44 protein-coding genes (1 of these 44 running past the window's edge) are annotated in these 57671 nt (G+C 69.2%); 37 read left to right on the top strand and 7 right to left on the bottom strand.

Annotated elements, in window-relative coordinates:
* The 6 genes from QO010_RS17700 to QO010_RS17675 all read left to right on the top strand — a co-directional run.
* Positions 1–1790 carry the 3' portion of an AMP-binding protein gene (locus QO010_RS17700; protein ID WP_307351348.1) on the top strand. The gene continues 13 nt to the left of window position 1, outside the view, so 1790 of the gene's 1803 nt are visible here — the last part of the coding sequence; its start codon lies off the left edge, out of view; it ends in the stop codon at positions 1788–1790.
* Complete coding sequence (locus tag QO010_RS17695) at positions 1787–2683, top strand: hypothetical protein (protein WP_307351347.1); 897 nt, start codon at positions 1787–1789, stop codon at positions 2681–2683. Before QO010_RS17700 ends, QO010_RS17695 begins: the two co-directional genes overlap by 4 nt.
* Positions 2680–3789 (top strand): MBOAT family O-acyltransferase, encoded by a 1110-nt coding sequence (locus QO010_RS17690; protein WP_307351345.1) that lies wholly within the window; start codon positions 2680–2682, stop codon positions 3787–3789. Before QO010_RS17695 ends, QO010_RS17690 begins: the two co-directional genes overlap by 4 nt.
* A 2-nt stretch (positions 3790–3791) precedes the next feature.
* On the top strand, positions 3792–3929 hold the full coding sequence (locus QO010_RS17685) for a hypothetical protein (protein WP_307351343.1): 138 nt from the start codon (positions 3792–3794) through the stop codon (positions 3927–3929).
* A 5-nt stretch (positions 3930–3934) separates the two neighbouring features.
* Positions 3935–5950, top strand: coding sequence for a hypothetical protein (locus QO010_RS17680; RefSeq protein ID WP_307351341.1), 2016 nt, complete (start codon positions 3935–3937; stop codon positions 5948–5950).
* Positions 5951–6322: 372 nt separating this feature from the next.
* Complete coding sequence (locus QO010_RS17675) at positions 6323–13666, top strand: hypothetical protein (RefSeq protein WP_307351340.1); 7344 nt, start codon at positions 6323–6325, stop codon at positions 13664–13666.
* 58 nt (positions 13667–13724) lie between these two features.
* On the opposite strand, the gene QO010_RS17670 is transcribed toward QO010_RS17675, so the two are convergent.
* Genes QO010_RS17670 through gspG form a run of 4 tightly spaced genes read right to left on the bottom strand, consistent with a single transcriptional unit; the run spans position 13725 to position 17518 of the window.
* Positions 13725–14354: an A24 family peptidase gene (locus QO010_RS17670; RefSeq protein WP_307351338.1), complete on the bottom strand. Its 630-nt coding sequence runs from the start codon at positions 14352–14354 to the stop codon at positions 13725–13727.
* A complete protein-coding gene (locus QO010_RS17665) occupies positions 14351–15082 on the bottom strand; it encodes a hypothetical protein (RefSeq protein ID WP_307351336.1) in 732 nt (243 codons plus the stop codon). The genes QO010_RS17670 and QO010_RS17665 overlap by 4 nt, the downstream gene beginning before the upstream one ends.
* Complete coding sequence (gene gspD / locus QO010_RS17660) at positions 15069–17060, bottom strand: type II secretion system secretin GspD (protein ID WP_307351334.1); 1992 nt, start codon at positions 17058–17060, stop codon at positions 15069–15071. Before gspD ends, QO010_RS17665 begins: the two co-directional genes overlap by 14 nt.
* Positions 17061–17071: 11 nt before the next feature.
* Positions 17072–17518, bottom strand: coding sequence for a type II secretion system major pseudopilin GspG (gene gspG, locus QO010_RS17655; RefSeq protein WP_307351332.1), 447 nt, complete (start codon positions 17516–17518; stop codon positions 17072–17074).
* A gap of 37 nt (positions 17519–17555) precedes the next feature.
* Here gspG and QO010_RS17650 point away from each other — a divergent pair, with 37 nt between their 5' ends.
* Genes QO010_RS17650 through QO010_RS17620 form a run of 7 tightly spaced genes read left to right on the top strand, consistent with a single transcriptional unit; the run spans position 17556 to position 23324 of the window.
* On the top strand, positions 17556–19301 hold the full coding sequence (locus tag QO010_RS17650; RefSeq protein ID WP_307351330.1) for a GspE/PulE family protein: 1746 nt from the start codon (positions 17556–17558) through the stop codon (positions 19299–19301).
* Positions 19298–20500, top strand: a complete 1203-nt coding sequence (locus QO010_RS17645) for a type II secretion system F family protein (protein WP_307351328.1) — start codon at positions 19298–19300, stop codon at positions 20498–20500. The genes QO010_RS17650 and QO010_RS17645 overlap by 4 nt, the downstream gene beginning before the upstream one ends.
* Positions 20501–20520: 20 nt before the next feature.
* Positions 20521–20883 (top strand): hypothetical protein, encoded by a 363-nt coding sequence (locus tag QO010_RS17640; protein ID WP_307351326.1) that lies wholly within the window; start codon positions 20521–20523, stop codon positions 20881–20883.
* Positions 20880–21323 (top strand): hypothetical protein, encoded by a 444-nt coding sequence (locus QO010_RS17635; RefSeq protein ID WP_307351324.1) that lies wholly within the window; start codon positions 20880–20882, stop codon positions 21321–21323. The genes QO010_RS17640 and QO010_RS17635 overlap by 4 nt, the downstream gene beginning before the upstream one ends.
* Before the next feature lie 14 nt (positions 21324–21337).
* Entirely contained in the window at positions 21338–22111 is a 774-nt protein-coding gene (locus tag QO010_RS17630) for a hypothetical protein (RefSeq protein WP_307351323.1), read from the top strand.
* On the top strand, positions 22108–22638 hold the full coding sequence (locus tag QO010_RS17625) for a hypothetical protein (protein WP_307351321.1): 531 nt from the start codon (positions 22108–22110) through the stop codon (positions 22636–22638). Before QO010_RS17630 ends, QO010_RS17625 begins: the two co-directional genes overlap by 4 nt.
* Positions 22635–23324 carry a hypothetical protein gene (locus QO010_RS17620; protein ID WP_307351319.1) on the top strand — a complete coding sequence of 230 codons (690 nt, stop codon included), beginning with the start codon at positions 22635–22637 and terminating at the stop codon, positions 23322–23324. Before QO010_RS17625 ends, QO010_RS17620 begins: the two co-directional genes overlap by 4 nt.
* Before the next feature lie 6 nt (positions 23325–23330).
* On the opposite strand, the gene QO010_RS17615 is transcribed toward QO010_RS17620, so the two are convergent.
* Complete coding sequence (locus tag QO010_RS17615) at positions 23331–23687, bottom strand: hypothetical protein (RefSeq protein WP_307351317.1); 357 nt, start codon at positions 23685–23687, stop codon at positions 23331–23333.
* A 347-nt stretch (positions 23688–24034) separates the two neighbouring features.
* Between QO010_RS17615 and QO010_RS17610 the strand changes: the two genes are divergently transcribed.
* Positions 24035–24688, top strand: a complete 654-nt coding sequence (locus QO010_RS17610; protein WP_307351314.1) for an SH3 domain-containing protein — start codon at positions 24035–24037, stop codon at positions 24686–24688.
* Between the two features lie 6 nt (positions 24689–24694).
* Here QO010_RS17610 and QO010_RS17605 read toward each other — a convergent pair whose 3' ends face one another.
* Positions 24695–25606: a tetratricopeptide repeat protein gene (locus QO010_RS17605; RefSeq protein ID WP_307351312.1), complete on the bottom strand. Its 912-nt coding sequence runs from the start codon at positions 25604–25606 to the stop codon at positions 24695–24697.
* A gap of 261 nt (positions 25607–25867) precedes the next feature.
* On the opposite strand from QO010_RS17605, the gene QO010_RS17600 reads away from it, so the two are divergent.
* The 18 genes from QO010_RS17600 to QO010_RS17515 all read left to right on the top strand — a co-directional run bounded on the left by QO010_RS17600 (position 25868) and on the right by QO010_RS17515 (position 52714).
* Entirely contained in the window at positions 25868–27823 is a 1956-nt protein-coding gene (locus QO010_RS17600) for a transglycosylase domain-containing protein (protein WP_307351308.1), read from the top strand.
* A gap of 150 nt (positions 27824–27973) precedes the next feature.
* Complete coding sequence (locus QO010_RS17595) at positions 27974–29296, top strand: hypothetical protein (protein ID WP_307351306.1); 1323 nt, start codon at positions 27974–27976, stop codon at positions 29294–29296.
* Positions 29293–31062: a hypothetical protein gene (locus QO010_RS17590; protein WP_307351303.1), complete on the top strand. Its 1770-nt coding sequence runs from the start codon at positions 29293–29295 to the stop codon at positions 31060–31062. The genes QO010_RS17595 and QO010_RS17590 overlap by 4 nt, the downstream gene beginning before the upstream one ends.
* 30 nt (positions 31063–31092) lie before the next feature.
* Positions 31093–31485: a hypothetical protein gene (locus QO010_RS17585; RefSeq protein WP_307351300.1), complete on the top strand. Its 393-nt coding sequence runs from the start codon at positions 31093–31095 to the stop codon at positions 31483–31485.
* Between the two features lie 23 nt (positions 31486–31508).
* On the top strand, positions 31509–34715 hold the full coding sequence (locus QO010_RS17580) for a tubulin-like doman-containing protein (protein ID WP_307351298.1): 3207 nt from the start codon (positions 31509–31511) through the stop codon (positions 34713–34715).
* A 13-nt stretch (positions 34716–34728) separates the two neighbouring features.
* On the top strand, positions 34729–37767 hold the full coding sequence (locus QO010_RS17575; protein ID WP_307351296.1) for an Hsp70 family protein: 3039 nt from the start codon (positions 34729–34731) through the stop codon (positions 37765–37767).
* Positions 37767–39662, top strand: a complete 1896-nt coding sequence (locus QO010_RS17570) for a hypothetical protein (protein WP_307351294.1) — start codon at positions 37767–37769, stop codon at positions 39660–39662. The genes QO010_RS17575 and QO010_RS17570 overlap by 1 nt, the downstream gene beginning before the upstream one ends.
* A gap of 542 nt (positions 39663–40204) precedes the next feature.
* A complete protein-coding gene (locus QO010_RS17565; protein WP_307351292.1) occupies positions 40205–41272 on the top strand; it encodes a hypothetical protein in 1068 nt (355 codons plus the stop codon).
* A 150-nt stretch (positions 41273–41422) separates the two neighbouring features.
* Complete coding sequence (gene otsB / locus QO010_RS17560) at positions 41423–42175, top strand: trehalose-phosphatase (protein WP_307351290.1); 753 nt, start codon at positions 41423–41425, stop codon at positions 42173–42175.
* Positions 42172–43983 (top strand): glycoside hydrolase family 15 protein, encoded by a 1812-nt coding sequence (locus QO010_RS17555; protein WP_307351288.1) that lies wholly within the window; start codon positions 42172–42174, stop codon positions 43981–43983. Before otsB ends, QO010_RS17555 begins: the two co-directional genes overlap by 4 nt.
* A complete protein-coding gene (otsA, locus tag QO010_RS17550) occupies positions 43980–45407 on the top strand; it encodes an alpha,alpha-trehalose-phosphate synthase (UDP-forming) (RefSeq protein ID WP_307351286.1) in 1428 nt (475 codons plus the stop codon). The genes QO010_RS17555 and otsA overlap by 4 nt, the downstream gene beginning before the upstream one ends.
* Before the next feature lie 42 nt (positions 45408–45449).
* A complete protein-coding gene (locus tag QO010_RS17545) occupies positions 45450–47750 on the top strand; it encodes a bifunctional salicylyl-CoA 5-hydroxylase/oxidoreductase (protein WP_307351284.1) in 2301 nt (766 codons plus the stop codon).
* Positions 47747–48508: an SDR family NAD(P)-dependent oxidoreductase gene (locus QO010_RS17540; protein WP_307351283.1), complete on the top strand. Its 762-nt coding sequence runs from the start codon at positions 47747–47749 to the stop codon at positions 48506–48508. Before QO010_RS17545 ends, QO010_RS17540 begins: the two co-directional genes overlap by 4 nt.
* Positions 48505–49008, top strand: a complete 504-nt coding sequence (locus QO010_RS17535) for a MarR family winged helix-turn-helix transcriptional regulator (protein WP_307351281.1) — start codon at positions 48505–48507, stop codon at positions 49006–49008. Before QO010_RS17540 ends, QO010_RS17535 begins: the two co-directional genes overlap by 4 nt.
* Positions 49005–49814, top strand: a complete 810-nt coding sequence (locus QO010_RS17530; protein WP_307351279.1) for an enoyl-CoA hydratase family protein — start codon at positions 49005–49007, stop codon at positions 49812–49814. Before QO010_RS17535 ends, QO010_RS17530 begins: the two co-directional genes overlap by 4 nt.
* Before the next feature lie 4 nt (positions 49815–49818).
* Positions 49819–51405 carry an AMP-binding protein gene (locus QO010_RS17525; protein WP_307351278.1) on the top strand — a complete coding sequence of 529 codons (1587 nt, stop codon included), beginning with the start codon at positions 49819–49821 and terminating at the stop codon, positions 51403–51405.
* Positions 51402–51791: a RidA family protein gene (locus QO010_RS17520; RefSeq protein WP_307351276.1), complete on the top strand. Its 390-nt coding sequence runs from the start codon at positions 51402–51404 to the stop codon at positions 51789–51791. Before QO010_RS17525 ends, QO010_RS17520 begins: the two co-directional genes overlap by 4 nt.
* Positions 51792–51850: 59 nt before the next feature.
* Entirely contained in the window at positions 51851–52714 is an 864-nt protein-coding gene (locus tag QO010_RS17515) for a hypothetical protein (RefSeq protein WP_307351274.1), read from the top strand.
* On the opposite strand, the gene QO010_RS17510 is transcribed toward QO010_RS17515, so the two are convergent.
* On the bottom strand, positions 52711–53130 hold the full coding sequence (locus QO010_RS17510) for a hypothetical protein (protein ID WP_307351273.1): 420 nt from the start codon (positions 53128–53130) through the stop codon (positions 52711–52713). The two genes, QO010_RS17515 and QO010_RS17510, sit on opposite strands and share 4 nt — an antisense overlap.
* 75 nt (positions 53131–53205) lie before the next feature.
* On the opposite strand from QO010_RS17510, the gene QO010_RS17505 reads away from it, so the two are divergent.
* The 5 genes from QO010_RS17505 (at position 53206) to QO010_RS17485 (ending at position 57457) form a co-directional block, all read left to right on the top strand.
* Positions 53206–53835, top strand: coding sequence for a DUF3885 domain-containing protein (locus QO010_RS17505; RefSeq protein ID WP_307351272.1), 630 nt, complete (start codon positions 53206–53208; stop codon positions 53833–53835).
* A gap of 44 nt (positions 53836–53879) precedes the next feature.
* On the top strand, positions 53880–54374 hold the full coding sequence (msrC, locus tag QO010_RS17500) for a free L-methionine (R)-S-oxide reductase MsrC (RefSeq protein WP_307351653.1): 495 nt from the start codon (positions 53880–53882) through the stop codon (positions 54372–54374).
* Positions 54375–54477: 103 nt separating this feature from the next.
* The gene (locus tag QO010_RS17495; RefSeq protein ID WP_307351270.1) at positions 54478–55629 is read left to right on the top strand and encodes a GNAT family N-acetyltransferase; all 1152 of its coding nucleotides are present in this window, start codon (positions 54478–54480) and stop codon (positions 55627–55629) included.
* 2 nt (positions 55630–55631) lie between these two features.
* Positions 55632–56540 (top strand): glycosyltransferase family 2 protein, encoded by a 909-nt coding sequence (locus QO010_RS17490; protein WP_307351268.1) that lies wholly within the window; start codon positions 55632–55634, stop codon positions 56538–56540.
* Positions 56537–57457, top strand: coding sequence for a hypothetical protein (locus tag QO010_RS17485; RefSeq protein ID WP_307351266.1), 921 nt, complete (start codon positions 56537–56539; stop codon positions 57455–57457). Before QO010_RS17490 ends, QO010_RS17485 begins: the two co-directional genes overlap by 4 nt.
* Positions 57458–57671: the final 214 nt, after the last annotated feature.

Genomic DNA, 57671 nt, shown 5'->3' with positions numbered 1-57671 from the left:
CACGGGCGTTGTTCGACAAGGCCAAAGACTCCCCGCTTTCGCGCCGGACCTGGCTGTCCGTCGAGGGGCGCCCCATCACCTATGGCGAACTCGCCGACAGCATCGAGAGGGTCGGGGGACTGCTGGCGCGCCATGGTGTCCGACCGGGCGACCGGGTCGTGGCGGGCCTGCCCGACGATGGAGATACGGCGATCCTGTTCCTGGCCCTGATCTGTCAGGGCGTGACAGCCGTCCAGATTGACCCTCTGACGCCGGTCAATCGCGCCGTCACCCTGATCCGGCGAGCCAGGCCCGCCCTGGCCATCTTCAGCGCCGACCTCGCCGCCGCCTGGTGCGATCGCGCGGCGACCTGGCCGGTCGTCAAGGTGTCCCCACCCCCGGCGGGACGCAGCCATGGCCTCAGCGCGCTTCTGGGCGTCGGCAAGCCGGTTTCGGGACTGGAAGTCCTGCTCAAGGCGGAGACCGCCAGTTCGCCCCCGGCCACGGTTCCCGAAGAGACGCTGGCCTACATCCTGTTCACGTCCGGAACGACCGCCGAATCCAAGGGCGTCTGCATCAGCCATCGCGCCCTCTTCGCCCACCTTGAGAGCCTGGCGCGCGTGTACCGGATCGACGGCGCCAGCCGCATCCTCAACACGCTGATGCTGTCCCACGCCGACGGCCAGGTTCAGGGACCCCTGCTGGCCTTCGCCACGGGGGCCAGCTGCCATCGTCCGGTCCGGTTCGAGATCGGCACGATCGAGCGGGTGCTGGACAGCGTCTTTCAGCAGCGCATCACCCACATGATCGCGGTGCCGACGATGATGTCGCTGATCGCCCGACTGGGAGGGGACAGGTCGGACGCGTTCCGGGGCGGCGACTTCAAATACCTGGTTTCCTGCGGCGGCGCGCTGGAGGCCGGGCTCTGGAAGACGATGGAGGAGACCTTCTCCCTCGAAATCATCAATGGCTACGGCTTGACGGAGACCGTCGCCGGCGGGGTCTTCGCGGGTGGCGGCCTTGGCGGCGGTCAGCGCGGGAGTATCGGCCAGCCGGTCGATTGCGAGCTGCGGATCATCGACGACTGCGGCGTCGAGGCGCCGGAAGGCGAACTGCTGATCCGGGGCGACCTCATCATGTCGGGGTATTTCGACGACGAGACCCTGACACGGCAGACCCTCGTCGATGGCTGGCTGCACACCGGCGACATCGCGCGCCGCGACGCTGCGGGCGACTACTGGATCTGCGGCCGAAGGAAGAGTGTCATCATCCGGGGCGGACTGAACATTCACCCCGACGAGATCACCGAGGTGCTGAACCAGCACCCGGGCGTCCGCGAGTCGGTCGTCTTTGGCGAACCGGACACCGACTGGGGCGAGACCGTAACCGCGCTGGTCGCCGCGGAGGCCGAGGTCACCGCCGAGCAGCTGCTGGCGTTTTGCCGGGACCGCCTGGAGCCGCGAAAGACTCCGGGCCGTATCGTCATGACGACCGATCTGCCGAAGGGCCGCTCGGGAAAGGTGATTCTCGACGAGGCGCGCGCGCTGGCGGCCAGCGAGGCCGCCACCCGCTCCAACGCCGGCTCCAATATCGAACAGCGGCTGTTGAAGGTCGCGGCCGAGGTCTTCGGCGTGGAGGCCGACGGGCTTTCGCTCGACTCGTCTCCGCGAACCGTCGGCGGATGGGATTCCCTGGCTCATCTCAACCTCGTCTTCGCGGCTGAGGAAGCCTTCGCAATCCAGCTGTCGCCGCGGCAGATCATGAAGCTGGACAGCCTGCGGATCCTGGCAAGGTTCATCGAATCTCGATGACCCGCGGGACCCAGCCGCTCTGGAGCTGGGCCCTGGCGGCGGCTCTTGCCGCCGCGGTCCTGGCCGGCCTCGCCGCCGATCCGGCGGGGCGGCTGGATGCGAACAGCGATCTGAATCTGTCCCGGCTGGACCGCGTGGCGACGCGGGAAACACCCATCGTCGTGCTCATCGGCTCCTCGAAGGTGCAGTGCGGGATCGGCTTCGATGATGAGCTTGCCGCCCGGATACGGGCCCTTGGGGTCGAAGCCCAGGTCGTTCGAATAACGCGACAGGGGGCGGTGTACGAGGACCTAAGGCCCGCGTTCGAGCGGCTGGCGACCCTGCGTCCCGCGCTGGTGTTGCTTGAGGAGGACCTGGTTCTCTACACGCATCGACGATTGCCGGCGCTCGAAACGGTGTCCTGGCGCGCCCGCGCCAAGCGCGCCCTGCGCATTCGATTTGGCCTCAAGCGCATCGCCTTCAACGACCCCGTGGCTGGGCGCGCGCCCTGCGGCGCGGGGGCGCCGCCCGTGCTTTCCGCCGCCGAGATGAAGGCCTACCAGAGCGCGCTTTCCGAGCTCGGGGCCAGTTCGGCGGCCGACCGGGCGGCCTATCTGAATCAGCTTGCCGGCCTCAGGACCCGAGGGGCGCGGACGGTGCTGATCGATGTGACGCGATCACCGGCCGCGGCCGCCGTATTTCCGGAAAGGCTGGCCAGTCATGCCCGGCGGACATTGGCGGAACTGGCCCGGGATCCCGGGGACGAACGGCTGAGTCCGCCGACCGCCTTCCCTCAGTCGGCCTACGCCGACGCGGGTCATCTGAACGCCCAGGGACGCCGGCTCTACATGGCCTGGCTCGCGCCCCAGATCGTCCGCCTGATCCGCACCACGCCGCCCGGGGCAGCCCCGTGAATGAAGGCCTGTTGCTTCCGGCGTTCGCCTGGCTTTGCGCCATCACCGCGCTCGCCTGGCTCGTCCCGGCGCGATGGCAACCCCTAGTGGTCGGCCTGGGCGGCGGCGGGTTGCTGGCCTGGTATGCGCCGGCGTCCCTGGCCGTCCTCGGGGCCGGCACGGTCGTCAGTTTCTCCGTGGCGCGTCTGACACGCCTCCGGTCCGTTGGCGTCAGCCTGACGATCGCCGGTCTGGCGGCCGCCTACGCCGCGCTGCTCTGGGGCTCGCGTCAAGCCAGCGGGCTATCGCTCATCCTGCCGCTTGGCATGGCCTATTACGTGCTGCGCACGGTCCACTATCTCGTCGAAGCCAACCTCGGGCGCCTGCGGCCCCATAGCCTGGCCGACTATGCGACCTATCAGTTCCTGCCATCGGCCCTGTTCTTCGGCCCGATCCATCGCTTCGACGAGTTCCAGCGCGATCTGGCGCGGCGACGCTGGGACAATGCCGTGTTTTCACGCGGTCTGGGCCGAATCCTGGCCGGCGCCGGCAAGATCGTGGTCATCGGCAACTTCATTCTTGTCGAGCGGCTGGGCTATAGCGCCCAGACCGACCCGCTGGGGGGCGGGGCGCTGGATATCTATCGGCACGGCCTGCTCAGCTGGGCCAATCTCTACTTCCAGTTCAGCGGCTACAGCGACATCGGCATTGGCTTCGCGGCCCTGATGGGCTTTCGCCTGCGTGAGAACTTCGACTGGCCGTTCCTGGCGCGGAACATCGGCGATTTCTGGCGCCGGTGGCATATCAGCCTTTCGACCTGGTGCCGCGACTATGTCTACGCGCCGGCCATGGCCAGGACCCGCAGCCACCTTCTGGCCATCACCGCCTCGATGCTGGTTCTGGGGCTGTGGCACGCCATTTCCCTGCACTACCTGCTTTGGGGGCTCTACCACGCACTGGGCCTGTCGATCTGGCGGCGCTTCACGGCATTGGCGCCCGCCATGGGTCGGCTGCCCGCGCCGATACGTCATACCTGGACGGCCTTCGCGGTGTTTCTGACGCTGAATTTCGTCGTCCTCAGCTTCACGGTCACGACGCTGGTCGAACGGCTCATCGAAAGGATCTGAGCATGTATGCAACCCTGAGCAGCCGGCTGCCCAAACTGGCCGCGACCCTGATCTGCGCAGCGATCGAGGCGCTCGCCATCGTACTGGTCGTGCTGCTTTCCGACACGCCGTTCGGCGCCTTCTCCTATATGAAGCTCTAGCGGCGATGCGGCGCGCGACGCTTCCGATCCTGGCCTGCCCGACCTGCCGGCGCGGGTTTGAGCTCCACGGTCCCGCCGACGAGACGGGCGATACCCGCCAGGGCTATCTGAACTGCGCGGCCTGCGGCCTGCATATCCCGGTGATCGAGGGTTTTCCGCTGTTCACCGAGCCGCGGATGCATGCCGGGCAGGTGTCCGCTCCGGCGCTCGAAGCGCTCTCGGGGCAGCTGTTTGGCGATCCGGCCGCCTACGAGGACTATCGTGCGAGCAAGGACCGGCGCGACCTGTGGGAGGCCTATGCCGCCTTCCAGCCGTTCAACGAATCGACGCGCGCGGCCGAGCCTCTGCTGGGAATCCTGGCCGCTCATCTGCAACCCGGAGATGTCATTCTCGACGTCTGGGGCAGGACCGGCTGGAGCGGTGAATGGCTGGCCGGCCTGTTCCCCGACAACCGGGTCATAAGCCTGTGGGAGGGTGACTCCAGCGTTCTCGGCTACCGCGGTTTCCGCCACTGGCTGGGACCCGATCGCCGGGCGGCCAATCTCGACATCCTGTTCATACCGCCAAACCGCCCCCTGCCGTTCAGGGATGGGGCTTTCGGCGCCGTCTACGCCCTGGACAGCCTGCATCGCTACGAGCTGTATCCGTTCGCGGGCGAATGCCTGCGGGTGGCCCGGCCCGACGCAGCCCTGCTCTTCGCCCATCTGCATCTCAGCAACGCCGAACCCGACCCCTTCTTCGAACGCGGATGCCGGCAGCTGCACGGCAGGGACTATCGGGCCTGGCTTGACGGCGTGCTGGCGGGCGGTGGCCGCCAGGGCTGGGTGCTGAGCGAGGCGGATCTGTTCAATGCGCGGGCCGGCGACCGACTGGACGACTCCCCGGACACCCCCCACTACAACGGCGCGGTCCTGATCGCCGACCCGGCCCGCGCCCCGATGATCGCGCCGCCGCCCGCCCTGCCGGACCCGGACGGTCGTTTTCTGGTCAATCCCTTGCTGCGACTGCGGCCGGGCCGGGGCGATCTGGTCGTCGATCCTGGCCTGCGTAGTGGCGAGGTCGGACGTCTGTTGAGCCGCCACCCCATCTACGAGCGACGGCTCCCCGCCGAACCCCTGAGTGTCTCTCCCATCGACTGGCTGATTCTCTGCCTGGCGCTTACCGGTCATACGCGGTCACGGATCGACGCCGTGATCGGCCCCTCGAAGACACGGCCGACGGACGATCCCCTGACCCGGCTGGTCGCCGCCGAGGTCCTCTTGCCAGTGACGGTGTCGCCGCAGGCTCACGAGATGCAGCGCTTCCACGCCAACCAACTTCCGGCCGGGGAGCCCGGGCTCCTGTTGCCGCGGCTCATCGAGGCCCTGTGGGATGATCCCAAGCCGGCGGTGACTCTGCCCGACGGCGCCAGTCTGACCGGCGGAGACTTCGCCCGCGCCGTCGCCGCCGCGGCGAGGCTGCTGGAGGAGGAAGGCCTGCGTGCGGGTGACCGCCTGGGACTGCCCGCTGCCACCGACCCGCTCGTCTTCATCCTGCTGGTCGCCGGCATGGCGATGGGGCTCGATATCGAGATCGGCGTCAGGCCCGACAGTTCACCGACGAGCGCCCTCGCGCTGATGATTCCGGGGGCTGGCGAAGAGGCTCCGATCGGCGGGAGATACAGGCGTCCGAGCGGAGATGACGGGGCGTTGGCGGAGCGGCTTGGGGCGCTTCTGGCTGCCGACCTCGCGCCCCCACGGGTCCGGACCGGCGGCCATCTGGAAATGTCGGTCGGCGGGCGGTGGCTCTCCCTGGAGAGCACGCTTCTGATCGAGGCGGCCGTCGCCTTGCGCCACGTGACGGGCGCCGACCGGCGGATTGTCGAGGATTTCGGCGCTCTCGACACCTTGCTGTTCGGTTTGGCGACCCTGTTTCGGCGCGATGAGCTGATCTTCGGCGGCCGGCCAGAACCCCACGAGTCGCGCATGCCGGCAAAGGAAAAGAGCGGGCCCCAGCCTGCCAGGAATGTTCGCGAGCGCTAGAGTGAATGTCCGATTCACTCTGGCGGTCGCGTGCAACTATTGACACTCTTGTTGGTATTCGCCGCAACGCTCTGGGCAATCAATAGTAGTTTCAATCGGTTTCGGTAACCTCCGGGCCTGCCGCCTTCGCCGTTTACCACGGCAGCTCACTTGTCCCGCCGAAGCCCGTTGACTCATCTGGGGGGCCCGGACATACAATCAGTAATCGACAACACAGTTCGGGCGGGATCGGGGGACGCATGAATTGACTGCACGAGGGGCAGGTTCATGACGCGTGTTCAGTTTTCCTTTGGTTCGATTTCGCTTCCCGGACTATCTTCCACCAAATCGGCAACACTGAGGACCCTGCGCTCGCAGGCAAGCCGGCTGGCGTTGCTGTCGGCCATAGGCATAGCCGCCACGTCTGGCGCTAGCCTGCTGACCCCCGAACAGGCTCAGGCGGCCTGCGCCGTCGGCTTCGACACGGTGGTGTGCGACACCACCGTCACCACCGATACGACCTTCCCCGCCAACGCGCCTGTGGACCGCGACTACGAGGGCCTGCTCCCCACACCGATCATCATGACCGTCAATCCGGGAGCGACGGTCAGCGGATTTGGCCTGTCGGCTGTCAATACCGGAACCGGCGGTGTCACCGTCACCAACGGCGGCACGATCAGTGTCGATCTGGGGAATACGCCGACCGCGGGCGGCACGGCCGCCCTGTCGGTCTCGGCGGCAGGCGGTCCGATCATCTACACGGGCGGCAGCATCGCCAACAACGGTTCGGGCAACGCCTTCAACGCGACTCAGACCGGCGGCGTCGGTTCGGTCAATATCAACATCGCCGGCAGTGTTTCGGCGGCGTCAGGCGAGGGCGTCGTCGTCCGCGACGTGGCGACCAGCACCGGCATTTCAGTGACCACCAACAGCGTCACGGCGCTGACGGCCGGCCAGGACGGCATCGACGTTCAGAGCCAGTCGCTGACCGGCAACGTGACGATTGTCGCCAACGGCGCCATTCAGGCGGGCAATGCCGGCATCGTGGGAGCGATCTTCCCGGCGGCGGGAACCGGCAACATCGATGTGACCGCCAACAGCACGATCGACGCCCGGTTCGGCATCGACGCGGAGAACTTCGGCACGGGTTCGACCACGGTGACCACGGTCGGCGCGGTCAACGTGACCACCGGCAACGGCATCTTCGCGCTGGCCACCGGCGGCGCGGTGACGGTCACGGCGGGCAATGTCACCGCCATCAACAACACGGCCATCGTCGCTCAGCAGACTTCGGCGGCGGGCGCGGGCAATGTCAGCGTGACCGCGGGCAATGTCTCGGGCACGACGGGCGTCACGGCGCTCAACAACGGCACGGGCTCGGTGAGCGTCACCACCCACGGCACGGTCACTGGCACGGCCCTCACGGGCATCACCGCGACCGGCAACAGCGCCGTGACCGTCGTCGTCGACAACACGGTGACCGGCGCGACGCGCGGTCTGAGCCTGGTTGGCGGGACCGGCGGCGCTGGCAATATCTCGGTGACCGGAACCGGCGGTTTCGTCGGCGGCACGGGCGATGCGGCCAATATTCTCAACAACGGCTCGGGGACCACAACGGTCAACATCTCGGGCGCCAGCAGCTCGGCGGGCGGCGAAGGCATCTTCGTGCGCGATACGGCGGCGGGCGGCGACATCAGCGTCACCACCGGCGCGGTCACGGCCCTGACGGCGGGCAAGGACGGCATCGACATCCAGGCCCAGTCGCTGACCGGCAACGTCACGGAAGTGGCCAACGGCAACATCCAGGCGGGCAACGCCGGCATGGTGGCGGCGATCCTCAACGCGGGCGCAAGCGGCAACGTCAATGTGACGGCCAACGGCACGATCGACGCCCGGTTCGGCATCGACGCCGAGAACTTCGGTTCGGGCTCGACCACGGTGACCACCGTTGGTGCGGTCAATGTGACCACCGGCAACGGCATCTTCGCGCTGGCGACCGGCGGGGCTGTGACGGTCACGGCGGGCAATGTCACCGCCATCAACAACACGGCCATCGTCGCTCAGCAGACCTCGGCGGCGGGCGCCGGCAATGTCAGCGTGACCGCGGGCAATGTCTCGGGCACGACCGGCATACTCGCCGACAACAACGGCACGGGCTCGGTGAGCGTCACCACCCACGGCACAGTCACGGGCACTGTCGCTGAGGGCATCCTGGCGACGGGCAACAGCGCGGTGACCGTCGTCGTCGACAACACGGTGACGGGCGCGACTCGCGGTCTGAGCCTGGTTGGCGGGACCGGCGGGACGGGCGACATCTCGGTGACCGGAACCGGCGGCTTCGTCGGCGGCACGGGCGATGCGGCCAATATCCTCAACAGCGGCTCCGGGACAACCACGGTCAACATCTCCGGCGCCAGCAGCTCGACCGGCGGCGAAGGCATCTTCGTGCGCGATACGGCGGCGGGCGGCGACATCAGCGTCACCACCGGCGCGGTCACGGCCCTGACGGCGGGCAAGGACGGCATCGACATCCAGGCCCAGTCGCTGACCGGCAACGTCACGGAAGTGGCCAACGGCAACATCCAGGCGGGCAACGCCGGCATGGTGGCGGCGATCCTCAACGCGGGCGCCAGCGGCAACATCGATGTGACGGCCAACGGCTCGATCACCGCCCGGTTCGGCATCGATGCCGAGAACTTCGGTTCGGGGAACACCTCTGTCACCACGGTTGGTCCGGTCAACGTCACGACCGGCAACGGCATCTTCGCGCTGTCGACCGGCGGCGCTGTCATCGTGAACGCGGGCGATGTCACCGCGACCAACAATACCGCGATCATCGCCCAGCAGACCTCGGTGGCGGGCGCCGGCGTGGTTGGCGTGACCGCGGGCAATGTCTCGGGCACGACGGGCATCGATGTGCATAACTTCGGCACTGGCGCGATCGGCGTCGCCGCCAACGGCACGGTGACCGGCACCGTCGCCGAAGGCATCAGGGCGGTCGGCAATGACGGCGTATTCGTGTCGGTCGCCAACACGGTGACCGGCGCTACCCGCGGCCTGTCGCTGGTCGGCGGGACCGGCGGCAGCGGCAATATCTTTGTGACCGGCTCCGGCGGGTTCGTCGGCGGCACCGGCGATGCGGCCAACATCCTCAACAACGGCTCGGGAACGACCACGGTCAACATCTCCGGCGCCAGCAGTTCGGCGGGCGGCGAAGGCATCTTCGTGCGGGACGTGGCGGCCGGCACCGGCGTCAGCGTCACCACCGGCGCGGTGACGGCGCTGACGGCCGGGCGGGACGCTATCGACGTCCAGAGCCTGTCGCTGACGGGCAATCTCACGGAGGTCGCTAACGGCAATCTGCAGGCTGGCAACGCCGGCATGGTGGCGGCGCTCCTCAACGCGGGCGCCAGCGGCAACATCAACGTGACGGCCAACGGCACGATCGACGCCCGCTTCGGCATCGACGCCGAGAACTTCGGTTCGGGCTCGACTACGGTGACCACGGTCGGCGCGGTCAATGTGACCACCGGCAACGGCATCTTCGCGCTGGCGACCGGCGGGGCTGTGACCGTGACCGCGGGCAATGTCACCTCGACCGGCAACACCGCGATCATCGCCCGTCAGACCAGCGCCGCCGGCGCGGGTGCGATCGGTGTGACCGCGGGCGCCGTCTCGGGCACGACAGGCATCGAGGCGACCAACACCGGCACGGGCTCGGTGAGCGTCACCACCCACGGCACGGTCACGGGCACGGCCCTCACGGGCATTACCGCGACCGGCAACAGCGCGGTGACCGTGGTCGTCGACAACACGGTGACGGGCGCCACGCGCGGTCTGAGCCTGGTTGGCGGGACCGGCGGGGCGGGCAATATCTCGGTGACCGGGACCGGCGGCTTCGTCGGCGGCACGGATGATGGGGCCAACATCCTCAACAACGGCTCCGGAACGACCACCGTCAACATCTCCGGCGCCAGCGGCTCGACCGCCGGCAACGGCATCTTTGTTCGTGACGTGGCGGCCGGTACGGGCGTCAGCGTCACCACCGGCGCCGTTACCGCGCTTGCGGCCGGCAAGAACGCCATCGATGTTCAAAGCCTGTCGTTGACGGGCAACGTCACCGAAGTGGCCAACGGCGCCATCCAGGCGGGCAATGCCGGCATGGTGGCGGCGATCTTCCCCGCCGCGGCGACCGGCAACATCAACGTCACGGCCAACAGCACGATCACCGCCCGGTTCGGCGTCGACGCCGAGAACTTCGGCACGGGCTCGACCTCGGTGACCACCGTGGGCGCGGTCAATGTGACCACCGGCAACGGCATCTTCGCGCTGGCCACCGGCGGCGCTGTTACAGTGACCGCGGGCAATGTCACCTCGACCGGCAACACGGCGATTATCGCCCAACAGACCTCGGCGGCGGGCGCCGGCAATGTCAGCGTGACCGCCGGGACAGTCTCGGGCACGACGGGCATCACGGCGACCAACGCCGGCACGGGCACAGTCGGGGTTACGACCCACGGCACGGTGACCGGCACGGCCGCCACGGGCATCACCGCGACCGGCAACAGCGCCGTGACCGTGGTCGTCGACAACACGGTGACGGGCGCGACCCGTGGCCTGTCGCTGATCGGCGGGACCGGCGGGGCCGGCAACATCTCGGTGACTGGGACCGGCGGCTTCGTCGGCGGGACCGACGACGGGGCCAACATCCTCAACAACGGCTCGGGCACGACCACGGTCAACATCTCCGGCGCCAGCGGCTCGACCGGCGGCAACGGCATCTTTGTTCGTGACGTGGCGGCCGGTACGGGCGTCAGCGTCACCACCGGCGCCGTTACCGCGCTGGCGGCCGGCAAGAACGCCATCGACGTTCAAAGCCAGTCGTTGACCGGCAACGTCACCGAAGTGGCCAACGGCGCCATCCAGGCTGGCAACGCCGGCATGGTGGCGGCGATCCTCCCGGCCGCGGCGACCGGCAACATCAACGTCACCGCCAACAGCACGATCACCGCCCGGTTCGGCGTTGACGCCGAGAACTTCGGCACGGGCTCGACCACGGTGACCACCGTTGGCGCGGTCAACGCGACCACCGGCAACGGCATCTATGCGCAAACAGCCGGCGGCGCGGTGACGGTGACCGCGGGCTCGGTCACCTCCACCGGCAACACGGCCATCATCGCCCGGCAGACCAACGCCGCCGGCGCGGGTGCGATCATCGTGACCGCAGGCAACGTCTCGGGCACGACGGGCATCGAGGCGACCAACGCCGGCACGGGTGGGGTGCGCGTCACCGCCAACGGGACGGTCACCGGCACGACCGGCAACGCCATCAGTGCGAGCGGCGTCACCGGCCTGATCGACATCGACACCGCTCTCAACGTCACGGGCGCCCTCAACGGCATCCTGGCGGTCGACAGCGGCGCGGGCGCCATCACCGTCGACACCGCCGCGGCCTCGGCCGTGACCGGCAACGGCGGCGACGGCATTCACGCCCAGTCGGCCGGCGGCGCGATCGCCGTGACCACCAACGGTACGGTTCAGGGCTCGGCCGACGGCATCGAAGCCTCCTCGACCGTCGCCGCCATCGTCGTGACCAACAACAATACGGTCACCGGCGGCGCGAACGGCATCCTGACCGGCAATACCGGCGCGGGCGTCACCACGCTCAACGTCAACGGCAACGTCACGGCCACCGGCGCGGGCAATGCGGCGATCAACGCGGTCACCACCGGCACGGGGACTATCACGGTCGCCAGCGCCGCCAACCGCACCATCACCGACACCGTCGGCAGCGCGGTCCGCACCACCTCGGCGGGCGGCACGGTCAACATCACCACCAACACCGGCACCACCCTGATCGGGGCCGGCGCGGGCGTGAACGGCTGGGTCGTCGATCTGAACAACGCCGTGGGCGGCACGACCAACTTCACGGTCGGCGCCAACAGCGTGGTCCGTTCGACCGACAACACCACCACGGGCTATGACGACCTGGCCATCCGGGGCATCGGCGGCAGCGTGGTGATCAACAACGGCGGCCGTATCCAGGGCCGGGTCCTGTTCTCGGGCCTGACGGGCAACGTGGTGTTCAACAACACCTCGTCGACCAGCTGGCACACCACCGGGGCCTCGACGTTCTCCCCGGGCGCCGACACCCTGAACAACACCGGCATCATCTTCACCAACGCCGGGGGCGTAGCCACCTCGTTCGACTTCGGCGGCGGGGCGGACATCTTCGCCAACAGCGGTGAACTGATCGTCGGCGAGCCCGCCCAAGGTGCGGCGACCCTGACCATCACCAACCTGGAGACCTGGAACAACTCCGGCCGGATCGTGTTCGGCTCGTCCGGCACGACCCTGACGGCGGCGTCCGACGGCTTCGCCAACGACTCGATCTTCGCCCCGGGCGCCACCTTCAACGGCAGCGGCTCCAGCCGCCTGGTGATGGACGCCAACCTCGGCGCCACCGTCCAGACCAGCTGCGCGGTCCTGACCGCGGCCGACTGCTTCAGCCTGCTGGGCGGCACCACCACCGGCAGCACCCTGATCCTGGTCACCGACACCAACGCGGGCGCCGGCGGCTTCAACCCGGGCGGCATCGTCCTGGTCGACGTCACCGGGGCCGGGGCCACGGCGGCGACCAACTTCTCGCTGGATCCGACCTCGCCGCATTGGCGGGCCGACCCCAGCTCGCCGGACGGCGTGCTGGACAAGGGTCTGTTCATGTATGACCTGATCCTGAGCGGCAAGCAGCACCTGCTGGTCGGCGTTCCGGACGGCGAGGCCTTCGAGTTCACCACCCTGGGCCAGGCCGCCCAGTCGGTCTGGTATCAAACCACCGGAACCTGGGCCGACCGTCAGGCCGACATCCGCGATCAGGTGGGCGACATCAGCGGCAACGGCACGGGCGTCTGGGTGCGGATCACGGGCGCCTCCGCCGACCGTGACCTGACCTCGACCTTCTCGGTGCTGGGCACGACCTATACCTTCGACACCAGCTACAGCCAGAACACCTCGGCGCTGCTGACCGGTGTCGACCTGGTCCGCTCGACCAGCAACGGTGTTTGGCTGTTCGGCGGCATGGTCGGCTACGTCGACTCCGACGTCTCCTTCAACGCCTCGCCCACCGTGGCGTCGATGGAAGGCTACGATATCGGCGGCTACGTCACCTACCTGTCGGACGGCCTGTTCATCAACGCGATCGTCAACGCCAACAACCTCGACCTCAGCTGGCAGGCGCCCACCCTGGGCCCGGTCGGTTCGAACATCTTCCGCTCGCAGCTCAAGTCGCTGGGCGGTCAGGTCGAAGGCGGCTGGACCTTCAAGCTGGGCGAACAGGGCTTCTTCGAGCCCCTGGCCAGCCTGGCCTATGTCAAGACGGACATCGACGATGTGACCGTGCCTGGCGCTGTGATCGATTGGGACGACCAGACCAGCTTCCGCGGAAGTCTGGGCGGCCGGATCGGCATGAACGCCTCCATGGACACGTTCAACGCCAAGTTCGCGCTGACCGGCCGGGTGTGGGATGAGTTCGAGGGCGAAAATGGTCTGACCATCCACACGGGCGGGCCTGACCTGCCGCTGGGCGATGACTTCTCCGGCACGTTCGGCGAAGTCCAGGCCAGCGTGAACCTGTTCAGCACGGTCAACGCCTTCTCGGCCTTCGCCACCGTCGGGGCCAAGTTCAAGGACGACTACCAGTCGACGGAAGGCAACGTCGGCTTCCGCTGGCGCTGGTAGGCTAAGCGGTCCGGGGGCGGGCAGCCGGCAAGCCGGCTTCCCGCCCTTGCGCTTGCCGTTAAGGCTGGGCGAACCCGATTGTTTGAAGGGTCAGCACCGCAACGCCCGCCAGGCACAGCCAGAATCCAAACGGCGTCGGTCCCCGGCGTCGCGTCACGGCCTGGATCGTCAGCGGCGCCAGGGCGGCCGCCGCGATCATCAGCGGCGCCAGCCGCCAATTGGCCAGCACCCCGAGCAGCCCCGCCAGCACCACATCGCCCGCCCCCAGGCCCTGGCGGCCGCCCAGGCGTCGCAGGGTTTCCAGGACCAGGGCCAGGACCAGACCCGTCGCCAGGCCCTCCACCGGTTCGCCGCTCAGGATCAGCTCGGGGAGGATCGACATGGCGAGGAGGACCAGGCCAAAAAGCGGAATGCTGAACCGACGCAGGTCGACCAGGCCGATATAGGCCAGGATCGCGCCGGTGAGGATAAGCCAGGCGCTGTCGGTCGACTTCACCGCCAAGGTCGCCGCGACGCCGGCCGGCAGTCCGAAAGCCGCCCCGAGTATCAGGCTGCGTGGCGACCCTCCCGTTGGGTTGGCGAAGGTCGGCAGCCTGGGCCAGCGGGCGGCGAAGACGCCGGCGACCAGCCCGAGGGCGACCCCACCCAGAACCCAGACGACACGGTCGGCGATCTCGATCGCGCTCATGCCGCGGGCGGCGGGCAAAGGTGGGCGTCGGGGGCCAAGCGCAGCTGGCGCCAGTCGTGGATATGCCAGGCCACGCCCTTCTGGCCGGTGAAGCGAACCCGCTCCCACAGGACGTCCTGGTATTTGGCCGAGCCCAGCGCCGCGCGCACCACCACCGTGTCGCCGGGCAGCAGGGCGACGGCTTCGGGCCTCAGCGCCGTGCGGGCCGGGCGGGGATCGGGGGCGCCGGTCTGGCGGCCCAGGGTCAGCAGGCCGCGCAGGCAGTCCTCGGCCGAGCCCTGCGCGCCGGCCGCGGTCAGGAAGTCGCGCAAGCGCATGAAGTGCGCGCGGCTCGGCGGATCGCCGGGCGTGGTCAGAGCCTTGACGGCCATGGCCTGCAGGGCGGGATTGGGGATGGCGGCCACCACCGTCTCTGGCGGATCGTCATTGATGTCGGCCGAGTAACGCACGGCCATGAAGGTCAGCCGCACCGTCCGACCGTTCAGGCTCTCGACGCTCTCCCAACGATCGGTCTGCGGGACGCCGGCCGCCTCAAGCCGGGCCAGGCCCGCCTGCACCGCCGATTCCAGGGTGATGCGGGCATAGACGTCGTTGTCCCGCTGCCGCGCCGCCTTGGCCCGCACGGTGACCATGCCGGTCAGCCCCGAGGCGACGGCCATGATCGAGAAGGCCAGGGCCAGGGTGAGGGGCAGGGTGAAGCCCCTGAAACGGGTGCTAGCGCCGGTCACGCCCAAAGCCCAGGGCGGTCAGCCCGGCCGAGATCTCGTCGGTGATGCGGTCGGCGTCGGCCCGGTTGCGCACCAGAGTGGCCTTCAGGAACACCACCAGCTCGGTGCGGCTCTTGACGTTCTCGCGGCCCCGGAAGGCGGCGCCCAGCACCGGGATGCGGCTCAGGCCCGGCACGCCGGTGTCGCCCTTGCTGCGGCTGGTGCGGATCAGGCCGCCGAGCGCGATGACCTCGCCGTCGTCCACCGCGATCTGGGTGCGGAACTTGCGCTGGGCGATGGTCGGGGAGTCGATGTCCGAGGTGGTGGTGGCCGAGACGTCGCTGACCTCCTGCTGGATGTCGATGAAGATCCGCCCGCCCTCGCCGACGCGCGGCGTCACGGTCAGCACCACCCCGGTGTCGCGATAGGTGACCGAGTTGACGGTCAGGCTGGTCGATTGGTCGCCGGTGCTGGTCTGGGTGATCACCGGCACCTGATCGCCCACCTGCAGGGTGGCGGTCTCGTTGGCCAAGACCAGCAGGCGCGGGGTCGAGACCACCTCGACATCGGTGACGGCCGACAGGGCGTTGATCACCACCTTGAAGTCACGGCCCAAATACTGCAGCGACAGGCCCGGGAAGGTCAGGGCGCCATTGCCGTTGGTGGTGGTCGACATGCCGCCGGCGAAGCGGGCGTTGTTCGACAGGAAGGCCTGGACGCCCAGGTTCAGCTTGTCGTTCAGCCGCACCTCCGCGACGGTTCCCTCGATCAGGATCTGCGAGGGCGGCACGTCCAGCCGGCGGACGACCTGCAGCAGGTTCTGATACTCGGCGTCGTTGGCGTAGATCAGCACCGAGTTGGAGCGCGGATCGGCGGTGACGTTGTTGGCGCCCTGCGGCGCCGAGGGGGCGCTGTCCGGGCCGGCCAGGGAGCCAGGGGCCTGGGGTCCGGGGCCGCCGAAGAAGCCGCCGATCACCTTGACGAAATCCTCGGCCTTGATGTTGTCCAGCGGGATGACCCGCAGGCGCTGGTCCGAGGGCGAGGCGGGCTGGTCCAGCCGGTCGATCCACTTGGCGGTCTGGGCCAGCAGGGCCGGCGACTTGGCCACGATGATGATGGCGTTCAGGCGATTGATGTCGATCAGGTCGACCTGAGTGCCCACCGGCCCGTCGGCCCCGCCATAGACCCGGCGCAGGTCTTCGGCCACGTCCTTGGCGGCCGCGTATTTCAGCGGATAGTACTGGAAGCTGTTGCCGGCCATCCAGTCGACATCGAACAGTTCTGCGGTGCGCAGCAGGCTGTTCACCGAGCCGGGATCGCCCGAGATGTAGACATGCTCATGCACCGGGTCGGCCCGCACCTGGGCCCGGCCCTCGGCCAGCGGGGTGAGCAGCCGCACCAGCTCGGCGGCGGCGACATTGCGGGCCCGGTAGATGGCGACACCGCCGGCGAAATAGGCGCGCTGGGGGCTGTCGGCGCCCGGCAGCACCGAGAAGGCCGGGCCGCTGGCGACCGGGACGATGGTCAGGGCGCCGCCCGGGCCGCCGGACAGGGCCGCGCCCGAGGCGCGCAGGGCCTGGTCGAAGGTGGTCAGCACGTCGGCCTCGCTCATGTCGCCGACCAGCCGGAAGGAGACCTCGCCGGTGACGGCCGGGTCGATGCGGAACGGCCGCTGCAGGGCATCGCCCAGCACCGCGTCGGCGGCGGCGGCGATCGGGGCGCGGTCCATGATGACGTTCATCGAGACGCGGGGCGAAACCGGTCCGGCGGTCGGGGCGGGCGCGGGCGCCTGGGGCGGGGTGTCGGTCCAGCCGGGACGGTCCGGCGTCGGCGCATCGGCCACCCGGGCGGCGGACGATTGAGCCTGGGCCTGGGCGGCGGGCGAGGTCGGCTGGGCCTGGGGCAGGGCGCCGCTGCCGCCGGGCAGGCGCGGATCGCTGGCGCAGGCGGCGAGCAGCAAGCCCGCCAGGAGCAGGCCTATCAGCCTGACTGTGTTCATGTTTCGCGCCTCTACTGGACCGAGATGTCCCGGTCCGCCCCCTCGCCACCCGGTTTGCCGTCAGCCCCCAGCGAACTGATGGTGAAGCCGCTGCCGTCCTGTCTGTAGATGAAAGGCCGGCCCCAGCTGTCCTTCAGCTGCGCCTGGGTGCGGATATAGGGTCCGGTCCAGCCGTCCAGCCCCGCCGGCCGGGTCACCAGGACGCCCAGGCCCTCCTCCTCCGTCGGCAGCCGGCCATTGTCGCCCTGGAACAGTTCGACGGCGTTCGCGACGCTTTGCGCTTGCAACTTAGCAGCGCGGTTTTGAGCTTTTCCCAGTTGTCCGATGGTTTGCGGGATCACCACGGCCGAGATTAACCCTATAATTGCCACCACAACGAGCATTTCGGTCAGAGTGTAACCTGGCAGCGCCTGGCGGCCTCGCTGTTTGGTCTTCCGATTGGAAGCTAAAACCGCCATGGTGGTCCCGACCTACTCAAAACTGTGCAGTTTAGTTATGCCCCAGCCCGTTCCGCCGAGTCTACCAGGGGTCGCCGGCGACGCGAGTGGGCCCAGTGTCGCGCCCGATCTGACTCTGCCGGCTCTGTCCCGCCGTCTGGCCGAGGCCGCCAAGGCCCTGGCCGGTGCGCTGAACCTGGAGCCCGCCGGCCGCGAACGCCTGCGCGCCGCCGTGGTCGAGGCCGGCCAGCCTCCCGCCGTGGTCGCCAGCCGCCTGGCCCTGGCCCCGGACGAAGCCATCGCCGCCGCCAGCGCCAGCCTGCACGACGCCCCGCTCTGGGATGGCCCGCCGCCGGCCCCCATCGCCGGTCCCGCGGCGCTCAACGACAAGTTCCTGGCCGAGAACTACGCCCTGGTGCTGGACGATAGCGCCGAGCGGCTGGAGATCGGGCTGGTCGACGCCGGCTCGGTGGAGCTGCGGCGCGGCGTGCAGTTCGCGGCCGGCAAGCCGGTCAGCTTCCGCACCGTGCCCTTCAATCTCTGGCGCGCGGCCCGCACCGCCGCCGTCGCCGCCCAGGCCGGGGCCGCCGCCGAGGCCGACCTGGCCCAGGACGCCGAGCGGCTGCGCGACTTCGCCAGCGACGCGCCCGTGGTCCGTTACCTGGACGGCTTGCTGGAGCGGGCCCTGCAGGAGCGCGCTTCCGACATCCACCTGGAACAGAAGGCCGACCGCTGCCTGGTCCGCTTCCGCATCGACGGCGATCTGCGCGACGTCGACCCCCTGAGTTCGGCCTTCGGGGCCGGGGTCATCGCCCGCATCAAGGTGCTGGCCGACCTTGACGTGGCCTCGGTGCGCGCGCCGCAGGACGGCCGGGCCACCGCCGCCATCCGGGGCGCGCCGACCGATCTGCGCATCTCCACCACCCCGACCGTGTTCGGAGAGTCGGCGGTGGTGCGCCTGCTGGTCCGCCACGGCCTGGACTTCACCGTCGACAGCCTGGGCTTCGACCAGGGCTTCCGCGACAGCCTCAGCCAGCAGCTGCGCAAGCCCTACGGCCTGATCCTGGTCACCGGCCCGACCGGCAGCGGCAAGACCACCACCCTCTATGCGGCCCTGCGCCGGCTGGCGACGCGGCAGCGCAAGGTGCTGACCATCGAGGACCCGATCGAATACGTCTTCGACGGCATCAACCAGACCCAGGTCAACGAGGCGGCCGGCGTCACCTTCGCCTCGGCCCTGCGCGCCTTTCTGCGCCACGACCCCGACGTCATCCTGGTCGGCGAAATCCGCGACAGCGAGACCGCCCATCTGGCGGTGCAGGCGGCCCTGACCGGCCACCTGGTCCTGGCCACCCTGCACACCAACGACGCCGCCACCGCCCCGGCGCGCCTGGCCGACATGGGCGTGGAGCGCTACCTGCTGGCCGGGGTGCTGATCGGCGCCTCGGCCCAGCGCCTGGCCCCCAAGCTCTGCGAAGCCTGCAAGACGCCCCGGACGATGACCGCCGAGGAAGGCGCCCTGTTCAGCGCCCACGGCGTCGATCCGGCCGGCGCGCGCCTGCACGAGGCCGCCGGCTGCCGCGCCTGCGCCGGGACGGGTCGGGCAGGCCGGCTGCCGCTGGGCGAAATCTTCACCGTCGATGAGACGGTCGAGCGGATGATCTCCACCGGCGCCCCGACCGCCGATATCCGCCACGCCCTGGCCGCCCAGCCCGCCTTCCGGCCGCTGGCCCAGGACGCGCTGTCGCGAGCGGCGGCGGGCGAGGTTTCCCTTGACGATGTGTTCAGGGCAGTCGGGCTGTGACAGCCTTCGCCTACAGGGGCATGGACGCCAACGGCCGGCCCGTGCGCGGCCGCCGCGAGGCCGCCGACGAGACTCAGCTGCGCGATGGCCTGCTGGCCGAGAAGGTGACGCCACTCACCATCACGCCGCTGGTCGCATCGCTCGCGCCGCAACCTTCGACCAGGCTGTCACTGAACGAGGCCCAGGCCGGGGCCTTCTGCGCCGACATCGCCCGCTTCCTGAAGAGCGGCCTCTCGCTTGGCCAGACCCTGCAGATCATCGAGACCACCGCCGAACAGCCCCAGGCAGCGCGGCTGGCCCATCACGTGCGCGGCGAGCTGATGGCCGGCCGGCCGTTCTCGGCGGCGCTGGACATGCTGCCCGGCCAGACCGGCCGCTATCTGCAGGCCCTGGCCAAGGCCGGCGAGGCCACCGGCCGGTTGACCGACATCCTCAGCGGCGGGGCGGCGGCGCTGAAGGCCTCCTCGGCGGCCAAGAACCGGCTGCTGACCATGATCATCTATCCGATGTTCGTGATGGCCATGGCCGCCGGCGCCATCACCCTCTTCGCCTTCGTGGTGCTGCCGGCCCTGGAGCCGGCCTTCGCCGGGGTGACCAACCTGCCGACCTCGACCCGGGTGGTCCTGGCGGCCGGCCGGATTCTGCGTCAGGCCGCGCCGCTGATCGGGCTGGGCCTGGCCGGGCTGATCGCCGCCATCGCCTTCGTGGCGCCCGTCCGCGCGCTGGCCCAGCGCCTGCTCTACGGCCTGATGCTGTCGCCCGTGGGCCTCGGCATCCTGGCCGACACCGTCTACGGCAGCCTGGCCCGGCGGCTGGCCATCGCCATCGGGGCCGGCGTGCCGCTGGCCAGCGCCTTCAAGGTCAGCGTCGAAGCCATAGGCATCGAGGCCCTGCGCCGCCCGCTCGAGGCCCAGGAGGCGCGCCTGCGCGAGGGCGCCAAGCTGTCGGGGGCCTTCGCCGCCACGCGCGCGCCGGTGCTGCTGGTCAGCCTGACCAAGGTCGGCGAGACCGCCTCGGACCTGCCCCGGGTGCTCGACGAGGCCGGCGAGGCCATGGCCGTCCGCGCCGCCGAGCGCACCGAGCGGCTCCTGGCCCTGCTGACGCCGGCCATCGTGCTCAGCATCGGCCTGGTGGTCGGGACCATCGTGCTGGTGGTCTTCCAGGGGCTGCTGGCCATCAGCCAGTCGGTGGACGTGTGAAGCGGTCCCATTCCAGGAAGATGAGGGGCTACATCCTGGTCGACGCCCTGGTCTCGGTGGCCCTGGCGGCCGTCACCGGCGCGGTGGCGGTGACCCTGCTGGTCTGGACAGCCCATTCTCTGGAGCGCTCCAAGGCCCGGCTCGAGGCCGCCACCGTGGTCGAGCGGCTCTATGAGGAAGCGCGCCTGGCCTCGCCCGTCCAACTCGCCAGCCCCGCCGGCGGCCAGATCGGCCGCTATCGCTGGCGGCGCCTGCCGCTGGGCCTGGTCGACCGCCCGTTCGGGGCCGGGCCGCAGCGGGTGCGCCTGGAAGTCACCTGGCGGGCCGGCGGCCGGCCGCAGTCCGACCGGGTCGAGGCCTGGATCACCGGGGGGGGGGCATGAAGGGCTTCGCGCTGACCGAGACCCTGGTCGCCGTCGCCATTGCCGGGCTGATCGTCACCGCCCTGCTGTGGCTGCAGGTCGACTATGTGGCCCTGGCCCGCCGCGCCCTCGCCCAGGGGCGGCCGGACGCCGAAGTTCGCTCCCTGCAGCAGCAGGCCAGGACCTTCGACAGCTGCGCCAGCCCCAAGGCGACCCTGGCCCAGTCCCAGTTCGGCCTGGCCGCCCGGGTCGGCGAACTGGATACGCCGCTGATGGGTTTGCCGGCGAAGGCGCAGGTCCGCACCGCCGCCGCCTACCGCGCTGACGGCCAGCCGCGCGGCGGCTGGTCCAGCGCCAGCATCGAGCGGCGGGGCGCGACGATGGCGGTCATTGCCCTGCGCTGCGATTTGGCCGAGTTGTGCAATTACGACATCGCCAAGGGCGAGTGCCGTGGAAGCTGACGGGCGGAGCTGACGTGTCGGGGGGCTTTGAGCAGGGATCGGACGGGGAAGGCGCGGCCGCGCCGGTCTTCGTGCGCGCCCTCGATCTGCCGACCGCCTCGCTGCGGGCGGCCCGCGAGGCGGTGGCCATGCAGCTGGACATCCTCTCGCCCATGCCCGCCGCCGACACCGTCCCGGCCGTCCGGCTGATCGGCCCGGCCGAGAACGGCCTGACCCGCTTCGCCGTGGGCCTGGCCCCGCTCAGCGCATTCGAAGACCTGGCGGCGCAGGGCGCGCGGGGGCCCGCCGGCCTCTACCTGACTGGCGAACTGGACGGGGAGGCCATGACCTTCCGGTTCGACAACCCCTATCGCAGCCGGGCCCTGGCCGAGGGGCGCGAACAGATTATCGCCCTGGCGACCGTGGGCGGGCTCTGCGCCGTGCTGGTGCTGGGCGCCCTGTCGCTGCGGCTCTCGCAGGAGAGCGACCGCGCCCAGGCGCGGCTGGAGGCCACCCAGCAGGTCGTGCGCCTGGCCAGCCAGCAGAAGCGCCTTCAGGGCGACGCCCGCCGGCTGTGGGACGGCGTCGCCGCGCCACGCAACGCCCGGATGGTGTCCTGCGCCTTCAACGCCCTGGCCTCGGTGGGGGGCGGGCAGGTGATGCTGAGCGACATCACCGTCGCCGACGGGGCGGCCAATCTGGGCCTGAGCCAACCCCTGAACCCAACCCAATCGCAGGGCCTGGCCAGCCTCGGCGCGCGGACCGGGGCCGACGGGCGGGTCCAGCTGGACGCGGGGGCCTGCCGGTGACCCTGCCGCCCGCCCTGGCCCGGTTCGAGAAGGCGCTGCCGGTCGTCGCGGTCGTGCTCGTGGCGCTGACCGTCGTGCTGGCGGTGCGGATCGGCCTGCAGCTTCGGGGCCTCGACAGCCTGCACAACGAGATCGGCTACCAGGAGGATCTGGTCCGCGACTATGGCGGCCGGGGCGCCCGGCCCATCGGCGTGGCCCTGTTGTCGTCGCCACTGCCGGACCTGCCCGCCGCCGCGGTGGCCCGCATGCGCCGGCAGGCGGCCGAGGCCGGTTTGACCATCACCGAGGCCAATACGGTCGGCCGCGATCCGGCCGGGCCGAACATGCAAATGGTCCGGCTGAGCCTGCTGGGAACCGGCGATGCGCCCGCCGTCGACCGCTTCGCCCGCTGGGTCGAGGCCAATGGCCGGTCGGTGGCGTTGCGCCGGATCATGTTGAAGGCCGCGATCGGACCCGACGGAGCGCCAGCCACCCAGGTCTATGCCGAGCTGACCGTGCTGGCGGCCGTGACGGTGGGGGCGCCATGAACCGGCCGGTCCTTATCGCCCTGATCGCCGCCGCCGTGCTGGGTCTGCTGATCCTGGTCTGGCCGCCGCTGGAGCGCGACACGGTCGCCGACGGCCTGCTGCCGGAAGGCCAGCGCCCGCGCCTGCTGAACGCCGCGGCCCCGACCCTGGAAGCCTCGGCCGCCGCCCGGATGATCGCTTTCGCTCCGCCCGGCGCCGCGCCGCCGGCGGTCGCCGATCCGACGGCCGCCGCAACCCCGGCCGCGCCCGCCCCGCCGCCGGTCGATCTGACGCCGCTGCTGGTCGGGGTCTCGGGGACCGACGCCGCGCCGGTCGGCTATTTCTCGTCCAAGGGCCGGACCTACCGGGCCCGCCGGGGCGAGACCATCGATGGCTGGAAGGTGGTCTCGCTCAGCCGCCGCCAGGCTCGGCTGGCCAAGGGACGGCGACATCTCACCACCGCCCTGTTCGCCGGCCGGTCCGGCGCGCTCAGCCCGCCGATGGCGGTGACGGCTCCGACTCCGGGATCAACGCCGGCCGCAGCCACCGCCGCCGGTCCGCCGTCAACAACGGCCGCGCCGCCGCCCGGCCTGCGCAAACGCAAGCCGTTGCCGCCCCTGCCGCCGGGCAGCAAGGGCTACTGGTCGGGCCCCAAGGGCGAAAAGCCGCCCCCGGGGTTCACGCCGATGCCGGATTTGAGAGAGTAGCGGGCCCTAGCCCAGGACCGCGTCGGTCATCACCACGGTGGCGACGGTCTTGCTGGCGGCGTCCATCTGGTTGCCCTTCCACAGCTTGCCGGTCACCGAGACGACGCCGGTCTGGCCGGGCATCTTGGCCAGGTCCTTGGGATAGACCCGCACGCAGTCGGTCGGCCAGGCGGCGTAATTCGTGGTCTTGGGGTCGGTCTTCTGGGCGGTCGGCGTCAGGACCAGATAGTAGTTGGTCACCTTGCGCAGATAGCCCTTCATGGTCACCACCTGCCCCTGGGCGGTCGCCGCCTGACTCTGGCCGGCGATCGGCGCGACGGCCGCCACGGCGGCGGCTCCAGCCAGAAATGCACGACGTTGCATGATCTATTACCCCCAAAGCGGCCCATCGAAATCCCGGCCAAGGTAACAGTCCTTACAAGATTTCACCAAGGGCAATCCACCGTTTTTCCTTGCACAGTCAATGGGATAACCAAAGCGCGAGTTCGGATTTCACTGGTCGATTAAATTGCATTCCCGCGTTAGGCGAGTTCTCCAGGTCAACCGTCGGACGCCATCGGCGGCCGCGGGCGAGGACGGGATTTGGACAGGCGCAACTCCAGCGCTAGTGTAGGCCTCGGACACCTGGGCGAAGCGGAATCCGGTCTGGCATGAGCAATGGAAGGCTACAGGCGTGCTTACTGCTGGCGGCGGGCCTGGGGCTGGTCGCCGTGGGCCTGTTTGCGCCCTTGGGGCGGCGCGCCGCCTTCGCCAAGCAGGATGTCGCGTTCAGCGGCGCTGGCGACTGCGCTCCGATCAAACGCGGTGATCGGGTGATGATCTGGCCGGGCTCCTCGCCCGCAGTCGTGCGGCGGTTCCGCCTGATCGGAGAGCCGGACTGCAGCGCTCCTTCGAGCAGTTTCAGTTGGTTCGAGCGCCCCTTCCTCAAATCGCCCTATCCGGCTTCGCCGTCTGGAACCTATGGGTTTGGCAAGGACGGCAAGATCAAGGTGACGAGGGTCAATATTCGTCTTGAGCCGAGCGCCCGAAGCCACATCCTGAGCATCAGCGAAAGCGCGGAGGACTTCAGTTTCCTCGGTCTGGTGACCGGCGACGACCAATCCGATTGGGCCGAGGTCCGGACCAACCAGGGCGCCATCGGCTATGTGAAGTTCCGTCTGCTTTCGCCGATTCCGGCGCCGAGGCCGGGAAAGCAGCGGCGCCCCACCGTTGCCGGGTCTGCCGGGGCCTCGGTCTCTCCGCCCTCGAGTCCGGCCAAACCGCCCCTCAAGCCCCGCGCCGCCAGGTCCAGGGCCAAGCCCAAATACTCCGACCGGGACCGGGGCGCGCCGGCGACGGAAATTCCAACGCCCAAGTCCTACTGAGGAACTTCAGTTTATCGGAGCTCCGAGCTGGGACAGTGCGATGCGTGCGTCGGGATTGCCCAACCTGGCTGCTTCCTGGAACAGTTGGATGGCCTTGGTCTTGCGTTCGGCGCGGGTGCGGCCCAGCCGCCCCTGCTGGTAGAGCCAGCCCAGGCCGTAGAGGCCAATCGGATCCTTCAGAGCCGCCGCCTGCTCGAGATAGTGCTGGGCCTGCTTGTCGTCACGCGGGCCGCCTTCCGCCAGGGCGTACATCAGACCAAGATTGGCCTTGGCCGGCGCCCAGCCGCGGTCGGCGGCGATCTTGTACCACTTGCGAGCCTGTTGCAGATCGATGGGCCGCCCGTAGCCGTGGTGGAAATGCCGGCCAAGGTCGAACTGGGCGGTCAGGTCGCCATTGTTCGCCGCTCTCTCGCACCAGTAGGTTGCCTGCTGCTCGGACTTCGGGACGATGTCGCCCCGCTGGTAAAATCCGGACATGTTCAGCTGGGCCTGAAGGTCGCCGCCCTCCGCCGCTCGTCGCCACCAGTCTACCGCGGCGACCGGGTCCCGGGCCCGGCCCAGCCCGTTCATCATTACCCGCGCCATGGCCTTCTGAGCGATAAGATTGCCCTGCAGCGCCGCCCGTTCATACCAATGCGCGGCCAGTTTCGGGTCAGGCGCTGCGCCGCCCAGGCCAAGCTCGGCCATGAACGCCGCGCGCAACTGGGCTTCCGCGTCGCCCCGGTTGGCCCCATCGAGATAGAGGCAGAAGGCCACCTTGCGTCGGGGGATGTCATTCGTGACGGTCCCGCCCGGGTCGTAGAAATAGCCGTTGGCGAGCCCGAGTTGGGCGCCGAGATCGTCCCGGTGGGCTTCCCGGCAGGTCTTTTTGACATTCAGTTGGGCGCCCTGCGCGCCGAGGGCCGGCGAGGCAGCCAAGGCGACCCAGATCGCCGCAACAGCTGTTCCGCGCACCCAGACACTTTTCACAGGTCGCTGGCTCTCTTCGAAACTTTCGGTTGATGCTAGCAACGTCACGACTTCTTGTTAAGGGATGGGGCGCCAGGCCCCACCGGGGACAGCTGGAGGGGTAGATTGGCCCGCACGCCGCGAAGAGACGCCAGCTCCGGCTGGCCAAGCCGCAGGCAGGCCCCGCCGCGGCAGGGTTCGACCGGCGCGCGCCAGGACAACCCAACCCCCATGCAGAGCGGGCGCTGGAGCCGCCGGCGGCTCAAGCCGATATCCCGACTGTCCCTGCCACGGCTGGCTTCCGGCCCCGCCGGCCTTGCGATCGCCTTCGTTGGCCTGATCGGCCTTCTGGTCACGTTCGCCTGGATGGCCGACCTGTCGAAACTGAAGGACCTGGAGCGTGACTTCGCCCAGCGGGTCACGATCACCTATGCCTATTCAGACGGCGCTCAGATGCGGGTGGAGGGTGACCGGCCGGGGCCATTGCTCGACACGGAGACTCTCCCCTCATACGTGCCCAACGCGGTCCTGGCGGCCGAAGACCACCGCTTCTACGAGCATGGAGGGTTCGTCCTTTCCAGCATCCTGCGGGCCGGCAAGGCCAACCTGACGGCCGGTGACACCCAGCAGGGCGGCTCGACCATCACGCAGCAACTGGTCAAGAACACCTATGGCGACAAGTCGCAGACCCTAGGGCGCAAGCTGCGCGAGATCGTCATCGCTTCCGAAGCGGAGCGCTATTTCCGGCGCAAATACGGGCGGCGCGGCGGCAAGAACCGCATCCTGAGCCTGTACATGTCCCGTATCGAGCTGGGCTTCCATCACAACCAGCCGGTGCTGGGCTTCGAGGACGCGGCGCTGCGATATTACAACCGGCGGGCCCGGGACCTGACCCTCGGCCAGTCCGCCCTGATCGCGGGCATGCTGCTCAACTGGAACCGGCTCAATCCGCTCAACAACTATCCGGAAGCCAAGAAACGCCGCGACCTGGTGCTGGGCAACATGTGGCGGTACGGCTTCATTGACGAGGCCGACTACCGGCGGGCGCTGGCGACGGATGATCTTCCGGTCGACAACCGTGACCGGTCCTTCCTGTACCTGGTCGACGAACTGCGGCCCCAGGTCAACGGTTTCGCCCAGGCGCAGGACGCTCGGGACGATATCTGGGTCAACACCACGCTCGACTCCGGCTCCCAGCGGCTGGCGGCTTCGATCATCAGCCGGCGATTGAACGGTCGTGACGACCTGGACGCGGCCATGGTGGCGCTCGACGCCACCGGGGCGGTCAGGATTCTGATCGGCGCCCGCGACTATGGCCGCAACCAGTTCGATATCGCCAGCCGCGGGCGGCGTCCCCTGGCCTCGACCCTCAAACCCTTCGTCTACGAGGCGGCGCTACTGGCCGGGGGGCGGCCGGGCGACACCTGCCTGGATACGCCCCTGCCGGAGAATTACGGCTGGCCGTTGGGCAATGCCTATTCTGGCGGCGACGACGAACTGACTCTCTATGAGGCCTTCGCCAAGTCCTCGAACCGGGTCGCCGCGCGGCTTGGAGACCAGGTGGGGCGCGCGCGCGCCAAGGCCGTGCTGGATGCGGTCGGCTTTCGGCGCGTGCTGCTGGCGCCGGGCAAGACCTGGGTGATCGCCAGCGCCGGAGCGCCTTTGGATCTGGCGGCCGCCTATTTGGCGTTCGCCAGCGCCAGGGGAGAACGCGCCACGCCCTTCCTGTTCGACACCTTCGCCACCCAACAGGGCAAGGTCCTGAAGCGATCGGATCGCCGCGTCGCCGCGTCCGGCCTGGATCCCGACAGCCTTCGCACGATGCGCAGCATGATGCGCCGGGTAATGACTCATGGCACCGGCCGGGTCGCCGCAGCCGGCGTGCCACTGGCCCTGGCCGGCAAGACCGGCACATCGGACGATCATCATGACGGCTGGATCGTTGTCTTCGGTCAGGATTTCGTTATCGCCGTCTGGGTGGGCTGGATGGGTCCGCAAGGCGCCGAGGGGCCGGAGGACGTCACCGGCGCCGGCCTGCCGTCGCTGATCCTCAACGACTTCCTGCGGGCCCAGACCGCCGGCTGGGTGCGCAGCCTGGGACCGGTCGAACTGTCTGACGCCGAGTTGGAGCGGGGCCAGCCCTTCGCGGTCGAGCCGTCTGCCGGCGTGTTGAGCTGCGGCGCCTGAAGCGCGAAGCCGGCCGGGGGAAATCCCGCGAGTTGTGCAATCTCAAGCGGTTTTCCGGCCTTGACTTCCCGTGCAGTGGAAGTGTGCTTATGGTGAAATTAACCTCTCGTTGAGGGGCAGGCCGCGAGCGGCCCGACCAAGGGGGACGCGTTGCTCAATTTGGGCAGTATCGACGAAAAGGAGCTGTGCGGCGTTTGCGTCTCGCCCAACCCGGCGAGCGCGAGTTGGTGTTCGACCTGCGGCGAGCCCCTGGGCGTCGATCCCGATTTTCTTTCGGCCCAGATCGAGCGAGCGCCACCGCTGGGACCGGAGGTGTCGCTTGGCGCCCTTCACCCGGAGCGTCCGCGCCTGTGGGTGTCAGGCGGTCCCGGCGCCTGGCTGCTGACCGAAGACGCCAACGGCGCGCTCAAGGCCCGCATTCTCGACCAGCATGGCGTGGCGACTCAGTTCGAGGCGGGCGTCTCCCTTGGCCCCTTCGACCAGGTGATGGCGGTCGAGGCGACCCGCCGGGGCCTGTTCGTCCTATTCGAGGAGCGTCTGCGGCTGGTGTCACGGCCGTTTCCGCCAAGCCTGGCCTGGCCCGTCAAGCCGGTGACCGACGTCGCGCTTCCCCCGGGCCGGGCGGTCGGCCTGTCGGCCGCTCGCGATGGGCAGCTGTACCTGGCCAGCCAGGATGGCGGCCGTCTGGTCCTGTGGCGGGGCGGCGGCCAGGGCGCCTGGCGCCGGCTGGCCTCCTGCGCCGGCAAGGTGGAGGGATGGCTCGAATTCGTCGTCGACCGCGCGGGCGACGCCCTGTTCTGGGGACAGGGCCGGATCGGCGCCTTCGAGGCTGACCGGCGGCGCCTGACGATGACGCACGCCGATCCTGTGGCTCCCCTGCCGCTGCGGTTGTCGGCGCGGACCATGGCCCGGGGAGAAGGAGTCTGGCGGAACTGGCGGCGCGACCAGCCGGTGCTGGCTGCCTGTCAGGACAAAAGGCTGGGTCTGATCCACTGGGGAGAAGGCGGACCGGCCCTGGCGGTGGTGTCCTCCCATGTCGCACCGCCCCTGGCCTCGGCCGCCGCCACTGGTGCGGTCCTGGCGCGCAGCGCTGAGGCGGTCTTCCGCCTCGTTCCCGGAACCGGAGGTCAGGTCCAGGTCCGGGAGGGGCGCGCCGATGCGACCAACAATGCGGTCGCCGCGCCGCGCGCCGGCGGGGCGCTGTTCCTGTTGGTGCGGGGCGAGTCGCTGGTCCTGGAACTGGTCCGCAACGCCGATCAAATTCCGGAGGTCACCGACAGCTGGTCCTTCGAGCGGAGCGGCGCCGTGGCCATGCTGGGGGCCGGGTTCGATCCTCTGGCCATCTGCGGCTATTTCTCCTCGCGCCCGCCTGCCCACGAACTGTGGGTGGCAATGCAGCCCAAGCCGGGCGGCCTGACGCCCGCGGCGCTGAAGGTCGCGCGCTTCAGCTGCGTGGGATCGGCCAAGCCATGAGGCGGCGGGGGGGCGCGCTGGCTGTGTTGGGGGCCCTGCTCGGGGTCGTCGTCGCGACGGCCGTGGCGGCCGCGGCCGATCCGCCGCCAGCCGCCGCGGCGCCGGCGGCCAGGCCCTGCTCGGTGATGCTCGATCTGTCGATGTCGATGACCGGCTTTCCCGCCGGCGGCGCCGACCCCTACCGCCAGCTGGTCGAAACCCTTTCGCGCCGCTGTTCCGAGCCGATGGTGGTCGGCGACGGCGCCGACTTCTGGAGGCCTGACCGCGGGCCGCTCGCCGACGCCAGGCCAACCAAGCCGTTCGGCCGCAAGACGCGGCTGGACCAGGGGCTGGCCTTCTGGCTGAAAAGCTCGACGCGCGACCGGCTGGTCATTCTGACCGACAATATCGCCGACGCGGGCGATGACGCCGCCGCCGCAGAGCAGGACAGATTCTACCGCCTGCTCGACGACCCGGCCTCGCAGTTGAGCCACATCTCGGTGATCATCTTCCGGCGCCCTTTCGCCGGTCCCGTCTACGGCCTGGGCAAGCCAGCCCCCAAAGGGTTCTATACCGGCGACCGCGCCCTGACCCTCTATGTGCTGGAACGCCGGGGCGGCCGCACCGACGAGGCCTTCCTCAACGATGTGCGCGGCGACCTGCTGGCCCTGGGGCTGAAACTGTTCAACGGGGCCGCCAAGCCGGACAGCGCGACCTTCGCGATCGCCCGCCTTTCTCCGTTCCTTCCCGATGCGGTGACCAACGACAACGTCCAGGTCCAGCCTCTCGATGGGGGCAAGGGGGTGTCGATCGACGGCAAGACTATCATCGTCAAGCGCGGCGTGAGCGACCAGGCCACTCGCTTCGCGGTCAGCAAGATGACGGTGGACACGGGCCCCAACTGGGACTTCGGCGGCGCGCCCTTCGAGGCCTATCTGAAGTTCCCCAAGCACCCGCTCTTCGGTGCGCCGATACGGTCGGATTGCTCGGTTGAGCCCAAGGCGCTGAAGCCGGGCCTGGGACAGAAGGCCGTCATCTCGATCATCTGCCCCGTGCCCGCCGTCTGGAACAGCCTGACGCCGGAGCAGCAATTGGCGCTGGCCAAGAAGAGCAAGGCCTGGCGGTCCGGCGAGCTGGTCCTGGCCATCAAGGCCAAGAAAGGCGACCTGACCCTGCGCGGCCCGCTGCAGCAGTTCTATGGCATGAACCCGCAAGACGAGGCCGACCGGATGGCCCTGGCCAGCGACCGGGCCGAGGTTCATGAGCGGGTCTACCGGCTGCCCCAGCTGCTCGAGAACATGATCCCCACAGCCGACCACACGGTGGTGATCAAGACCGTTCCGCTGAAGCTGCAGCAGGGCCAGTCCCCCCTTCCCGTGCTGGAACTGCTGTTCAAGGCCGGGTGGCCCGTCGCGCTACTGCTGGCCCTGCTTGGCCCTGCTGTCTGGTTCCTCTCGCGACCCGCCAGCTTCCAGGCCACCGGGGCGACGGACAAGGCGCCCTTCACCCTGGGCTTCATGAGTTCGCGCACCCTGACGGCGGCCTCCTCGATCACGCCGCCGATGAAGGCGACGGTCACCTTCTGGGGCTTGCTGATGACGGCCAGCATGGGCGGCGGGATGCAGCTTTTGGGCCCCGGGGGCGGCAGCATCCGCGGCCCGGCGCGGACCAGTAAACCAGGGGCGCCAGTCTTCACCATCAAACGAATTGCAAAGGCCGGCGGAAACAACGGGTCGGGCCGACCCAAGCCGGGACAACACCGCAGGCGGGGGCGATCCCGCCGCTAGAGACGCAGGATCAGGAAAAGGGGCGTGCATATGGACGGCGCTGACAACGGCTCACTGCTGGAACGACTGACGGACTTCACGCCGGACTTCGGCCTGATGTCGCTGATCGCCTTGCTGGCGGCGGTGCTGATCGGTGTCCTGGCCAACCACTTCTGGTTCCGCGCCCGGCTGGAGCCGGCGGTCGACCGTGGAACCTCGCCGCGAAACGTCCGCCTGGAATCCTTCGCTCTGGCCCTGGCGCTCGGTGCGGCCGTGGTCGGAGTCTTCTCCGGCTGGGGCTTCCTGTGGGCGGCCGTCGCCCTGATCCTGGCGATGGTGATCGCCTTCGCTTCCGGCGCCCGGCTGGTGGTGGGTGTGGCGCTGCTGGTCTTGCTGGCCGTCGCCGCCCTCACCGCCTTCGGCCTGCGCCCCGGCGCTCTTTGACCGATCCCCAAGGGATATAACCCATGACCACCCCCACCCTCATCATCGGGCTCGGCGGCACCGGCCGCCAGACCCTGATGCAGATCCGCCGCCTGTATCTGGAGGACGATCCCTACATCACGCCTCGCGACCGCGAGCGGCGGGCCGCCTATCGGGCCAGCTATCCGACGGGCCGGGTTCCCCATACCGAGCTGCTCAGTATCGACACCGACGACCGCCTGCTGGACCTGGACGGCAACCGCTTCGACCCGGTGCTGGAGGCCGCCGCCCTGAGCGGGGCCGAGGTGCTGGACATCAAGATCGACGCCGCCAAGGCCGCCAACCTCTATCGCGAGCCGCACACCCATCCCCATTATCGCGACTGGTACGACTTCTCGCTCGAGTCGGTGGGCATTCCCGAGCATGGCTGCGGCCAGACCCGGCCCTGGGGGCGGCTGGCCTTCTTCCACAACCAGGTCGAGATTTCCAAGCGCATCAAGGCCGCCATCGAACGGTTGCTCAGTCCCGAGGCCCGGTCGGGCGCCGAAAAGCTGGGCATCGGGCTGGAGAACAACAACCTCAAGGTCCAGCTGGTCTTCTCGGTCGCCGGCGGCACCGGTTCGGGCATGTTTCTCGACACCGCCTTCCTGGTGCGCCGGCTGATGCAGGACTTCCAGGGCGTCACCCTGACCCTGGAGGCGCTGGTGCTGCTGCCCACCGCCTTCAGCAACGATCCGCGGCACCGGGTCTTCGCCAACAGCTACGCCGCGCTGATGGAGATCGAATACTACTCGATCAAGCGCGACCAGAGCACCAGCGATGGCTGGTTTCCGGTCCACTGGGAGGGCGTCTACAGCGGCAGCGGCGAGCCGCCCCGCCTGGTGGGGCCTGTCTTCAACGCCGTCTGGCTGGTCGGCAATGTTTCGCGGGGCGTCTCATCCACCCGTTCGGGCACCCGGCTGGGCGCCGAGGGCGGCGACAAGCGAGCCCTGACCGGCATGATCGCCGAATGGCTGTACCTGCGTTCCAGCCCGGTCGGCCAGAGCTTCGGCAACGTCATCAACTCCTACCTCATCGGCAACGCCATGCAGCTGGAGCTGAACGCCACAGCGCGGATCGACGTGTACGAGGGCGAGGCGCGCGAGTCGGTGGACGGCGGGCTGGAGTTCAGCCGGCGCTACGCCTCGCTGGGCCTGGCCAAGATCCACGCGCCCTCCAGCCTGGTCCAGGAGCAGCTGGCCTATCGCCTGACCCGCGACATCATCGGCGACTGGCTGCAGGAGACCAATCTCGAGGCCCCGGTCATCGAGAGCGAACTGCGCAACGCCCGCATGGCGCTGAACCTGACCAGCGACCTGCCGCCGCTCGACGCCGACGAACGGCCGATGGACGAGCGGATCTTCGCCCTGTCCCGCTCGATCGACAACGCCAACGCCGGCACCTCGCTCCTGGACGTCGTGGTCGAGACCCTCGAGACCGAGCGCGAGCAGGTCACCGGTCCCGAACGGCAGGACGATTTCGAGCAAACCTTCTCGCAATGGCGCCAGCGCTATCGCGGCCAGAAGATTTCGGACGACGATCTCGCCCTTGAGCGTAAGGGCGATTTCGCCCGCACCTGCCGCGACTATGGCCGACTGCGGGAGAACCGGGACGCGGCCCAACTCGAGGCCCTGGTCACCGGCTATCTCGGCGTTCAGGCCCGGGGCGTCACCTGCGCCCGCCAGGTGTTGACCGGGCTGAAGAACGACTACGACTTCATCGCCAAGGAAGCGTCCACTCATGTGGAAGCCGAGGCCGAGGCCGCGCGCGGCTTCGACAGCGATGCGACGGACCGCCTGCAGTTCCACGAAGGCTCGGCCTATGTGAAAGGCGTGGTGGCCCGCGTCTGCTTCAATAAGCAGAAGGACGCCTTCCTCAGCGAGATCGGCCGGCAGATCTATGTCCGGACCGCCGAGCTGGCCACGGCCATGGCCAAGCTGGTCGGCGACAAGCTGCGCGAGCTGGGCGAACTGGAACTGCAGTTGCGCCGGCTGCGCGACGAACTGGGCCGCACCGAGATCCAGTTGGCCCAGCGGCCGCATTCGAAGCTGAACCAGCTGATCACCGCCTCGGCCGGCGAGGGCTACCACACCGAGCTGGGGGTGTCGCTGGAGGAGCCGGCCACGCGCTGGGGCCTGCTGCTCGAAACCCCCGCGCCCCTGGGGCCCTGGCCCATCCGCCAGCAGCTCGAAGGGGCCGGGCGGGCCAAGTTCATCGCCGCCTTCATCGACTTCGCCAAGGCCCGGCTGGATCATGTGCTGCGCGAACGGACCGACGCCCTGGCCGCCTTCGACCGGACCCGGACCGATGACAACGACTACCGCTCCTCCCTGCGGCCGGTGGTCGACAACGCCACCATCTGGCTCGACGTGCAGCGCGACGCCAGCGCAGGTTGGGAGGCCAATACGCCGATCCAGACTCATCGGCTGGTGATGTGCGGCGGCGATCCGGACGAGCGCGCCCGGCTGCGGCGCGAGTTGCTGCAGCTGGGCCTGGACGGCGCCGGCGAGCCGATCAACGGCCCCCAGGACCAGGTGATCATCGAGGAGCACGTGACCGGCTTCCCGCTGTTCCAGGTGCCCAGCCTGCGCACCTACCGCGACCAGGCCTACGAGCCGATGATGGCCGGCATCGTCGAAGGGGCGGGCGAGTTCACCAATACCGCCCTGCACCTGGAAGGGGACATCGACAAGTACGCCGACCTGATCAAGCCCGATGCGCGGCAGGCGCAGCGCTCGGCCGAGGCCATGGACCTGTTCCTGCGCGCGGTCGCCTGCGGCGTCCTCGACGGGACGCGCAATGACAAGACCGGGGGCGTGGAGTTCAGCTTCAAGAGCGATGTCGGACTGCGCCAGCAGGTCACCAAGCTGGGTCCGCACACCAAGGTGCTGCGCATTCTGGCGCGGGAGAACGCCCCGGAGGCCCAGACCATCCAGGCCCAGGTGCAGGAGCGGGAGGCCAAGATCCGTGACGGCGGCTCGACCTCGCGCGCCGAACTGATGGCCTTGATCGATTACTACGCCAACGAGGAGTCGGACCATCCGCTGCGCTCCAACCGCCTGTTCAAGCGCAAGGCCAACGAGCTGGCCCAGAAGCTGGCCAAGGATGGGGGCGAGGAGGCCAAGCGCATGGCCACGAGCCTGGTGCCAGGCTTGAAAACCTGGAGCAAGGAGGCCCCTGAGGGCTCGGGCTTCCGGCGTCTCGATTTCTGAACGGGGGAAGCGAGTGAGCCTCTGTCTGGAATGTGGAGACTGGCCGGCCGGGGAGGGCGACGCTTTCTGCGGCGGCTGCGGCGCGTTCCTGGGGCCGGCGCCCTCGCTGGGCGTCAAGGCGACACCCGGCGGCGGCGCGCCGCTGATCCGGGCCGAAAAGGCCCAGCCGCCGTTTACGGACATCCCCTTTGGTCTGTTTTCCCTGGAGGGCGACCAGGAGCGCGAGATCCGGGCCGAGCGTTCGCTGCCCGGCGAATACGAGCCTGGCGGGAAGCTGGTCGTCCTGCCGCCGGGGGGAGAGCAGGCCCTGCAGCTGCGGGCCCTGACCGGCCGCGGCGACAAGCGGGGCCGGGCGACCAACGTCCTCGACAGGGCAATTTTCCGGCGGGAAGGGAGCCAGGGCGGGCTGTCCGTCGGACTCGTCGAACGGCTTGTCGATTTCGCCGGCGCCTATGGGACCCGCCGCGGCTGGAAACAGATAACCATCGAGGTGGCCAACCGCGGCCCCTCCCTGCTGATCGCCAGCGCCCGGCTGCGGGTGGACGGGGTGGCGGCCGGCGAGGAGGACTTTCCCGACGCCGCCTCTGACACCCGGGTGTTGCTGCCCCGGGACGGACGGATCCTGCTGGAAGCCTGGATCACCGACGACGAACTGGCGGTCCTGAACGAGGACGGCCGCCCGCGCACTGGCCGGATCGACCTGACCCTGGTCGAACAGTTCGATCTGGTTCTGGCGGTCGCCCAGGCCACCAGTAACCTGACGGTGGCCGACAGGGCCTATCTGTTCTGCGCCCGCGAGGCCGGGTTCGTCGTGGAGTTGGCCAAGCGTGTCCGCGGTCGCGCCGGGCAACGCGCCCGCATCGGGGCCGTGCTGCGCAACACCGGCGGCTCGGTGCTGACGGTGCGGGCGTTGACGGTCACGCTCGACGGCCAGGCGCTGGAAACGCCGATGCCGCTCGAATGGCGCCGCCCGATTGACCCGGGCGAGGAGGCCTTCGTCGAGCTTCGACCCCAGCTGCCGGCGAAAGACGGGGCCGCCACTCTGCGATTGTCGGTAGAGGCGATCTCCGAGGACGGGGCCGAACTGGACCCGGCCACCGACGCCAAGGACGCCCGCATCAACCCCGCCGAAACCTGCTTCAAGGGCTGGATCTGCATCGACTTCGGCACCAGCGAAAGCGGAGCCGCCGCCATGCCGGATGACGGCAAGCCGGCGATCGTCATCGACCTGGGCCGTGTGCCTCTGCGCCACGACCCGGAAGACCAGCAGTTGCAGGACCGGTCGGGCCGATTCCTGCCCACCGTGGTGGTCGAGATGGCCGATGGCGGCTTCAAGACCGGTGATGACGCCGCGCTATTCGTCCAGGCCCATGAACTCACCGAGGACGGCCACCCCTGGCCCGAGACCCTGGAACGCCCAAAGGAGGTGGCGACCGAGTTCAAATGGCTGCTCGACGACGGCCAGAAGGACGGCGGCGCGCGCGGGCAGAATCTGGCCGCAGCCTATCTCAAGGTAGTCAAGGAACTGATCGAGAACCATCCCGCCGTCGCCGCCGCCATCGACGGGGAAACCCGGGTCTGCGCCACCCGGCCGACCGTCTTCGACCAAGGCCGCACCGAGCGGCTGCTGGCCGCCTTCGACGAGGCGGGTTTCGGCGATCCGCGGATCACGCTGGTGTCGGGCGAACAAAGCCTCATCGCCGAAAGTTGGTCGCCGCTGCATTTCGTCCTCCAAAGCGCCCGGATGTCGGATGCCCAGTACAAGCAGGCGATGCTGCCGCTCGACCGAGGGCTGTCGCTCCAAGCCATTCCCGAACCCGATGATCCCGCGCGCGATAGGGCCTCGGCCTGGCTGCTGGTCTGTGATGTGGGCGCCGGCAGCGCCGACTTCTCGGTGGTCGAGATCGCTCCCAAGGGCAAACATCAGGCCGTCCGCGAACGGGGCGGCCACACTGACCTTGCTTTCGTCGGCCGAGAGTTCTGGAAGTTGACGACCGAGGTTCTGATCGACTGGGCGGTCGAGGAGCGGCGATCCAGAGGGCTGGCTTCCACCGGCCGGGAGGCGTTGGCCAAAGCCATCGGCGCCCGGCGCAACTCGCCGGCGTCGGCGCGCGCCGCTTTCCGGCGCGCCGTCCAGGCGCTGCAGTACCATCCCGGCATCCTGTCCGAGGGCTATCTTCAGCTGGAACTTGAGCGTGTGTTTCCGAGTCTCATTGCCGGCCGGATGTCTATCCAGGATGTGGCCAAGGTCGCCTCCCAGTCGTTCGCGCCCAAGAGCGACGCCCGGCGGGCGGCGAGGGCCTATCTACCCATCGAGTTGCTCAATCCCGACGGCGCGCCACTCGTCATCGACACCGAAAACCTGGGACGCCTGGTCGAGATGTTGGTGGAACGGTTCCTGAAACAATATGCTGGCGCGCTGCCGGTCATTATTGATGGGTTGCTCGAACGGAGCGGGCTTGACGCCTACCTGGAGGCAAGGCCCGAGGAGCGCAAGGCGCAGCTCGTCCGGATCGTGCCTTCCGGCCGAGGGGGCGCGTTTCCCCTGGCCAGACTACTCATCTATGCGGCTGTCGCCCGGCTAACGGACGAGAAGGCCAGCTACAGTACGTTGGAGCCGGTCGCGTCCAAATCGATCACCAGCTGGGGTGGGCTTTCACTGGCCCGCAGGCTGGAAGATAGAATGTTCCGTTTCCGGATCGATCTGGGCGCGCAGCCGCTTTCGGCGGGCGTCCTGGTCGGGCGGGGGGTGGATGATATTCCCGACCTTGTCGAGCTCGAACGGATTGGTCCGGTCGTGGCGGCGAGACTATCGACGGTGGCCGAGCGCCACGTCGATTTCGAGGGTTCCGAGGAACTCGAACTTTTCGAACTCGGCGACCCGCCCCGGTTTCTGGCTAGGGTCGCCCTGACCGAGGCGGCCAAGGCCGATCCTGACCAATGGTGGCTGTACGCCCGCCGCGCCGGACTTGCGATCCAGGCGGATCTTCTTGAGGCGCAGTCGGCCGATGAGGTTCTGACCAGAATCAATTCAACAGCAGGAGGCTCCTGATGTCCGCGGTCAGGTTTTGGCTGATGCTCATCCTGCTGCTGGGCGGGACTGTTGCGGCGACCGCCGCATCCGCTACGCCGCTTGAGGACAAGCTGGCGGCGATCAGCCAGGACCCCGATTGGGCGGCGCTCAAATGTCCTGGCGCAGCGCAGTCCTGCTTTCAGCACCGCGCCAAGACGTTCCTGCTGCTGTATCGCAAAGGCGACCGCGTCTACTCCAACGAGACCGAGTCGAAATGTGCCGTTTCCGTAAGAGATACGGAGGCTTTTTGCTCAGAGAGCGCCTTTGCACCCGTAATAAAAGATTTCGAGAGCAAAATTGATAGTATTCAGGAAGCAATTCAGAGCAGAAATCTCAATTCTGAGCGAAAGAAACTCGACACTGAATTGAAAGACTATGCCAGGAGGGGGAAATTCTCGCTTACCGCTGAATGCGATGGGAACGGAAAGCCGGTATGCAATAATGAATTACTCTACTACATTTTATCTAAAGAAAATAGACGCGATCTGTTTGAATTGTTTAAATGCGACGAGCGGACCAGCAGCTGCGATATCAGCAAAGCGGGTTTAGAAAATCTCATTCAAGCGAGGGCCGTTGTCCGGAAGGCTCCCGATTGGAAGCCGGAACAGAACTGGCTGGCGTGGCTCGTGGGAGCCGTCGGCCTCGCCGTCTTTCTGGGGATTTTCATTTACTTCCAGCGGAAAAGCGGGAAATCCCCACTAGAGTTTATCGCAAGCATCATGAGGGCGGTCAGGGGGAAAAAACCAAAACCACCGCCGCTCAAGCTCGAGCCTGAGCCTGACCCCGACCCTGACCCTAACTCCGAGCCCGAGCCCGAGAAACCCGAACCAAAGCCTGAGCCGAAGCCCGAGCCGAAGCCCGAGGACAGCGACGGGCTGGGTCCGCGCGAGGCCCTGATTGACGCTCTGCTTACCAGGCTGGTGGCCGCGGCGGAGCGGATCGAGAACGGACGTCCGAGCGTGGATTCCGCCTTGCCGATTCAGCAGCTTGGGCAACTCTTCGCACCGCTGGCCAGGGCCATAGCGGCATCTACGAGCCAGTCATTGCCCGTTAACCCTGAGGAGGCATGGTCGCTCCACTCGTCTGGAAGTGAAGCGATGTCTGAGGAGCTGAAGGAAGTCCAAAAGGCGCTGTATCTGATTTATCATACAGCCAAGGCGCTTCCCAACCTGCAACAGCTGCAGCAAGAACTGAAGGGCGCCCAACAGCCGCAAGCCGACGAAGCCGCATCGGTGTCGCTCATCGCCGGGCGACTGGATACCTTGGAAAGCCAAACCCGGGAGATGGCCGACCTGGTCCTGAAGCTTCTGGGGAAGGTGGACGAAGTCCTGGCCAACCAGGCCGGCGGCTCCCAGGAAGCGCAACAGGAAGAAGAGGCTAAGCCCGGCGCAAAGCCGTCGGCTGTCGCCGCCTCGTTCCCCGATACTTCGCCGCTATCGCCGGCGCCCGCCCCGTCGGTCAAAAGCATCGAGGCCGCGCTCAATAGGTTCTTCGACAAACTCCTGCACCACGGCGACACCGCGCCCGTGCGATCCGAATTTGACCAGCGGCGCCTGGAAGCCGGCAGGGCGCCGGGGACGGCGTACGGCGAGGAGGACGTCGTTCTGATCTTCCAGATCGCCCACGACATCGCCGCCGACACTATTGGTCCTGTTGGCAACGAACCCCTGTTCCGGGATCTCGTAGCCGGCTCGGGCCTAAGCCATCTCAGTGTCTTCTGGCCGGAGGGAGGAACGAGCTCCGACCTGGTGGATTCCGTCAATGGGGTCAGGGGCATCACCTCAACGGTCAGCCAGGTCTTCGCGCCCGGCCTGAGGTCCGGAGCCGAGGGGCGCTGGCCGCTAGTCAAGGCGGTCATCGAGTGGAACAAGTAGCATCAGAGAGGCGCCGTCACCCGAAAGCGCTGTGAACCATGTCGTCGCCACTGAATGATGAGGTGACCTGGAGCCTGCCTGGGCAGGCTCTGGACATTCTGCGCTTCGCGATGACGGGAGCAGGGATGTTGATCGCCCTTCTGGGGGTTCGGCGCTGGGTGACCGGACGATCGCAACCGCTTGAGGGATTCCTGAACCTCTCGCCGGCGTCGGATTCCCCCGCCGCCCGGCCGGCCGCCGTCGAGACGCCGACCGCCGTCCCTGTGCCGTCCCGGCCGTCGTTGCAGGCGCCAACGCCGCCTCCGCCGCCGGCGGTCTCTCCACCCAAGTCTGCCGCCGAGCCTCCCGTCCCGGCAGATCCTGCTCGGCCTCTTGCCGATCCATCCCCGTCGGTGATGTCCCTGGAACCGGAGTCGGAAGCGCCGCCGGAGCCGCAGCCGGAACCTCAGGGGCCGGCTCCCGTCCTGGAGAGCCCGCCGCTCAAGCCGCCGCCTGTCGGGACCGCGGGTCAGGGACGGCCGACTCGCTCAAGCCCCAAGCAGTTGGCGCGGGACCTGGGCGCAGCGCTGGAGGACCGCGGAATCGTGCGCGGCCTGATGGCGGATCGGGGGTTCGGCGACGCCAAGGCGCGGCGCGCCGATGTGTTCGAGGCCTTGCGGGTGGCGGCGACGGCGGAGTGGCTGGATGTGCTCGGGCTGGATCTCCCGACCACCCAATTCTGCCTCGGCCAGATGGGCGGGCGGAGCGTATCGGCCACGGCGCGGGTGGGTCAGGTCCTGGGGGCGGTAGGGCTGATGACGGACGGCGTGCCGGCCGACGCGGCCGCCCGCTGGGCTTGCGAGGCCTGGCTGATGGGCATGCTTGAGGCCAGGATCACCCTGGTCTGGCCCAAGCCCGGTGAGACCTTCGATCGTCGGCGGCATGAGCCGGCCAGGCCGCTCGAGGGGCAGGCCGGCCGGCTGCGCGTCGCCCGACTGCGCCGCCCGGGTTTCGAACTGGGGGAAGAAATCTACAAGGCCCTGGTGGACGTGACGGCCGGGACGCAACCGCCGCTGCCCGACATCGCCGCCGACCGCAGGGTCAAGCTGCAGTTCCTGCCCCTGCTCGTCCGGGCCTCGAAAGTCCCGCTTAGCATGCCGCCGCCGCCGCATCCGTCCAGCGAGAGACCCGCGCGCCCGCCGCCGAGCCGGGGGGCAACGAGTATCGAGACCGCAGTGCAGAGATTCTTCGATACCCTCCGGCGGCACGGCGATGCTGGGCAGTTTCGGCCCGAATTCGAGCTGCGCCGGATGGAAGCCGGCAGGGGGCTGGGCACGGCCTACGGCGAGGACGATCTCGTTCTGATTTTCCAGATCGCCCATGACCTCGCCACCGAAACCACTGGCCCGGCCGGGAGCGAAGCCCTGTTCCGGGATCTCGTAGCCGGCTCGGGCCTAAGCCATCTCAGTGTTTTCTGGCCGGAGGGAGGAACGAGCTCCGACCTGGTGGATTCCGTCAATGGGGCCAGGGGCAACACCTCGACGGTCAGCCAGGTCCTCGCGCCCGGCCTGAAGTCCGAAGCCGAGGGGCGCTGGCCGTTGGTCAAGGCGGTCATCGAGTGGAACAAATAGAATCCTAGCGCCAGCAGAGGCCCTTCCGGGCAATCCGCGAACCAGAAGCTCGCTGGGGCGTTGCAACAGGCGCATGTCTGGGCGGCGATCCCTCTTCCGAACGGCCTCGGGCCGCGCGCCCTATCGCGTGGGCTGTAGGATGGCCGTGTCATGAGCCTCGCTGAGACCGTTGCGCATCTTACCCGCCCCGATCCGTTGTCCGGCGGCGAGGCCCTGTTCCTCGATCTGGATGGCACCCTGAGCCCGATCGCGCCGCGGCCGCAAGACGTCGGAATCGACACCCGCCGCAACCGGCTTCTGGCGCGGACGGCCGAGCGCCTCGGCGGTCGCCTGGCGGTGATCAGCGGGCGGACCATCGACGACATCGACCGCATCCTGGAGAGCGCCGTCGCTGCGGTGTCCGGAATCCACGGCCTGGAACGCCGATCGGCATTGGGCGCCCGCTTCGCGGCGCCCGTTCATCCGGCCCTGGACCAGGTCCGCGCGGACTTCCAGCGGCTTGCGGCTGGCGCGCCGGGCCTGCTGGTCGAGGACAAGGGCGCCAGCGTCGCCCTGCACTATCGCGGCGCCCCGGACTTCGAGAACCGCGCCATCGGCCTGGCCCGGCGCCTGGCGGATCGGACAGGCCTGACGCTGCAGGCGGGCAGCTGCGTCGTCGAACTGCGCACGCCTGGTCCCGACAAGGGCGACGCCGTGGCCGCCTTCCTGGCCGAGCCGCCCTTCGCGGGCTGCCGGCCGGTGTTCGTCGGCGACGACCTGACTGACGAAGACGCCTTCGCCTTTGTCGAACGGAGCGGTGGGATGGGCGTTCTGGTAGGGCCGGCGCGCGAGACGGCGGCCAGCCGCCGTCTCGCGGACGTGGAGGCTGTCTTGGCCTGGCTGCAGGAGATCGTCCGCGCATGACCGGCATCATTTCGCCCGCCAATGTCGATCTCTCGCCGATCGGCAACTGCACGGTCAGCGCCCTGGTCGATGCAGAGGGCGCGTTCGTCTGGGCCTGCGCGCCTCGGCCCGACAGCGATCCGCTGTTCTGCGCCCTGCTCAATGACGCTCCGGCCGACGCCGCTGAAGCTCGGGGCTGCTGGACCATCACCCTGGCCGACGGCGTGTCGAGCACCCAGGCCTACCTACCCAACACCGCCATCCTGCGCACCGAACTGACCGACAGCCATGGCGCGTCGGTGGAGATTCTCGACTTCTGTCCGCGCTATCGCCAGCTCGACCGCATCTATCGCCCCACCGCCTACGTGCGCATGGTCCGGCCGCTGAAGGGTTCGCCCCGGATCACCGTGCGGCTGCGGCCAACCTGCGACTACGGCGGGTATCCCGCCCAGGCCACCGCCGGCTCCAATCACATCCGCTATGATTGTTCCAACCTCACCCTGCGGCTGTCGACCAACTGCCCGGTCAGCCATATCGCCGACGAGCGGACCTTCCGGCTGGAGCAGGACCTGGCCTTTTTCCTGGGCCCGGACGAGCCGTTCGGCGGCGAGATCGAGGCCGGGGCGCGCCATATGCTCAGCCGCACCGAGGCCTATTGGCGCGAATGGGTGCGCACCCTGGCCATCCCGCTCGACTGGCAGTCGGCGGTGATCCGCGCCGCCATCGGGCTGAAGCTCTGCGTCTATGAGGAGACCGGGGCGATCATCGCGGCGATGACCACCTCGCTGCCGGAATCGGCGGGGTCGGGGCGCAACTGGGATTACCGCTACTGCTGGCTGCGCGACGCCTATTACGTGATCCAGGCCCTGACGCGCCTGGGGGCGATGGACATTCTGGAGAACTACCTCGGCTACCTGCGCAACATCGTCTCCCAGGCGGGCGGCGGCCGCATCCAGCCGGTCTATGGCGTGGGCTACGAGGCCCGGCTGACCGAGCGCACCGCCCCGGACCTGGCCGGTTATCGCGGCATGGGCCCGGTCCGGGTCGGCAACCAGGCCTCCGAGCACGACCAGTTCGACGTCTATGGCCAGATCGTGCTCTCCAGCGTCCACGCCTTTTTCGACGAGCGGCTGCTGCGGCGCGGCTCGATGGCCGATTTCGAGGCGCTGGAGGAGGTGGGCGAACAGGCCTTCGCCCTGCACGACCAGCCGGACGCGGGCCTGTGGGAATTCCGCACCCGGGCCAGCATCCACACCTATTCGGCCGTCATGTGCTGGGCCGCCTGCGACCGGCTGGGCAACGCCGCCGAGGTGCTGGGCCTGCCCGACCGCGCCGAGCTGTGGAACAACCGCGCCAAGACCATCCGGGCCCGCATCGAAAAGGACGCCTGGAACGCCGATGTCGGACGGTTCGCCGCCAGTTTCGGCGGCGAGGAAACCGACGCCAGCCTGCTGCAGCTCATCGACCTGCGCTTCATCAAGCCCGACGACCCCCGCCACCTGGCCACCCTCAAGGGCCTGGAAGCCGACCTGCGCAAAGGTTCCTACTTCCTGCGCTATTCCAACCCCGACGACTTCGGCCGGCCCGAGACGGCGTTCAACTTCTGCACCTTCTGGTTCATCGAGGCCCTCAAACTGGTCGGACGCGACGAGGAGGCCCGCGAGCTGTTCGTCGAGATGCTCAACCGCCGCACCCGCGCCGGCCTGCTCTCCGAAGACATCGCCTTCGAGGGCGGCGAGCTCTGGGGCAACTATCCACAGACCTACAGCCTGGTCGGGCTGATCAACTGCGCCGTCCTGCTCAGCCGACCCTGGAGTTCGGTCAGATGAGCCGACTGATCGTGGTTTCCAATCGCGTGAATCCGCCAGCGGACCCCGGACTGGGCTCCACCGGCGGGCTGGCCATGGCCCTGGCCGCGGCGCTGCGCGAATACAGCGGCGTCTGGTTCGGCTGGAGCGGCGAGACCACCGAGCATTTCACCGGCCAGATCCGCATGCAGAGGGTCGGCGGGGTGACCATCGCCCTGGTCGATCTCGAGGAACAGGACCGGCTGGAATACTACAACGGCTACGCCAACAAGACGCTCTGGCCGCTGTTCCACTACCGCACCGACCTGACCAGCTACGAGCGCTCGTTCGACGAGGGCTATGCCCGGGTCAACCGCCGCTTCGCCGAGACCCTGGTCCCGCTGCTCGAGCCGGACGACCTGATCTGGGTCCACGACTATCACCTGATCCCCATGGCCCGGGAGCTGCGCAAGCTGGGGGTGAAGAACCGTATCGGCTTCTTCCTGCACATCCCCTGGCCGGCCCGGCGGCTGCTGACCACGCTGCCCAAGCACCGGGCGCTGGTGGAGACCCTGTTCGACTATGACGTCATCGGTTTCCAGACCGAGGACAACCGCGAGGCCTTCGAGGACTATGTGATCCACGAGGCGCACGGGTCGGTCGCCGGGCCGGGCCGGCTGACCGCCTTCGACCACACCGTCCAGGTGGATTCCTTCCCGATCGGCATCGACGCCCAGGGCTTCATCGAGGCGGCGAAATCCGACGAAGCCACCCAGCAGTTCGACCGGATGCAGACCAGCCTGGCCGGCCGGCGGATGGTGCTGGGGGTCGACCGGCTGGACTACAGCAAGGGATTGGAGGAGCGGTTCCTGGCCTACGAGCAGTTCCTGATCGATCATCCCGAGCAGCAGGAGGACGTTTTCCTGCTGCAGATCGCCACCCCCAGCCGCGACGAGGTCGAGGCCTATCAGGAAATCCGCCACCGCCTGGACGGCGTGGCCGGCCGCATCAATGGCGAGTTCGCCACCGTCGACTGGGTGCCGATCCGCTATGTGAACCGCGGCTACCGGCGCGACCAGCTGGCCGGCATCTATCGCGCCGCCGACGTCGCCCTGGTCACCCCGCTGCGCGACGGCATGAACCTGGTCGCCAAGGAATTCGTCGCCGCCCAGGACCCCGAGGACCCCGGCGTGCTGATCCTTTCCCGCTTCGCCGGGGCCGCCGACCAGATGACCGACGCGGTGCTGGTCAACCCCTTCAGCCGCGAGGACATGAGCGACGCCATCCGCCGCGCGCTGGCCATGCCGCTGACCAAGCGCCGCATGCGCTGGGAGCGGCTGCTGGAGGGTGTGAAGCGCGACGACGTCAACGCCTGGCGCGACCGCTTCGTGGCGGCGCTGCGCGGACCGCCGCCCGAGGCCGCCAACGGCGACAAGCCGGAGGACGGCCACCAGGCGGTGGCCTGAACGGCGCTGGACGACTCGGGTCAATCATTTTAAGCTTAAAACATGTCGCCGGAACGAGCCGTCAGAAGCATCGCCGTCGTGGGCGCCGGGCCGGGCGGGCTGTATCTCGCCATCTCGCTGAAGCTGCGCGACCCTTCGCTGAGCGTGGTGGTCCATGAGCGCAACCGGCCGGACGACACCTTTGGCTGGGGCGTGGTGTTCTCCGACCAGACCCTGGCCAATCTGAAGGCCAATGACCCGGAGACCGCCGCCGCCATCGAGGCCGGCTTCGTCCACTGGGACGACATCGACGTCCATATCCATGGCCAGACCATCCGCTCCGGCGGCCACGGCTTCGCCGGGATAGGCCGCCAACGGCTGCTCTCCATCCTGCAGGATCGCGCCCGCTCGTTGGACGTCGATCTGCGCTTCCAGAGCGAGGTCGAGGACGCCCTGGCCCTGGACGCCGACATCGTCGTGGCGGCCGACGGGCTGAACAGCCGCGCGCGCAACGAGCGGCCGCAGGTGTTCGGCGTCGATATCGACGTGCGGGCCAACAAATACATCTGGCTGGGCACGACCAAGGCCTTCGACGCCTTCACCTTCGCCTTCGTCGAGACATCGCACGGCTGGATCTGGGCCCATGCCTATCGCTTCGAGGAGGGCGGCTCGACCTTCATCGTCGAGTGCTCGGAGGCGACCTGGCGGGGCCTGGGTTTCGACGCCATGGACCAGGACCAGACCTGCCGGGCGGCCGAGGCGCTGTTTGCCGACTGGCTGGACGGCCACGCCCTGATGAGCAATGCGCGGCATCTGCGCGGCTCGGCCTGGCTGAACTTCCCGCGAGTGGCCTGTTCGACTTGGCGCGACGGCCGGCTGGTGCTGATGGGCGATGCGGCCCACACCGCCCACTTCTCCATCGGCTCGGGCACCAAGCTTGCCTTCGAGGACGCCATCCGCCTGGCCCAGGCCTTGACCGACGCGGGCGAGCTGGACGCCAATCTCACCGACTATGAGATGGAGCGCCGGGTCGAGGTGCTGAAGCTGCAGAGCGCGGCGCGCAACTCCACCGAATGGTTCGAGAGCCTGGAGCGCTACACCAACCTGGACCCGCTGCAGTTCGCCTACAGCCTGCTGACCCGCAGCCAACGGGTCAGCCACGAGAACCTGCGGCTGCGCGACGGCGACTTCCTGACCGGGGTCGAGCGTTGGTTCGCCGAGACCGCCGGGGCGGCGCCGAAGAACCGGCCACCGCCGCCGATGTTCGCGCCCCTGACCCTGCGCGGCCTGACCCTGCCCAACCGCGTCGTGGTCTCGCCGATGTGCATGTATTCGGCGACCGAGGGCACGGTGGGTGACTTCCACCTGGTGCATCTGGGCGGCCGGGCGCTGGGCGGGGCCGGGCTGGTGTTCACCGAGATGACCGACGTCTCGGCCGACGGCCGCATCACCCCCGGCTGCGCCGGCATGTACGCCCCCGAGCACCGCGACGCCTGGAAGCGGATCGTCGACTTCGTGCACGGCCAGGGCGCCCGCATCGCCCTGCAGCTGGCCCATGCCGGCCGCAAGGGCTCGGTCGAGCGGCCCTGGGGACCGCGCGCCGACCAGCCGCTGCTGCAGGGCGGCTGGGAGCTGATCGCCCCCTCGGCCATCCCCTGGTCGGACCAGGACCAGACGCCACGCGAGATGACCCGCGCCGACATGGACCGGGTGCGGGACGATTTCGTCCGCGCCGTGGGCCTGGCCGCCCAGGCCGGTTTCGACATGGTCGAGCTGCACTGCGCTCACGGCTATCTGCTGAGTTCCTTCCTCACCCCGCTGTCGAACCGCCGGACGGACGACTACGGCGGCTCGGTCGAGAACCGCCTGCGCTTTCCGCTGGAGGTGTTCGCCGCCATGCGCGCCGCCTGGCCGGACGAGCGGCCGATGTCGGTTCGGCTCTCGGCCACCGACTGGGTGGAGGAGGGGCTGTCGCCGCAGGATTCGGTGACCATCGCCCGGGCCTTCGCCGACGCCGGCTGCGACCTGATCGACGTCTCGGCTGGCCAGACCTCGCCCGACGCCCAGCCGGTCTATGGCCGCATGTTCCAGACCCCCTTGAGCGACCGGATCCGCAACGAGGCGGGGGTGGCGACCATGGCGGTGGGCAACATCTACGAGACCGACCACGTCAACTCGATCCTGGCCGCCGGCCGGGCCGACCTCTGCGCCCTGGCCCGGCCGCACCTGGCCGATCCCAACTGGACGCTGCGAGCGGCCGCCGAGCAGGGCTGGTTCGGCGCCCCGCCGCCGATCCAGTACCTGGCCGGCTTCGCCCAGCTGGCCCGCAACCTGGAACGCCAGCAGCAGGGAGGGCCGGTATGAACCTGCGGGGACGACACGTCCTGGTCACCGGGGCGGGCGGCGGCATCGGCCGGGCCAGCGCCCTGAAGCTGGCGGCCGCCGGCTGCCGCGTCACCCTGGTCGGCCGCCGGTCGGGGGCGCTGGAGGAGACGGCGGCGCTGATCGGCGCTGACGCTCAGGTCGCGCCCGCCGACGTCACCGACGCCGAAGCCCTGGCCGCGGCGATCGCGACAGGGCAGGGCCGGTTCGGTCCGGTGGATATCCTGGTCAACAACGCTGGCGCGGCGTCTTCAGCGCCCTTCCTCAAGACCTCGGCCGAGGACCTGCGCGCCATGCTCGCCCTCAATCTGGAAGCTCCGGCGACTGCCGCCCGCCTGCTGCTGCCGGCCATGCTGGCCGCCGGCTGGGGCCGGATCGTCAACATCGCCTCGACGGCCGGTCTCAAGGGCTACCCGTATGTCTCCGCCTATGTCGCCGCCAAGCATGGACTGGTCGGCCTGACCCGGGCGCTGGGGCTGGAGGTGGCGACCAAGGGGGTCACGGTCAACGCCGTCTGCCCGGGCTTCACCGACACCGACCTGGTCGCCCGCTCCGTGGAGGTCATCGTCGGCAAGTCCGGTCGCGATCCCGAGGAGGCCAAGGCGGCGCTCTTCGCCTCCAACCCGCTGGGCCGGCTGATCACCCCGGACGAGGTGGCCGCCACGGTGTTGTGGCTGTGCGGTCCGGAGGCCTCGGCGATCAACGGCGCCGCCATTCCGGTGGCCGGGGGCGAGCTGTGAGCGCGGTCCAGCCCCTCCTGCCCGACCGCCTGGGCGGCGCCCCGGACGGCAAGCGCTCCCTGCGCCTGTGGCTGCGGCTGCTGACCTGTTCCACGGCCATCGAGCAGCGCATCTCCCAGCGCCTGCGCGACGAGTTCGACTCCACCCTGCCGCGCTTCGACATGCTCTCGGCCCTCGACCGGGCCGGGGCGGAGGGCCTGACCATGGGCGAGGTCTCGCGCATGCTGATGGTCAGCAACGGCAACGTCACGGGCCTGGCCGCCCGGCTGAGGGCCGACGGCATGATCGAGGGCGTCGCCGGCGCCGACCGCCGCGTCCAGCGGGTGCGGCTGACCGCGCTGGGCCAGGCGCGCTTTTCCGAAATGGCCGCCGCCCATGAAGGCTGGATCGAAGCCCTGTTCGCCGACCTGACCGTCGGCGAGGCCGAGGACCTGACCCGCCTGCTGGAGCGCACCAAGCGCTCGCTGCAGGCCACCACCCACAAGGAACCGAGCCGATGAAGGCGAGCCAGTACCAGGCGCAGCATTTCCTGTGGTCCGTGCAGGATGGGGTGGGGACCCTGACCCTCAACCGCCCGGAGCGGAAGAACCCGCTGACCTTCGAATCCTATGCCGAGATGCGCGACCTGTTCCGCGGCCTGGCCCAGGCCGAGGACTGCAAGGTGGCAGTCCTCAGCGGGGCAGGGGGCAACTTCTCCTCCGGCGGCGACGTGCACGAAATCATCGGGCCGCTGACCCGCATGGCGATGCCGGAGCTGCTGGCCTTCACCCACATGACCGGCGACCTGGTCAAGGCCATCCGCGCCTGCCCCCAGCCGATCATCGCCGCCCTCGACGGGGTCTGCGCCGGGGCGGGGGCCATCCTGGCCATGGCCTCCGACATCCGCCTGGCCACGGCCCGGACCAAGACGGCCTTCCTGTTCACCCGGGTGGGTCTGGCCGGCTGCGACATGGGGGCCTGCGCCATCCTGCCCCGGCTGATCGGCCAGGGCCGGGCCAGCGAACTGCTGTTCACCGGCCGGACGATGACCGCCGAGGAGGGCGAACGCTGGGGCTTCCACAACCGCCTGGTCGAGCCCGAGGCGCTGATGGACGCCGCCCGCGAACTGGCGCTGAGCCTGGCCGCCGGCCCGACCTTCGCCCACGGCATGACCAAGACCCAGCTCAATGTCGAATGGGACATGGGGCTGGACGCGGCCATCGAGGCCGAGGCCCAGGCCCAGGCCATCTGCATGCAGACCGCCGACTTCCGCCGCGCCTACGAGGCCTTCGCCGCCAAGCGGGCGCCGGTCTTCGAGGGGAATTGAAGCCATGACCGGCGGGTCGGCGCACCAGGACCGGTTCGTCCTCGACAACCTGCCGCCGCGGGACCAGTGGCCAACCCTGGTCTTCGAGCGGCCCGAACTGGCCTGGTCCGGCAAGTTGAACGCCGCCGTCGAGCTGCTGCGCCGCGCCATGGAAGCCGCCGGACCGGACGGCCCGGCGCTGCTGTCGGCCGCCGGCGACCTGACCTGGGGCGAGGTCGACGCCCTTTCCGACCGGATGGCCCGGGTGCTGACCGATGAGATGGGCCTGATTCCTGGCGCCCGGGTGCTGCTGCACGGCCCCAACAGCGCCTGGGTCATCGCCGCCTGGTTCGCCATCCTCAAGGCCGGCGGGGTGGTGGTGGCCACCATGCCGATGCTGCGGGCCGGCGAACTGGCCACGGTCATCGACAAGGCCCGCATCAGCCACGCCCTGGTCGATGCCGCGCTGACCGAGGCGACCACCGGCTCGGCCCCGGCCCAGGTCATGGACGGCGACGCCTTCCAGGCCGCCGCCGCCCGCCAGCCGGCAGGGTTCGCGGCGATAGCGACGGCGGCAGACGATCCGGCCCTGATCGCCTTCACCTCCGGGACGACCGGCCGGCCCAAGGGCTGCGTCCACTTCCATCGCGATATCCTGGCCCTGACCGACACCTTCGGCCGCCACATCCTGCGGCTGACCCCCGCTGACATCGTGGTCGGCACCCCGCCCATTGCCTTCACCTTCGGCCTGGGCGGGCTGGTGGTCTTCCCCGCCGCCGCCGGCGCGGCCACCGCACTGGCCGAGCGCCCGGGCTTCGAGGCCCTGGCTCAGACCATCGAACGCCGCCGCGCCACCGCCCTGTTCACCGCCCCCACCGGCTATCGCGCCCTGCTGAGGCTGGCCGGCCAGCATGACCTCTCGAGCCTGAGGACCTGCGTCTCGGCCGGCGAGCCGCTGCCGGCCGCCACCTCCGACGCCTGGCATGAGGCGACCGGCGTGCGGATCATCGACGGCATCGGCTCCACCGAGCTCTTCCATGTGTTCATCTCGGCCCGGGGCGAGGACATCCGCCCCGGGGCCACCGGCAAGCCGGTGCCGGGCTTTGAGGCCCGCATCATCGACGAGGCCGGCGCGCCGCTCGGCGCCGGCGAGACCGGCCGACTGGCCGTTCGCGGCCCGACCGGTTGCCGCTACCTGGCCGACGAGCGGCAGCGGGCCTATGTCCAGGACGGCTGGAACCTGACCGGCGATGTCTACCGCCTCGACGCCGAGGGCTATTTCTGGTTCGTCGCCCGGGCCGACGACATGATCATCTCGGCCGGCTACAACATCGGCGCGCCGGAGGTGGAGAACGCCCTGATGCGCCACCCGGCCGTCTGCGAGGCGGCGGTGATCGGCGCGCCCGACCCCGAGCGCGGCCAGATCTGCAAGGCCTTCGTCGTGCTCAACCCCGACACAGAGCCCTCGGCCGAGCTCAAGGCCGAACTGCAGGCCTTCGTCAAAAGCGTCATCGCCCCCTACAAATATCCCCGCGCCGTGGAGTTCACGGACGCCCTGCCCAAGACCCAGACCGGCAAGCTGCAACGCTTCCGGCTCAAGGAGACGCCATGAACCGGGTCCTGCTCCCCGAAGGCTGGCCCCGGCCAAAGGGCTACTCCAACGGCATCGCCGCCGAGGGGCGGATGGTCTTCGTCGCCGGCCAGATCGGCTGGGATGAGGCCGGCGCCTTCCCGGACGGCTTCGCGGCCCAGTTCCGCCAGACCCTCGCCAACACCCTGGCCGTGCTGGCCGAGGGCGGGGCGGGGCCCGAGCATATCGTCCGCATGACCTGGTATGTCGTCGACAAGCGCGAATACCTGGCCGCCCTGCGCGAGATCGGCGCCGCCTGGCGCGAGCTGGTCGGACCCCACTATCCGGCGATGGCGGTGGTCGAGGTGAAGGGGCTGATCGAGGACGCCGCGCGGATCGAGATCGAGACGACGGCGGTCATCAGCTGACAGGAGCAGGGCGCCGGCGGCGGTGGCCTGACGCCGATTTTGGGTGAAATCATAGGGCCATGAAACGCCTCGCTCCGCTGATTCTCTCCCTGGTGCTGGCCCTGCCGCCCGCCGCCGCCCTGGCCGCCGGCGCACCCGACCGGGCGCGGGCGCTGAAGGACGACCCGCAGGTTCTTGCCCGCGACGCGCTCAAGGCGCTAGGCCCCGCCTTTGTCGAGGTCGAGCGGCCGACCTTCTCCGGGATGTTCGGGCAGCAGCCGATCACGAGTTTGATGTTCGCCACCCGGCCGTGGGTATCGGGGCATCCAGGCCTGTGCGAGGCGACCGTCGCGTGGGTTAGCATCGGCTGGTCGGCCGACGCCGAAAGGCCGGGCGCGCCGCTGGGGAGTTCTCAAGCCTACAAGGTGGTCGGCAGCCTTGAGCCGGCCAAGAAGGGTCACCGCGACAAACCAGCCAACTGCCGCATCGCTGGCCGGGTGTTGCCCACCGAGTCGGCCGACATGGGCCAGGTCGGCTTCTTCCGTGCTGACGACGACTATGCGGCCTGGCAGGGCGCGCGGGTGCTGCAGCACGCGATCGACGCCGCCGGCGGGCCGGTTGTCCCGACCTGTGTCTCCATCTCCGACAAAGGGCCGGAGCGTTGCGCCCAGCCTGTCGCGACGCTGGCCGGGCTCAAGCTCGCGAGCCTGATGTCGGTCAGCCGCAAGCCCTGCCCGGACGCCCCGGAACTGACCTGTGTCGAAGGCGAGTTCCTCCAGGCCGGCGGCGCGAACGAGCAGTCGGTCTGGACCGTGCGCGTCCGCGCCCTGCTGCAGAATGGCCAGGACTACGGCCCACGCAACCCGCCCTCGGCGCCGGACGACCTGGATCTCCTGGAAATCCGCGCGATGGCTCTCGAATTCACCATCACCGCCTACGACTAGAGGCGGCAGAGCGGCGCCTGGCTGGCGGCGGCTGGCGCGACCGCGACCCGCAGATGGTAGCCGTCGGCGACAGGGGCGGGCAGGGTCTGGATGAGGTCGCTAACTGAAAGGGTCAGCTGGACGCCCTCCGCCCGGCAGGCCGTCTGGCGGGCGCCGCCCGCCAGGACGGCGTCCGGATCGAGGCCGATGCCGGCGACCGGCGCGCCTCTGCGGACGAGAACACAGCGCACCGTCCTGCCATCGCCCCGGCAACTCAAGTGGAAGGCAATCCGTCGGCCGTCCATCACATCGAGGTCCAGGTTGGCCTGATCCGGCTCGCGGGCGTCCTGGACGACGATCTCGGCCTGAGCCGGTCGAGCGGCGGCCTGGGCGGCGGCGGGCAGGAGCAGGAAGGCGAGGGCCAGGGCGGCGCGCATCGGTGGACGATGGACCTCTCCCCGGCGGCGTCAATCCCGCCTATATCGGACCTATCGCGAGATTTTGGGGCGTCGATGGATAGCAGCCTGTCCGAGAGACTTCAGGAGGCGTTCGGCGTTCCGGCGTTTCCGGACGGCCTGTTCTTCGAGTTCGATTTCGCCCTCCGCTTCGAGCTGGCCGGCGACACGCGCGGCGGACCGGCGCGGTTCCTGACGGCAATGGACCGGGCGAGGGCCGTTCTGGCCGCCCTGTTCGCCGACCGCACGGAAATCACGGTCATCGCCCGGGAGTTCGCCGATCAGGGGAGCGCGCCTCACGAGTCTCCAATTTTCGAAGGACTTGCCGGGGTCGGTTTCGAACACAGCTTTTTCCGACACGAAGTCCGCCCCATGGCGAGCGATGACGTCCGGATGGAAGAGGACCAGGTCGGTATTTGCATCCTGCACGAAGCCGTCATGGCGCCGGACGCCGCGGATTTCGCCCGGCTGCTGTGGACCCCGCTGGCCACGGACATGGGGGTCCACCCCAGGGTATCCGGCCTGAGCGGCGTCTATCTGGTGGATTTCGAAAGACGCGTGGCCGTCTGGCCCTATGACGACCGGGGAATGGACGTGGTGGCGGCGGATGCGTCGGTCATCGGGCCGCTGGCCGCCCGGTTTCCGGATTGGCTGATGGGCCAGCGGTTCGGTGCAAAGGACAGCTGACGATGGGCCTCCCGCGGGCCGCCGATCGGGCCTATATCCGCGCCATGGCCGAAGCCTTCAACGACAAGACCCTCTCCGCCGACCGGGTGACCCGCTATGCCGAACTCCTCGAGGAGATCGCCGCCGTGCTGGACGGCGAGCCCAACCTGACCGCGCGAATGGCCACGGTGGCCTCGATGCTGGCGGCCAGTTTCGACGACTATTTCTGGACCGGCTTCTATGTGGTCGACCCGGACAGGGACCGGGAACTGGTGGTTGGCCCCTATCAGGGCACGCTCGGCTGCCTGCGCATCGCCTTCGGGCGGGGGGTCTGCGGGGCGGCGGCGGAGACGGGTCAGACCCAGCTTGTGCCAGATGTGCACGCCTTTCCGGGACACATCGCCTGCGACGGCCGCTCGCAGAGCGAGGTGGTGGTCCCCGTGTTCGACAAGGCCGGCGCCCTGATCGCCGTGCTGGACGTCGATTCCGACCGCCTCGCCGCCTTTGACGAGACCGACGCCGCCTGGCTGGAGAAGATCGCCGCCCTCCTCGTCCCTTGAGGGGTCGCCCGTTAAGGTTTCGTTTGCCACGTTAACCATTGGCCCGCGGTTTGCTGCCCCGTCTGCACGAATCCCTAACCGGGACAGCGTAAGGACGGATGCGATGCTGACGGCGGAAACCCTTCACCCGAGCGACCTGAGCGGCGCGGATCTTTCCGCGTGGCGGGTCCTGGCCGCCGCCCATCCGGCGTTCGCCAGCCCACTGCTGGGCCCTGACTTCGCGCTCGAGGTCGGGCGGGTGCGCGACGACGCCCGGGTGGCGATCTGGCGCCGGGATCACCGGCCGGTCGGCTTTCTGCCCCATCATCGCCGGCCCGGCGGCCTGGCGCGGCCGATCGGCTCGCCGTTTTCCGACTACCATGCCCTGGTTGGCGCGGCCGACGCGGGCCTGAAGGGACCGCAGGCCCTGGCCCTGGCCGGTATCTCAGCCTTCCGCTTCACCGGCCTGGTCGATCCGCATGGCGTCTTCGCCGACGCGGTGGCCGAGCGCTCGCCCAGCTTCGTGGTCCAGCTGGAGCAATCCGCCCCCGACTATCTGGAGGCCCTGCGCGCCGCCAGCCCCAAGCGCTTCAAGAACTACCGCCGCCTGGACAGCAAGCTGGACCGCGAGGTCGGCCCGCTGCGCCTGGTCGGCCGCGACCTGTCGGACGAAGCCTTCGAGACCCTGCTGGACTGGAAGCGCGCCCAGCTGGCCCGCACGGGCCTGGCCGACTTCCTTCGGCCGACCTGGACGCGGGCCCTGCTGCGTAATCTCTTCGAGCGGCGCCGGGGCGACACCCAGGGCCTGCTGGTCATGCTCTATGCCGGCGAACAGATGGTCGGCGGGCATTTCGGCGTGCGGCAGGGGGCGGTCTATCACCCCTGGATCGCCGCCACGGACCCGCAGTTCGCGCCCTGGTCGCCCGGCATCACCGTGCTGGCTCGCGCCATCGCCGCCATGCCGGAGCTGGGCCTGACCACCTATGACCTGGGGCCCAGCCAGGACCACTACAAGCGCCACTACGCCCTGCCGGGCGCCGAAGTCGGCGAAGGCCTGGCCGCCGCCGCCAGCCCTGCCGGCCGCATGGCGGGCGGGGTCGAGAGCGCCTGGACCCTGGCCGGCGCCCGCCGGGCCGGGCCGGTCGGCAAGCTGCGCCGGCGCCTGGATGTCATCGCCACCACCGAACTGACCACCGCCGGCCGCGTGCGCGGCTTCGTTGAGGCGGTCGCGGCCCAGGGCCGCCGCCGCTCGGTCGTGGAGAGCGAACTGGGATAGCCATGCCGAAGATCAGCATCATCATCCCCACCCAGCGCCGGCCCTTAGGGCTGGCCACGGCCATGGCCTCGGTCGTGGCCCAGCAGGGTGTCGATGTCGCCGATCTGGAACTGGTGGTGGTGGACAACGACGCCAAGCCCTCCGCCCAGGCGGCGGTCGAGGCGCTGACCGCGCCGTTCCCGGTTGTCTACGTCCATGAGCCGGTGGCCGGCGTCGCCAACGCCCGCAACGCCGCCATGGCCGTGGCGAACGGCGAGTTCATCGCCTTCCTGGACGACGACGAGGAAGCCCCGCCGCACTGGCTGGCCACCCTGTTGGCCGTCCAGGCTGAGTTTCAGGCGGATGCTGTGTTCGGTCCCGTCCGCGCCCGAGCGCCCGACACCGTCCGCCTGCACCGGCCCTATCTGGAAGCCTTCTTCTCGCGCCCCGGCCCCGCCGAAGCCGGGCTGATGGACGACTATTTCGGCTGCGGCGACAGCCTGGTCCGCCGCGCGGCCCTGCCCGATCCGGTCAAACCCTTCTCGGCCCTGCGCAACTTCATCGGCGGCGAGGACGACATGCTGTTCGGCCAGATGAAGGCCGCCGGCGCGCGTTTCGCCTGGGCCCCGCAGGCCTGGGTCTGGGAAGACCCCGTGCCGGACCGCCTCTCACTGCGCTACGCCATCCCCCGCGCCTTCGCCTATGGCCAGGGTCCGTCCTCGGCCGCCGCCGTGCGGGCCGACCGGCTGGGCGTGGCCCGCTGGATGGCCATTGGCCTGGTGCAGGCCGCGCTGTTCGGCCTGGTCGCCGCCGTCAAATGGGTGATCCAGGCCCCCGACCGCGCCTGGGCGCTGGACCGGGCGGCGCGCGGGCTGGGCAAGACCCTGTGGTGGGGTCCCTTCAAGATCGGCTTCTACGGGCGAACGACATGAGCGTGATCACCGACTGGTCGGCCGACAAGGCGCGCGACTTTACCCAGGGCAATCTGGCCTTCAACCACCGCCTGCACGAGCGGCCGATGTTCGACGACGCCGGGCTGGCCAGCCTGCTCGACCGTTATCCGCGCGAACATCTGGGCGTCTTCACCATGGGCGATGACCCGGTCGCCTGGCGGTCCTGGCGGCGGGGTCTGGCCGGCGACCTGTCGGGCGCGGAATTGCTAGAAGCCGCCAAGGCTGGCCGCATCTGGCTGAACCTGCGGGCCTGCAACGACTTCCTCGACGACTACGCTGCGCTGAGCGGCGAGATCTTCGCCGACAAGGCGGCCAATACGGGCGTGAAGACCTTCAAGCAGGATGTCGGCGTGCTGATCTCTTCGGCCAACGCCCAGGTCTTCTATCATCTGGACGTGCCGCTGGTGTCGCTCTGGCAGATCCGCGGCCACAAGCGGGTCTGGGTCTATCCGCCCACCGAGCCCTATGTCGGGCCCGAGGCGCTGGAAAGGATCGTGCTGCGCGAGACCGCCGAGCAGTTCGACTTCAATCCGGCCTGGGACGCCGGGGCTGCGGTCTATGACCTGACGCCGGGCTCGATGGTGACCTGGAAACAGAACGCCCCGCACCGCATCGAGAACGGGCCGATGCTCAATGTCTCGCTCTCCATCGAGTTCATGACCGCCCCGGCCCTGCTGCGCGCCAACGTCATCTACGGCAACGGGGTTCTGCGCCGGAAGCTGGGCTGGACCCCGGCCCTGAAGGGCGGCGTCGGTCCGGCCAACCTGGCCAAGGTGCTGGTCGCCCGCGCCGCCAAGGCCGCCGGCCTGATCAAGCCCAACCCGCGCATCCTGCCGCCCAGCTTCAATCTGTCCGAAGGTGTTCCCGGCGTGGCCAAGGACGCCGTCGCCGCCTAATTCCTCGCCCGTTGGGCGAGGGGGACCACGAAGTGGTGGAGTGGGCTCTTCAGCCCGCACACAGGCGAACGAAGCCCAACTCCGACTGTGCTCGATCCTGAAGCTCCGTGTGGTCCACGGCCCACTTGTCTGTTGGCTTGCCGTTATTGTGAGGCTGTCTTCCGGGACGCCCGCCTGACGTTCTGAGCGTCAGGCGGGCCGTCGGTGGAGTGGT

It is taken from the genome of Caulobacter ginsengisoli (genome assembly GCF_030814835.1).
In the GTDB taxonomy this organism is placed as follows: domain Bacteria; phylum Pseudomonadota; class Alphaproteobacteria; order Caulobacterales; family Caulobacteraceae; genus Caulobacter; species Caulobacter ginsengisoli.
This window is presented reverse-complemented; position numbering and strand designations above follow the sequence as displayed.

Bases quoted from the DNA above. Each gene is read 5' to 3' on its own strand.
- QO010_RS17695 (WP_307351347.1), top strand. From the start codon at position 1,787: ATGACCCGCGGGACCCAGCCGCTCTGGAGCTGGGCCCTGGCGGCGGCT.
- QO010_RS17685 (WP_307351343.1), top strand. From the start codon at position 3,792: ATGTATGCAACCCTGAGCAGCCGGCTGCCCAAACTGGCCGCGACCCTG.
- QO010_RS17680 (WP_307351341.1), top strand. From the start codon at position 3,935: ATGCGGCGCGCGACGCTTCCGATCCTGGCCTGCCCGACCTGCCGGCGC.
- QO010_RS17670 (WP_307351338.1), bottom strand. From the start codon at position 14,354: ATGAGCGCGATCGAGATCGCCGACCGTGTCGTCTGGGTTCTGGGTGGG.
- gspD (WP_307351334.1), bottom strand. From the start codon at position 17,060: ATGAACACAGTCAGGCTGATAGGCCTGCTCCTGGCGGGCTTGCTGCTC.
- gspG (WP_307351332.1), bottom strand. From the start codon at position 17,518: ATGGCGGTTTTAGCTTCCAATCGGAAGACCAAACAGCGAGGCCGCCAG.
- QO010_RS17650 (WP_307351330.1), top strand. From the start codon at position 17,556: ATGCCCCAGCCCGTTCCGCCGAGTCTACCAGGGGTCGCCGGCGACGCG.
- QO010_RS17640 (WP_307351326.1), top strand. From the start codon at position 20,521: ATGAGGGGCTACATCCTGGTCGACGCCCTGGTCTCGGTGGCCCTGGCG.
- QO010_RS17635 (WP_307351324.1), top strand. From the start codon at position 20,880: ATGAAGGGCTTCGCGCTGACCGAGACCCTGGTCGCCGTCGCCATTGCC.
- QO010_RS17620 (WP_307351319.1), top strand. From the start codon at position 22,635: ATGAACCGGCCGGTCCTTATCGCCCTGATCGCCGCCGCCGTGCTGGGT.
- QO010_RS17615 (WP_307351317.1), bottom strand. From the start codon at position 23,687: ATGCAACGTCGTGCATTTCTGGCTGGAGCCGCCGCCGTGGCGGCCGTC.
- QO010_RS17600 (WP_307351308.1), top strand. From the start codon at position 25,868: ATGCAGAGCGGGCGCTGGAGCCGCCGGCGGCTCAAGCCGATATCCCGA.
- QO010_RS17590 (WP_307351303.1), top strand. From the start codon at position 29,293: ATGAGGCGGCGGGGGGGCGCGCTGGCTGTGTTGGGGGCCCTGCTCGGG.
- QO010_RS17585 (WP_307351300.1), top strand. From the start codon at position 31,093: ATGGACGGCGCTGACAACGGCTCACTGCTGGAACGACTGACGGACTTC.
- QO010_RS17580 (WP_307351298.1), top strand. From the start codon at position 31,509: ATGACCACCCCCACCCTCATCATCGGGCTCGGCGGCACCGGCCGCCAG.
- QO010_RS17570 (WP_307351294.1), top strand. From the start codon at position 37,767: ATGTCCGCGGTCAGGTTTTGGCTGATGCTCATCCTGCTGCTGGGCGGG.
- otsB (WP_307351290.1), top strand. From the start codon at position 41,423: ATGAGCCTCGCTGAGACCGTTGCGCATCTTACCCGCCCCGATCCGTTG.
- QO010_RS17555 (WP_307351288.1), top strand. From the start codon at position 42,172: ATGACCGGCATCATTTCGCCCGCCAATGTCGATCTCTCGCCGATCGGC.
- otsA (WP_307351286.1), top strand. From the start codon at position 43,980: ATGAGCCGACTGATCGTGGTTTCCAATCGCGTGAATCCGCCAGCGGAC.
- QO010_RS17545 (WP_307351284.1), top strand. From the start codon at position 45,450: ATGTCGCCGGAACGAGCCGTCAGAAGCATCGCCGTCGTGGGCGCCGGG.
- QO010_RS17540 (WP_307351283.1), top strand. From the start codon at position 47,747: ATGAACCTGCGGGGACGACACGTCCTGGTCACCGGGGCGGGCGGCGGC.
- QO010_RS17530 (WP_307351279.1), top strand. From the start codon at position 49,005: ATGAAGGCGAGCCAGTACCAGGCGCAGCATTTCCTGTGGTCCGTGCAG.
- QO010_RS17525 (WP_307351278.1), top strand. From the start codon at position 49,819: ATGACCGGCGGGTCGGCGCACCAGGACCGGTTCGTCCTCGACAACCTG.
- QO010_RS17520 (WP_307351276.1), top strand. From the start codon at position 51,402: ATGAACCGGGTCCTGCTCCCCGAAGGCTGGCCCCGGCCAAAGGGCTAC.
- QO010_RS17515 (WP_307351274.1), top strand. From the start codon at position 51,851: ATGAAACGCCTCGCTCCGCTGATTCTCTCCCTGGTGCTGGCCCTGCCG.
- QO010_RS17510 (WP_307351273.1), bottom strand. From the start codon at position 53,130: ATGCGCGCCGCCCTGGCCCTCGCCTTCCTGCTCCTGCCCGCCGCCGCC.
- QO010_RS17505 (WP_307351272.1), top strand. From the start codon at position 53,206: ATGGATAGCAGCCTGTCCGAGAGACTTCAGGAGGCGTTCGGCGTTCCG.
- msrC (WP_307351653.1), top strand. From the start codon at position 53,880: ATGGCCGAAGCCTTCAACGACAAGACCCTCTCCGCCGACCGGGTGACC.
- QO010_RS17495 (WP_307351270.1), top strand. From the start codon at position 54,478: ATGCTGACGGCGGAAACCCTTCACCCGAGCGACCTGAGCGGCGCGGAT.
- QO010_RS17490 (WP_307351268.1), top strand. From the start codon at position 55,632: ATGCCGAAGATCAGCATCATCATCCCCACCCAGCGCCGGCCCTTAGGG.
- QO010_RS17485 (WP_307351266.1), top strand. From the start codon at position 56,537: ATGAGCGTGATCACCGACTGGTCGGCCGACAAGGCGCGCGACTTTACC.